Here is a 56,240-nt window from a genome sequence, read left to right on the forward strand (position 1 = left end):
GACCGCGCCTCCCGAAAAGGCAACAAAGTCCTCAAACGCACCCTCTACCTCTCAGCGTTCGCGGCCCTCAAAGACCCGCTCTCCCGCGCCTACTACGACCGCAAACGAGCCGAAGGCAAACACCACAACCAAGCCCTCATCGCCCTCGCCCGACGCCGCTGCGACACCCTCTACGCCATGCTCCGCGACGGCACCGTTTACCAGGCCCAAACACCAACAGCAGCTTGACGAAGAACATAGGGACACTCTCAGTCGTAGCCGGAGTACCGGCAAACGCCGTAACGAGCGTTACTAGGGGAGGATGAGGTCGCCGTCCACGCGGCGCGGGATGCCCAGCGGGTTGCTGTCCACCAGCGCCGGGTGCAGGACCGACTCCGGTGCGTCCTGGTAGGCGACCGGACGCTGGAACCGGCGGACCGCCGTCGCGCCCACCGAGGTGAAGAGCGAGGTGGTGGCCGGGTAGGGGCCGCCGTGCTGCTGTGCCCAGTTGACGGCCACGCCGGTGGGCCAGCCGTCGAAGAGCACGCGGCCTGCGAGTTCAGACAACTGCTCCACAAGCGCGGAAACGTCCTCCCCCGGCTGGGCGTGCACTGTGGCGGTGAGACTGCCCGGTACCTTGGCCAGCACCGCCGACAGCTCCGCCCGGTCCGTGTATTCGATCAGCATGGTGGTGGGGCCGAAGCACTCTTCCAGCAGCTGCCCGGGGTTTTCCTGAACCATCGCGGCGGTAGTGGAGAAGACCACCGGGGCTGCACCGTTGGCCACGGCGTCCTGGTCCACGGTGCCGCTGACAACCTCAACACCCTGCACCGATGCAAAGCTCCGCAAGCCGTCCGGGTAGGCCTCGGCAATACGGCTGGTGAGCATGCCCAGGGCCGGCTTGCCCTTGCTGGCCTCCGCCACCTGTTCGGCGAAATCCGTTCCGGCCGGGATGAAGACCAGCCCGGGCTTGGTGCAGAACTGCCCGGCGCCCAGGGTGAAAGAGCCAGCGAGCCCTTCGGCCAGCGTGGCGGAGCGTTCTGCCAGCGCTGCCTCGGTGACCACCACCGGATTCAGGCTGCCCAGTTCGCCGTAGAACGGGATAGGCTCCGGGCGGGATGTTGCGAGGTCAAAAAGGGCACGGCCGCCGGGGATGGAGCCGGTGAAGCCAACGGCTTTGATGGCCGGATCCTGGACCAGGGCTGTTCCCACCTCGCGGCCGGATACCAAGGCGAAGATTCCTTCCGGCGCTCCGGCATTACGCAGTGCCTCAGCCACAATTTCAGCGGTCCGTTCCGAGAGGCGCAGGTGGCCGGAGTGGGCCTTGACGATCACGGAACAGCCCACGGCCAGCGCCGAGGCGGTGTCGCCGCCGGCTACAGAGAACGCGAACGGGAAGTTCGACGCCGAAAATACCGCCACCGGCCCAATGGGCCGGAGGATACGGCGAAGGTCGGGCGTGGGTGGAGTGGCGTCCGGGTTGGCGTGGTCGATTACTGCTTCGAGGTAGGAGCCCTCGGTAATCACGCGGGCGAACAGGCGCAGCTGGCCGGTGGTCCTGGCCACTTCACCGGTGAGGCGGGTGGTGCCCAGGCTGGTCTCGGAATCGGCGATCTCCACCAGTTCGGCGGCGTTCGCGTCCAACGCATCAGCCACGGCGGTGAGCCAGCCGGCCCGCTGGGCATCGGAGGCAGCCGCCGAGATTTTGGCAGCGTCCGTGGCCGCGGCCGTCAGCTCGGACAGTGAGAGGGTTGCAGTTGTCACGTCAGGTACCTGTTCTGTTGTGCGTTCTTCAGTGCGGCATGTCGCAAATTTACGGTGCGTCCCGGAAACGGAAGCCGAGCCCCGGCTGGTCCCCGAGCGTCACCCGGCTGTTGCTGAACCGGACCGGCGACGGGCCGGCCAGGATCCCCAGCTGTTCAAAGGATGCCTCCTCCACGTCCTCCACCAGGGTGGGCTCCGCGAGCGTCAGCGCCAGCTGCCCGGACAGCTCCGGGAGCAGGTGCGGCATCACCTTGATGCTGTTGGTCCTGGCCAGCTCAACAATGCGCCGGAACGGGGTGATTCCTCCCACCCGGATGATGTTGGGCTGGATGATGTCCACCGCTTCCGCCTCAATAAAATCCCGGAAGCGGTAGATGGTGTGGAGGTTTTCACCCAGGGCGATCGGCACCGGCGAGTGCTTGCGGAGCCTCCGGTAGGCCCACAGGTCGTCCGCCCGGATGGGTTCCTCGAGCCACTCGAGACTGTATTCGGACAGGACATCGAGGGCCCGGAGCGTGGTGGGCAGGTCCCAGCGCTGGTTCGCATCGATCATCAGCTTCCTGCCCGGACCCAGGACGGAGCGGACGGCGGCCACTCGTTCGGCATCCTCGCGGATGTCCGGCTTGCCCACCTTGATCTTTACGGCATGATGGCCCGCGGCGACCCACCGTTCGGTCTGGGCCACCAACTCGTCGAGGCTGTAGTGCAGGTTTACCCCGGAGCCGTAGACCTCGGCGGACTCCTGCCGCTGACCAAGGAACCCGGTAACGGAGGTTCCGGCGCGGGTAGCCTGCAGGTCCCACAGGGCCAGGTCGACGCCGGCCATTGCAATAGTGGTCAGTCCCCCGCCGCCGGCCTCGTGCAGCCGTTTCCACAGTGCGTCCCAGACCACCTCGGGATTGGCGGGCAACCCGGCGACGAAAGGGGCGATGTCGTGGTCCAGCAGTGCCTTAACTGCCTGGGGTCCAATGGTGGGCGTCCAGGAAAAACCGTGCCCCGCGCCGCCGTCGTCCGTGTGGACCTGCGTGACGATGACGTGGTTCTCCGGCGCCTCCACGCCCCAGCTGCGGCGCAGCGGAACGGTGATGAGCCGGGTGGACAGGCCCGTGATGCGCGGTACCGTGCGGACCGCTTCGGCAGCCAGGGCAGCCATCAGCGGCCGGCCAGCTCGTAGCCCTTGGCGAGGATGGCCTTCAGTTGCACGAGCTGCTCTTCTGTGGGATCAACCAGCGGCGGGCGTACGGACCCGACAGGCAGGCCGGCCAGGCGCAGGCCTGCCTTAATGAGGGACACGCCGAAGCCCGGAGTCTGGTCGCGCAGGCGGACCAGCGGAGCGTAGAAGCCTTCCAGCAGTGCGTTGCGCCGCTCTTCGTCACCCGCAATGTAGGCGTCGTAGTAGGCCTTGGCGATTTCCGGTGCCATGGCGAATGCTGCAGACGAGTACAGCGGGATGCCAAGGCCGCGGTAGGCGCCCTGGGTCAGTTCGGCAGTCAGGAGGCCATTGAAGAAGGCGAAGTCTTCGCGCCCCGTCGCGCGGACCGCGGACACGATTTCCTGGGCGAGGCCCACGTCACCAAGGCCGTCCTTGAAGCCGATGACCTTGGGGTTGGCGGCCAGCCGCGCCATCGAGGCCGCGGTGAACTTGGCGTTGCCGCGGTGGTAGACGATCACCGGCAGACTGCTGGCGTCGGCCACCGCTTCGATGTACGCAACCAGCCCGTCGGTGGGCCCGGTGACCAGGTATGGCGGCAGCACCAGGAGGGCGTCAGCCCCGGCTTCTTCGGCAGCGCGGGCGGCAGCCAGGGCGTGGCCGAGAGGTCCGCCGGCTCCGGCAACCACCGGCACCTTTCCGGCAACAACCTCGACGGCGGCCGTCACCACGGTGCGGACCTCCTCGATGCTGAGGGCATGGAACTCACCGGTGCCGCAGGCGGGGAAAACGCCTCCCGGCCCGAAAGGAAGGCGCGAGCTGATGTGCTCCTTGAGCAGTTCCACGTCCACGGCGCCTTCGGCCGTGAAGGGGGTGACGGGAAAGAACAGTACGCCGTCGAATTTCATGGTGTCTCCTTGGCTCCGCTGCCGGCGGTGACCAGCGCGGAGTTCTCGTCGTTGAGGGTGGGGTGGGACTTAAGTTCTGTGCGCCAGCTGCGCGTGGGCTGCCAGCCCAGGAGTTCCTGGGCTTTGGCGATGGAGAAGGCCGGGCTGGTGCCAGTCAGGCCTGCGCTGAGGGCTTCGCTTCCGGGCAGGAACCTGGGCATCAGTTCAGCCAGGGGTGCCGTGGCCAGGGCGTCAGCGGCGCCCACGAAGAAGGTTTCCCCGTTGGGGATGGACGGCATCTTCGCCAGCAGCAGGTCAAGGAAGTCCGCCACGTCCCGGGCATCCACGTAGTTGAACAGCGCGGGTGCGGACAGCGCGGGATCGGCCAGCCGTTCGGCGACGGTGTGGCCCTGCTGGGTCGGCGCGCCTTCCCACTCCTCCGGAGAAATCACGTAGCAGGGGCGGAAGGCCGCATAGCGGATCTTCTCGCCCTGTGCCGCGGCGAACGCCTGCACCGTCTGCTCCGCGATGAGCTTGGACAGCGCGTACGCGTTCCACGGCTTCGGCGGCGTCCGCTCGTCCAGCGGGAACGACGGCGGCAGCCAGCCCGCCGGTGAGCCATAGCCCAGCACCGTGGGGCTGCTGGCCGTCACGATCTTCGGGACGCCCACTTCCGTCGCTGCGCTGACCACGGCGAAGGCGAGCCGGGTGTTCGTGGCGAAAATGACGTCCTCTGGCGCGCTGAACGGTACGGCGATGGCCGCGAGGTGGATCACGGCGTCGGGCGTGGTTTCGCGGAGGAGGCGCAGCGCCTCGCCCGGGGCCAGGAGGTCTGCGGTTTCCTGCACCACCCCGGCCGGCAGCTGGTCAGCCGGAACGGCATCCCGGTCCACCGAAATCACGTGGTGGCCCTTTTCGGCGAGCCCGGCCACAACGCTGCGGCCCAGGCGGCCCGAGCCGCCAGTGACAAAAATCCTGCTCATGTTATTCCTTCGGGTCCGGTGCTGCGGTTACTTGCCGCGGCGGAGGTCGACGCCGAGATCCAGGTCCTCGATGCGTACGGGCAGGGAGGTTTCCAGGGAGCGGTTGCCGGCAATACCCACGGAGACCGAGCGGAGCCCGTCCAGGTAGCCGGACGGACGGCCCAGCGGGTCCTCGCCCGGGCCGTTGAAGAGGTCGGAGAGCAGGAGCTCGTCGCCGCCGCCGTGGCCGCCTTCGCCGTTGACGATCGGCACCTCGTAGGCTGCCTCCCAGTGGCGCTGGACCACCAGGCGTTCGCCGTTGCGGCGGATGGCGTCTTCTTCCTCGATGGGCGTTGCGCTGGGGTCAACCACCGTCTTTTTGTCCGTGCTGCTGGTGACCGCGGCGCGTTCCACAACCTCAAGCTCGGCCCGGCCTTCGGTGCCGTTGACGGCAACACGGTAGCCCTCCCAAGGGCTGTGGGCGTTCAGGGAGTAGCTCAGGCGCGGCCCGCCCTGGTACTCCACTACCAGCGCGAGGTTGTCCTCGATGGTGATGCCGCCGGTGAAGACGTCCTGGTCGCGCCGGTAGCCGTCATAGTGCTCGTTGTCCAGGAAGAGGGCCTTGAGCCGCTCGTCCTCGCGCAGGTCCAGGGTGAAGGGATCCTTCTCCGCCGTCGCCGGGGCATCGGCGTCGGGAGTGCCGCGCTCCGGGCGGGGGCCCAGGCCGCGCTCGGCGGCGTTCTTGTCGCCGTAAAACTTGAGTCCGCCGGAGGCGAAGACCCGCTCGGGGACGTCGTCGATCCACCAGTTCACCAGGTCGAAGTGGTGCGAGGCCTTGTGGATGAGCAGACCCCCGGAGTTCTTCTTCTCACGGTGCCAGCGGCGGAAGTAGTCAGCGCCGTGAACCGTGTCCAGGACCCAGCTGAAGTCGATGGAGGTGACCTTGCCGATCACGCCGCTCTGGATGATTTCCTTCAGCGCACTGTTGCGCGGCGAGTAGCGGTAGTTGAAGGTAACCACCACGTTGCGGCCGGTCTCGTGCACGGCCTGGGTGATCCGACGGCAGCCCTCGGCGTCGATGGTGAGGGGCTTTTCGACGACGACGTCCGCTCCGGCGCGGAGGCCCTCCACGATGTAGTCAGCATGGGTGTAGTCAGGCGTGGTGACGATGACGCGGTCGATGTTGTTGGCCTGGATGAAGGCGGTGAGGTCTGCTGGATCAAAGGAGGCGACGGGTCCCGGCGCACCGAGTTCCTGGATGAGCTGCTGGTAGAACTCCACCCGGCCCGGGTTCACGTCCGAGAATGCGACGAGTTCAGCGGTGTCGGCGTGCTTGCCGAAGATGGCCCGGATGTACATCTCGGAGCGTCCGCCGGTGCCGATCAGCGCGATGCGGGCCTTCCCGCCATGTCCGGCGCCCAGGGCTGTGGTGGTGTCAGCGGCTGTTGCCGCTCCGGCAGCAGTACTGGACTCGGCTGTGTTGACCATAAGGGTGCCTTTCGGAAGGTATTACCTGGCCGCGCCGGCGGCCTCTGACATTCAATCTGTGGCGCTCTGCTGCACCCGTCCAAGAAAGCGTTTTCTCAGATCACTAATAGATTTGTACCAACCGGAAGCGGTATCCGTCAACCATTATCAGCACTGAGAGAAAGCGTTTTCTAATCCTGTGGCCATCCCCGCTGGACTGGAGAGCAGAAAACTTGTGGGAAAACTTGGGAAAAGGTTAGAAATCGCTTTCCCGTTGCGTTATATGCTGGCAGTAGTCCGTCGGGCAAAGGCGGCAGGACCCTGCCACGGCAGCAGAAATACCATGGCAGCAGCACGCGCAGGGCTTCAGGCCCGCAGCGCCTAGGAAGGGACCACAATGGTCAGGAGATCGGCAACCGGCAGGATTGGCATCGCGGATGTTGCCGTGAAGGCTGGGGTTTCCCATGCCACCGTGTCCCGGGTCATGAACGGGAATTTCACCGTGGACCCGGATATCGCCGCCCGCGTCCGCGCGGCCGCTGCAGAACTGAAGTACCAGCCCAACCCGGTGGGCCGCAGTCTGGCACTGGGCAAGACCGACACCATCGGGATTGTGGTCCCGGACCTCGCGAACCCTACGTTCCAGGCAATCCTGCGCGGCCTGAGCCGGGCCGCCGCGCAGGACGGCTACCGCGTACTCATCGCCGACTCCTTCGAAGTGTCCAGCGAAGAAGCCATCCTCGCCGGCGAGGCCCGCCGGCGCTGCGACGGCCTGGTGTTGTGTGCGCCCCGCATGACGGACGCCGAGCTGGAGGAGATTGCGCCCTCCCTGAACCCCTTGGTGCTGATCAACCGGACCACGGCGGCGCCGGATGTTCCCAGCCTGGTGGTGGACTACGGACAGGGCGTGCAGGACCTCGCCGAACACCTCGTGGACCTCGGACACACACGCCTGGCATTCCTTGCCGGGCCGCCGCGCAGCGCCTCCAACGGCATGCGGCTCAAGGGCCTGGAAGCGTTTATGGCTGCCCATCCGCAGGTGGATGTCCGGATGCTTGAAGGCGGTTCCGACTTCGACACCGGACACGGTGCCGTGGACGCCGTGCTGGAAAGCGGCGCTACCGGGATCCTTGCCTTCAACGACTTGGTAGCCATGGGCCTGATGAGCGGGCTGCATGAGCGCGGGCTCGATGTTCCGGGCGATATCTCCGTCACCGGCTTCGACGACATTCCGTTCGCCAAATACACCACCCCGGCCCTCACTACGGCAGCCGTTCCCATCACCGAGCTGGGTGAGCAGGCCTGGCACCAACTCCGCGCGCTGATCCGCAAAGAGCACAACGACGCTCCAGGCAGCCGGTACCAGCCGCGGCTCCAGGTCAGGGCCAGCAGCGGGCCGGCCAAGGCGCCGCGCTCAACGGTGCACGGCTAACAGCCTGCTCCAAACCCCTGAAGTTTTGAGGCAGATATGCCGACTTGAACGGCATCCGAGTCTGCATATCTGCCTAAAAACCCGATGGTCAGGGACGGGCCGGTACCGTACCTCCGGAGGCCACCCCCGCCTCCTTGTAGTAGCCCTCGATATGGGCGGCAACAAGCTTCCCCGCCCGTTCGCCGTCGTCACTCCGAACGGCGGCCAGGATGTTGTGGTGTTCCGCCCGAAGGCGGCCTGCCGTAGTGTCCCAGTCCGGCAGATTGGCCGTGAGCCGGGACGCGTAGCCGGTGATGGATTCGCGCAGGGAGCCCATCATCGCGCTGACCACGGCGTTGCCGGCAGCGTCCGCAAGGGCCAGGTGGAAACGGACATCCAGGGCCAGGAACTCATCCACGCCTACCGCGTCGCCATCCATCTCCTCCAGGAGCCTGGCGGCCCGCGCCAGCTCCGGCGAATCCGCTCTGGCATGGGACACAGCCCAGGACTCGAGCAGCACGCGCGTTTCCACGATGTCCGCCACGGGCAGGTGCTGCGTGGCCACATGCAGCCGCAGGGCCGAGCCGAGTGCCGCCGTCGGATCCGAGATGACAACTGTCCCGGCGTCGGGGCCTGACCCAACTCCGGCCCGCACCACACCCATCGCCTCAAGGATCCTGATGGCCTCGCGAACCGAGGTGCGGGACACCCGCAGCTGCTCGGCGAGCGAACGCTCTGCGGGCAGCCGTCCGCCCACTGCCAGGCGCCCCTCGGAAAGCTCGGTCTCAATCCAGGTGAGGACAAGTTGGTGGGTCTTCATGGAGCAATAGTAGTTGATGTGGTTGGACCACATGCCCTAGAGTGTGGTTAGACCACAGCCGGTCCGTGCACCAAGGACCCTGCCCACGGCCCAACGGAGGACGCCATGACCCACACCATCCAGCCCAACAACCCGGAAACCACGCCTGCACCGGACGCGACCGACATTCCGGCCGCGCCTGCCGGGGCCCCCGCCGGGAGGCCGGCCGCCGCAGCCTCCGCCGTGCCTGCTGCGTTGAAGCGCCGCATTCCCAAATACTCGGACCTTGCTCCCCTCATGCAGTTCAAGAAGCCCGAGTTCAGCAAGGAAGCACGCCTCAAGCGGGCAATCACCATCTGGGAACTGCGCGACATAGCCAAGCGCCGCACCCCGCAGGCCCCCTTCGACTACACCGACGGCGCAGCCGAAGAGGAAATCACCCTGGGCCGCGCCCGCCAGGCTTTCCTGGACATCGAATTCCGCCCCGGCATCCTGCGGAATGTTTCCGCCATCGACCTCAGCACCGAGATCCTCGGCAAGCCCTCCCGCCTTCCGGTGGGTATCGCCCCCACCGGCTTCACCCGGATGATGCAGTCCGAAGGCGAATACGCCGGATCCCAGGCAGCCGAGGCAGCCGGCATCCCCTACACCCTCTCCACCATGGGCACGGCCTCCATCGAGGACGTTGCCGCCGCCGCACCCAACGGGCGCAACTGGTTCCAGCTCTACCTGTGGACGGACCGCGACCGGTCGCTGGAACTGATCGAACGCGCCGCCAAGGCCGGCAACGACACCCTGATGGTCACCGTGGACACCGCAGTGGCCGGCGCCCGCCTCCGCGACGTCCGCAATGGCATGACCATCCCCCCGGCGCTGACCGTTAAGACGGTGCTTGATGCGTCCTACCGCCCCGCCTGGTGGTTCAACTTCCTCACCCACGAGCCGCTCACGTTCGCCTCGCTCTCCCGTTACACCGGCACCGTGGCGGACCTCATCAACTCCATGTTCGATCCCACCCTCACCTTCGAGGACCTGGACTGGCTGCGCGAAACCTGGAAGGGCAAGCTGGTGGTCAAGGGCATCCAGACCGTGGAGGACGCCCGCCGCGTGGTGGACCACGGTGCCGACGGTGTGGTCCTGTCCAACCACGGCGGCCGCCAGCTGGACCGTGCGCCCATCCCGTTCCACCTGCTCCCCGAGGTCAAGCAGGCGTTCACAGCGGACAACACCGATGCTGCGATCATGCTGGACACCGGCATCATGAGCGGCGCGGACATCGTGGCCGCCCTGGCCCTGGGCGCCGATTTCACGCTGATCGGCCGCGCCTACCTGTACGGCCTGATGGCCGGTGGCCGCGCGGGTGTGGACCGCACCCTCCAGATCCTCGAGAAGGACATGGCACGCACCATGGCGCTGCTTGGCGTCAGCAGGATCTCCGAGCTCACCCCGGACCACGTGCGCCTGCTCAACAAGTAGGTCACACCCCAACTGACGGGGCTACTTCTTCCGGCCGAACTTGGGGAGGTTGGGGAGGTTCGCCAGGAGGTCGGCGGCCTTGGTGGCCGCCCGGCCCACTGTGCGGCCGATCTGCTGCGGGACGCTGTCGTCGCTGAGGGCGGCAGCCGTTCCGCCCGGAATAACGACGGCGGGACTCAGGTCGGCGCCGTCGGGCGCCAGGACACCGGCGGAGACAGCGTCCGCTGCCACGGCGTCGGCCGTGGCGTGTTCCTTCTCCGGTGCTTCCCGCCGCGGGGCTGGTCCACCGGCTCCTGCCGGGACGACGGGAGCCTCTTCCTCCGGATCTGCAACGCGCGCAGGGGCGGCAGGTGACTTCGCTGCGGGAGCTGCCGAGCCGACGTCGAACGTTTCAAGCCAGCTGGCAATCCCCTCCAGCGGCTCGCGGTTCAGCGCGTAATAACGCTTCTGGCCCTGGGCCCGCATGCTGACCAGCTGTGCTTCACGCAGGACCTTCAGGTGCTTGGAAATGGTGGGCTGGCTAGCTGCCAGTTCCTCCACGAGCTCCCCCACGGCCTTGTCCCCGGAACGAAGGGACGCCAGGATGTCCCGCCGGGTCGATTCCGCTATGACGGCAAATACGTCGTCTGTCACCATGCCTCCCACCCTAGCGACATATACGCCGAAAGGCATCAACTATTTCGCCGGGCCAAGCCATTGGGAAGCGGGCCGGCGGGAGCGGAATTTCAGTCGAACCAGGGGTCCAGACCGTGCAGCGGAAAAACTGCTTTGCGGGTAGCCATGACGGTCCGGTCTACGGCGTCATTGGGGTCGAATCCCACTTCCCAGGACCGCCACCACAGTTCCACGTCATCGCCCATGAGTCCCGGCGCCGAGACGCCGAACTTTTCCGCAACGTACGTCCGCCAGTCCTCCGGCACCGCGGTCCGGAGCGGCACCGGCCTGCCCGCGACGATGGCAATCAGGTGGCTCCATGCCCTGGGAACCACGTGCAGCACGTTGTACCCGCCGCCGCCGGTGGCAATCCAGCGGTTGTCACAGTAACGGGCGGCGAGGTTCCCGACGGCGGTGGCCGCCTCCCGCTGCCCGTCCACACTGAGGTTGAGGTGCGTGAGCGGATCCGTCCGGTGCGAGTCACAGCCATGCTGGCTGACGATGACCTCCGGCTGGAACGCTGCCACGAGCTGCGGGACCACCGCGTGGAAGGCGCGCAGCCAGCCGGCGTCGCCGGTTCCGGAGGGCAGCGCGATATTGACGGCAGTTCCTTCCGCTTCCGGTCCGCCAATCTCGTTGGCGAATCCGGTGCCCGGGAACAAGGTGAGCCCGCTTTCGTGCAGGGACACCGTGAGCACCCGGGGGTCATTCCAGAAAATGCTCTCCGTTCCGTCCCCGTGATGGGCATCGACGTCGAGGTAGGCGACCTTCCTGACCCCGCCGTCGAGCAGCCTCTGCACGGCGAGGGCCGCATCGTTATAGATGCAGAATCCGCTGGCCCGGTCGCGGGAAGCGTGGTGCATGCCGCCGCCGAAATTGACCGCATGCAGTGCTGAACCGTCCAGGATCTTTGACGCGGCCAGCAGGGAGCCGCCTGCCAGCCTGGCCGCCGCCTCATGCATGCCGGCGAAAGAAGGATCGTCCTCGGTGCCCAGGCCCCGCGACTCATCAATTGCGGAGGGATCATCGCTGACCCTGCGGACGGCTGCTACAAACTCGGCCGAGTGCACGGACTCGAGCTCGGCGTCAGTGGCGACATAGGGGGCTTCCACGGCCACGTGGTCCAGGTCGAACAGCCCCAGGCTGCGGGCCAGGCGGGCGGTAAGGTCCATCCGCTCCGGCGCCATGGGGTGGCCTGGCCCGAAATTGTAGGCGGTCATGTCAGGGCCCCACGCCACCGTCGTTGGCGGCGCGGGCTGGCTGAGACCCGGCAGAAATGTCATCAATCACAGGCTACCCGAGCGTGCAGCCTATCCCGCCCGGCCATTACGCGGGCATAAGTGGTTTACTACTGAGGGAAGCAGAACCAACCGAGGAAACGCCACACATGACGCAAAGCCAGTCGAGGCCCCGGAACCCGGCCAGCTGGCACCCCGCCGCTCAGGAGCGGGAGGGCCTCTGGGTCTTCACCCGGGTGCGGGATTTCATTGACGACATTGCCAACACCTCGCCGGCCCGGCTTGCGCTGACTGCATTCGCTGCCGTGTGCCTGGTGTTCACGTTCCTTCTCTCCCTGCCCTTCTCGTCCGCCACCGGCACGGCCACCCCGCTGCACCAGTCCATGTTCACCGCAGTCTCCGCTGTGTGCGTCACCGGCCTGACGGTAGTGTCGACGGCGGTCCACTGGTCCTTTTTTGGCCAGCTGGTGATCCTGATCGGCGTTTTTATCGGCGGCCTCGGCACCCTGACGCTGGCGTCGTTGCTGGCGCTGATGGTGAGCAAGCGGCTCGGCGTGCGGGGCAAGATTATCGCCGCCGAATCCATGAACAACGCCGGCCGCCTCGGGGAAGTGGGAACGCTGCTGCGGATCGTGATCACCACATCAGTGGTCATCGAAGGCATCCTGGCCCTGGCGCTGATCCCCCGCTTCCTGACACTGGGCGAGCCTTTTTTGCAGTCCGTCTGGCACGGCATCTTCTATTCCATCTCGTCCTTTAACAACGCCGGTTTCACCCCGCACTCAGACGGCATCGTGCCCTACGAAACGGACCTGTGGATCCTGGTTCCCCTGATGCTGGGCGTGTTCCTGGGCAGCCTCGGGTTTCCCGTGGTGATGGTCCTGCAGCAGAACGGGCTTAACTGGAAAAAGTGGAACCTGCACACCAAGCTCACCATCCAGGTGTCCTTCATCCTGCTCGCGGCGGGCACCTTCCTATGGGGGCTGATGGAGTGGGACAACGCCAGGACCATCGGCTCCATGGACTTCGGTGACAAGATCACGCATTCCCTGTTCGCCTCGGTGATGACCCGGTCCGGCGGGTTCAACCTCGTGGAGCAGAACCATATGGAATCCACCACGATGCTGCTGACGGACGCGCTGATGTTCGCCGGCGGCGGGTCCGCGTCCACTGCCGGCGGCATCAAGGTCACCACCATCGCCGTGATGTTCCTGGCCATCATCGCTGAAGCGCGCGGCGACGCCGACGTCAAGGTCTACGGCCGGACCATCCCGCAGGGCAGCATGCGCGTCGCCATCTCGGTGATCGTGGCCGGCGCCACCCTGGTTTCTGTGTCCGCATTCCTGCTGCTCCATATCAGCGGCGCTTCCCTGGACCGTGTGCTCTTCGAAACCATTTCCGCCTTCGCCACCGTGGGGCTCAGCACGAACCTCAGTGCCGAGCTGCCGCCGTCGGGCGTTTACGTCCTTACTGCCCTGATGTTCGCCGGCCGCGTCGGCACCGTGACCCTCGCTGCCGGCCTGGCGCTGCGCCAGCGCAGCCAGTTGTACCACTATCCCGAAGAGAGGCCCATCATTGGCTAGTTCCCCAGACGCCCCCCGGCGGCCCGCCCACAATGCTCCGGTGCTGGTCATCGGACTGGGCCGGTTTGGTTCCTCCACTGCCGAGCAGCTGGTCAAACAGGGCCGGGAAGTGCTCGCCATCGAACGGGACCGCAGCCTGGTGCAGAAGTTCGCCCCGCTGCTGACGCACGTGGTGGAGGCCGACGCCACCAACATCGACGCCCTCCGCCAGCTCGGCGCGCAGGAGTTCAGCTCCGCCGTGGTGGGCGTGGGCACGTCCATCGAGTCCTCGGTGCTGATCACCGTCAACCTGGTGGACCTCGGCATCGAGCACCTGTGGGTGAAGGCCATTACGCCCTCGCACGGCAAAATCCTCACCCGCATTGGCGCCAACCACGTGATCTACCCGGAGGCCGACGCCGGTGTCCGGGCCGCGCACCTCGTGTCCGGGCGCATGCTGGACTTCATCGAGTTCGACGACGACTTCGCCATTGTGAAGATGTACCCGCCCCGCGAGACGGTGGGGTTCACGCTGGATGAGTCCAAGGTCAGGTCCAAGTACGGCGTGACGATCGTGGGCGTCAAGTCGCCGGGCGAGGACTTCACCTACGCGCGGCCGGAAACCAAGGTCTCCTCCCGGGACATGCTGATTGTGTCCGGGCACGTGGACCTGCTGGAACGCTTCGCCGCCCGCCCGTAGCCTCGCCGGTGGGAACCATCGGCGGTTGAGCCTGAACATCCGCCGGTGGTTGAGCCTGTCGAAACCCCGCCTTGTCGCGCTTAACCGAGCTGCTTGGTGATCTCCGCTGCCCGGTCCGCTGCCGCGCGTGCGCCGGCGGCGATGATGGACGGAATCCCGCGCTCGTCAAAGGTAGCTATGGCGCGCTCCGTGGTGCCGTTGGGGCTGGTCACGGCTTTGCGCAGGGCCGCCGGGTCCGCCCCCGGCTCGGCGAGCATAAACCCGGCACCGGCTACGGTTTCCCTCGCCAGGAGCAGGGACAGTTCGGCATCGAGGCCCAGCTCCTGGCCCGCCGCTGCCATCGCCTCGGCAAGATAGAACGCGTACGCCGGTCCTGAGCCACTGATGGCGGACAGGGCGTCCACCTGCTCCTCGGGCACCTCAACAACGGTTCCTGCGCCCTGGAGGATGTCCTTGACCTTCTGCAGCTGTTCGGGCGTGCAGTTGGTGCCGGGTGAGACCGATACAACGCCGCGCCCCAGTTTGGCAGGGGTGTTGGGCATGGTGCGGATGACCGGTTGGCCCGCCGGGAGGGCAGCCTCCAGTTGGGCGATCGAAACGGCCGCGGCGACGCTCACCACCACCGTATCCGGAGCGAGGGAGGAGCTGATTTCGCGCGCCAGTTCGGCGATGCCCACCGGCTTGACCCCCAGAATCACGACGGCGGACCCCTTGCTGGCCTGCTTGTTGTTGTCCGGTTCCTCCTCACCGGCGATCGCGGTGATGCCGTGGTGGCGCTCCGCCAGTTCCGCGGCACGCTCGGCACGGCGGACGGTGGCCACGATGTCAGCCGGATCCGTCCCGGCTTCCAGCAGACCGCCGAGGATGGCTTCGTTCATGGACCCACAGCCAAGGAATGCGATTCGGTTGCTCATGGCTCCATCATTGCAGTTTGGCCGGGCGGCTGCCGACCCGCAACAGCAACGCGGGGTCAGATTCGGCCCGAAAACCCGTCGGGATTGGGCCGGATCTGACCCCGCGTCGCGCTGGAAAGATTCACAGCTGGCTCACATGTTGGGTGCAGGTACTTCACAACTAGCAGCCCTACTGTAGTTAGTACCTCATTGAGGGTGCGAGTGATGCGGCAGGCATGGGGATGCCTGCCAGGGCACCGGCGTACGCGACAGGTTTTCCCCCATTTTCCTGTCGCGGCCGCCGGTGCTTCCGCTTTTAAGGCGTCGCCTAATACATTTAGCGGGTTACGCTGCAGCGTTTAGACGGCCGCCTCGACGGCCGGCGACGCAACGTGCGGGGCCAGCTCCCTGGGCCCGGAAAAAACCAGCTGGTCGAGGCGGCGGAGGATGAGGCCTTCGCGCAGCGCCCACGGGCAGATTTTGATTTTTTTGAACTTGAACAGCTCCAGTGCCGCCTCCGCCACCAGTGCCCCGGCGAGGAGCTGGTGGGCCCGGGCTTCGGAAACGCCGGGCAGGTGGAGCCGGTCTTCAGCTTTCATGGCAGAAATGCGCTGCGCCCATACTCCGAGGTCGGAGCCGTGCAGCACGCGCTTGACGTAAGGACCTGCGGCGCTCGGGGCAGCTCCGGCAATCCGGGCAAGGGAGCGGAAGGTCTTGGAGGTTCCTGCGACGACGTTGGCCCGGCCCAGCCCGTCGAATTCCCGGACTGCCGGCTTGAGGGTGGCCTGGATGTAGCGCCGCAGTTCTTTGACACTCTTGGCTGTGGGCGGATCATCCGCAAGCCAGTCCCGCGTCAGCCTGCTGGCACCCAGCGGCACCGACGTGGCAACTTCCGGCAACTCGTCCTGGCCAAAAGCCATTTCGAAGGAACCACCGCCGATATCCAGGTTGAGGATGGGTCCGGCACCCCAGCCGTGCCAGCGCCGGACGGCGAAGAAAGTCATCGACGCTTCCTCGCTTCCCGTCAGTTCCTGCAGCGTGACGGTGGTTTCGTGTTTAACCCGCGCGAGGACTTCGGGGCCATTGGTGGCCTCGCGGATGGCGGAAGTACAGAACGCCAGAAGGTCCTCTGCCTTGTGCCGGGCCGCGAATTCCCAGGCTTCCAGGACGAATTCGGTGAGTTCGTGCTGGCCGGCGTCGCTGATGCTGCCGTCCGGCTCCAGGTACTGGACCAGGGAAAGCGGACGCTTGTGCGAGGCGAACGGCACTGGCCGCGCGCCGGGGTGGGCATCCACCAGGAGGAGATGGACAGTGTTGGACCCGATATCGAGGACGCCTAGCCGCATGCTGACATTATTCCCCGTCGGCGCGCTTGAAGTCGCGTTTGATGTTCGCGACACCTTCGGGGTTGATCTCAAAGCCGTAGGCTGCGCCCGGGTTGATGACCATTCCCAGCTCGTCTCCGATGTTGGCAATGATGGCCGCGCCCTGTGTGCCGAGGACGTTGGGGGCCGCGTTCAGGTACTGCTGGTCCACCCGGCTGGGGTGCGAGAAGACGGCGAGGACAGGTTCGCCCTCGGCGTTCGCGAGGACCAACGGCTCCACTTGGGAATCGACGCCCTCGATGTTGTCAGAGCTGACGATGTAGACCTCGCTGTTCAGGAAAGAGAGGATGACGTCCACAGGACTGGCATCAGGCTGTCCGCCCAGGGCGAGCTTCTCCTCGAGGTCGTTGAGCGGAGTCTGGTCGGCAATGCCGGGTTGTTCAGTCATGTACCTACATGATCACGTGGCGATGCCCCTTGCAAACACGATGGTTGAGCCTGTCTAAACCACGTTCGGTTTCGACAGGCTCAACCATCGGAAACTACTTCTTCGCCGTTGCCTTCTTCTTGGCCGGAGGCTTGCGGGTGGCGGTGCGCTTGACCGGGCCCTTGGCGCGCTTCTCGGCCAGGAGTTCAACAGCCTGTTCGCGCGTGAGTTCCTCCAGGGAGGTGGCACGCGGAACCGTGATGTTGGTGATCCCATCGGTGATGTAGGGGCCGAACCGGCCTTCCTTCACCACGATGTTTTTCTCCGACACCGGGTCCGGGCCGAACTCCGCCAGCGGCGGCACGGCGGCACGGGCGCCCCGCTGCTTCGGCTGGGAGTAGATCTCCAGCGCCTGGTCCAGCGTGATGGTGAAGATCTCCTCTTCCGAACCGATGGAGCGGGAGTCGGTCCCCTTCTTCAGGTACGGCCCAAACCGGCCATTCTGCACGGTGATCAGATTGCCTTCGGCGTCCTCCCCCAGAACGCGGGGCAGGCTCATGAGCTGCAGTGCCTCGTCCAGGGTCACGGACTCGACGGTCATCGACTTGAACAGCGAGCCGGTGCGGGGCTTGGCCTTGACCGGCTTTTTCGGCGGCTTGGGCTTGCCGTTCTTGTAGTACTCCACCGGCTGGGCGGCAATCTGTTCCTCGGTCATCTCCGGGATGATCTCGGTGACGTAGGCGCCGTACCGGCCGTTCTTGGCGACGACGGTATGCCCGGTGTGCGGATCGGTACCCAGCACCCGCTCTTCGGGAGCGGCCGTCTCCATCAGCTCAACGGCCTTGGCGGCGGTCAGTTCGTCGGGGGCGAGGTCCTCGGGCACATTGGCCCGCGCCGACTCCACAATCTCCCCCGTCTTGGGGTCCACGGTGGCGGCGGAGCTTTCAAGGTACGGGCCGAACTTTCCTACCCGGAGCGTGATCTCGTCCGTGATGGGAATGGAGTTGATTTCCCGCGCGTCGATCTCGCCAAGGTTGTTGACGATGCTCAGCAGGCCCGGATCGGAGTCCTCGCCGAAGTAGAAGTGCCGGAGCCAGGAGGCGCCCACGGCCTGGCCGTTGGCGATCTTGTCCAGGTCGCCTTCCATGTCCGCGGTGAACTCATAGTCCACATAGTCGCTGAAGTGCTGTTCCAGCAGCCGGATCACGGAGAACGCAATCCAGCTCGGTACCAGGGCGGAACCCTGCTTCCGCACGTAGCCGCGGTCCTGGATGGTGGAGATCGTGGAGGCGTAAGTGGACGGACGTCCAATGCCCTTCTTCTCCAGCTCAGCCGTGAGCGAGGCTTCGGTGTAGCGCGGCGGCGGGGACGTTTCGTGGCCGATGGCCGTGATATCTGCGGCGGTGAGGGAATCGCCCTTGGCCACGTTCGGCAGGCGGCGCGCTTCCTCGGAGTCGTCGTCGCCGCGGGTCTCGTCCTTGCCTTCCTCGTAGGCTGCCAGGAAGCCGGGGAACGTGATCACGGTGCCCGAGGCGGAGAACTCGGCGTCACGCCCGTCAGCAGCCACGGCACCCAGGCGGATGGTCGCCGTCGAACCCTTGGCATCAGCCATCTGGGAGGCGACAGTGCGCTTCCAGATGAGTTCGTAGAGCCGGAATTCGTCGCCGGAGAGCTGCTTGGCCACCTGGGCGGGGGTGCGGAAGGAGTCGCCGGCGGGGCGGATGGCCTCGTGGGCTTCCTGGGCGTTGGCTGCCTTGCCGGTATACACACGGGGTGACTGCGGGATGTACTCGGGGCCGTACAGTTCGGAGGCCTGGCGGCGGGCAGCAGTGAGGGCTTCGTCGCTCAACGCGGACGAGTCCGTACGCATATAGGTGATGTAGCCGTTTTCGTACAGCCGCTGGGCCACCTGCATGGTGCTCTTCGAGGAGAAGCGAAGCTTGCGGCCCGCCTCCTGCTGCAGTGTGGAGGTGGTGAAGGGCGCTGCCGGGCGGCGGGTGTAGGGCTTGGTGTCGACGGAGCGGACGGTGAACGAGGCGTCCTGCAGCCCTGCCGCCAGGGATGTTGCCAGCTCCTCGTTGAGGTGCGCCACGTTCTTGGACGTGAGCACGCCGTCGTCGTTGAAGTCCCGGCCGCTGGCCACCTTGGCGCCGTCCACAGCGGCGAGCTTGGCCTTGAAGGAGCCGGCGTCGGCGCCGAACTGGCCGGTGAGGTCCCAGTAGGAGGCAGCCTTGAAGGCCATGCGCTCGCGTTCCCGGTCCACCACCATGCGGGTGACCACTGACTGCACGCGGCCGGCGGACAGGCCGCGCGCCACCTTGCGCCAGAGCACCGGGGAAATCTCGTAGCCGTACAGGCGGTCCAGGACACGGCGGGTTTCCTGCGCGTCCACCAGTGCCGTATCGACGTCGCGCAGGTTGCCCATGGCGCGCTGGATGGCTTCCTTGGTGATTTCGCCGAACGTCATCCGGTACACCGGGACCTTGGGCTTGAGCACTTCGAGGAGGTGCCACGCGATGGCTTCGCCTTCGCGGTCCCCATCGGTTGCGAGGTAAAGTTCGTCGGCGTCCTTGAGCGCGGCCTTGAGCTCGGTCACCTTTTTCTTTTTGTCCGGGGACACCACGTAATACGGCTTGAAGTCGTGGTCAATGTCGACGGCGAACTTGCCCACCGAGGTTTTCTTCAGCTCTGCGGGGAGTTCGGACGGCTGCGGCAGGTCGCGGATGTGACCAATGGAGGCCTCTACGATGAAGCCCTCGCCCAGGTACTTGGCGATGGTCTTGCTCTTGGCCGGAGACTCCACAATCACGAGTTTCTTGCCGGTTTTGGCCTTGCTTGGCACGGTGCTCCTACAGAAAAAGGTTGCTCGGGCAGATGCGCCCATACTGGCCTAGTTCACCATATTTTGCAGAAATGTGCGCATCCATGTGGAAAAGAGGGGGGCCGGCGGCACAACGCTCCGCGCCACCGTCTGCGCCTTATTGACCGGCCGGAATCAGGAAGCCGTCCCGGACCAGGTTGGCTGCTTCGGCGAGCAAACCGCTGCGGAATGTGCCGGCGTCGAACCCGTCCTCCCCGCCCAGCAGCGCCTCCAGGGCACCGGCGATCTGGCCCGCCGTGAGGTCGCCGTCGCAGGCCGAGACAAACCCGGCGAGCTCGGTGCTGAGCAGGTTGGTCCGGCGCAAGCCGGCGCCCTGGCGCAGCAGGATCACGCCCGGATGCTCGGCGCCGGGGCGCTGGTGGCGTTCCTCAGTGACGTCGTCCGCCACCAGCAGGTGCGCGTCCCCGATGCTGTTGGCTGCCAGCCAGTCCTGGCGTTCCAGCGCCGCGCCCAGGTGCGGGCCGATGGGCTGCTCGATGGGGTAGCTGATCTCCTCGAACCGGCTGAAGCCCTGGCCGGAGCCAGCCGGCCGGCGCAGCAGCACCATTCCGAAGCCGATCCCCGCCACGTTCCTGGACTCGAAGTCTTCTAGGTAAGCCGCATACGCGTCCCGGTAGTGGTCCCGGTCCCGGGACTCGGAGGCGTCCCGCAGCCAGGTTTCGGCGTACTGCTCCGGGCTGACCAACTCCCGCTGGATGAACCAGGCATCCACGCCGGGAACCACCCAGGACTGCGGACGCTCCTGCCAGTCCGTGCCGGCCGCCACCTCCCAGTTGCCCAACATCTGGGCCGTGCCGCCCTCAGCCAGGACAGCCGGGAGACCGGCCACCAGGGCAGCCACGATGTCGTCGCCCGGCAGGCCGCCGTCGCGGTAGGTGAACTGCTCCGCGGCATCTTCCCCCGGGCTCCGTGGCGTGATGACGAACGGCGGGTTGGAGACCACCAGCCCGAATTCCTCGCCGGCCACCGGCTCCAGCAGCGAGCCCAGGCGCAGGCTCACCCGGTCCTCCAGCCGGTCCGGGTCCACCCCCAGGGGCTGCGCGTTCAGGAGGATATTGAACCGAGTGAAGGCAAGCGCCCGTTCGGAAATGTCCGTGGCCGTCACGTGCTCGCAGTGGTGGAGCAGGTGGAAGGCCTGGATGCCGCAACCCGTCCCCAGGTCCAGTGCGCGGTTGGTGTGGCGGCGGAAGGTTGTCTGCACCAGGGTGGTGGAGGCCTGGCCGATGCCCAGGACGTGGTCGTGCCGGAGCACGCCTTCCTGCTGGTGCGCAGCTAGGTCACTGGCCACCCACAGTTCAGCGCCGCCGCTGCCGTCCTCATTAGCGTCCCAGCCGTAGGGCCGCAGGTCGGCTCTGGCGGCCAGGAGCGCCGTGCCGGGAACGGGCTCCACCAGCCCCAAAGCCACCAGGCCTTCCGCGCGGATGCCCGGCAGGGCGGCGTTAAGCGTTTCCTTGGGCTGGGGCTCGGCGAGCAGCCACAGACGGACGACGGCGGCAAGCGCCTTGGCGCCCTCGTCCCGCCGGACCGCGCGCTCGGCAGCGAGCAGTGCCGGGATGGTCTGGTCGCGGTTCAAGGCGGTGTAGGCGGATTCGCCCAGGAGGTTCGCGACGCCGTCGAGCGTGTAGTCCACGGCGCGAAGGTCCGCGGCGAGTGCGGCGAGCAGGTCGGGAAGGTCGCTGCGGGGCGCGTCGGGAGTATTGCCGGCGGTGAACTCGTATGGGGATTCAGGCACCGCTCAAGTTTAGTGCGGCAGGTCCGGACCGGCAGGCGCGGGAACGTTGCGGGCCGCCGGACGGGGTAGCGTTGGGGTATGCCAACAACGCTTTCCGTCCTTCCGCGCGCCCGGAAGCAGCCCACCGGCCCAAGGCGCTTCCCGCACACAGCATTGGCGCTGGCAGGCCTGGTGTCCGTTGCCCTGGCGGGATGCTCACCGGTGGTGTCGATCGAGAACGCGGACGTGCCCCAGTGGCGGGCCACGGCCTTGCCGGCATCGCCGGGCGCCGTACTGGAGGACGCCGGGAAAATCCTCAACAAGAACCGGATCATCCGGGAAGCTTCCAATGTCAGCGCCGGCCGCTACACCCTGACGGCGACCTGCGAGGGTGGAGGCAAAGCGTTCTTCGCGGTGTCGCTGGACGGGGAAGACGTGGTGGATGCCGGAGCCGCGTGCAACGGCAGCAACGAGGTCACCAGGATCACACTGCCCAATACAGGGAGGCTGGAAATCAGCACCTCCAGTGTGGACGCGCCCCTCATCTACGCCTACCAGCTGATGCCCGCGCAATAGCTATGGTCCGCGGAGGCTTGCGGGCTTAAAGTCGGACTATGCCCAGTGTGCGGAAATCCTCCGCGCCCGGTCCGCTACGGACAGCCCCGGCGCCGCTGGCGCGGAAGCCTGCGTCCGCCGTCGTCCTCGGCCTTGTGCTCGCGGCAGGGCTTACGGTGGGCGGCTGCGAATACACCTACGACGACGGCCGCTGGGCCGATCCCGCTGATGCGGAGCAGACAGTGGCCCCCGCGCCTGCATTCACCCGCGATCCGCTGGAACGCGAACCCGTCAGCGAGGCCGAGCTGGAGTCATGGGTGTCCAGCAGCCTGCCCGACACCGGCGATCCCGTCATTTACGCGGCAGCCGGGCTGCTGGCGGCGGGCGAAACCCGCAGCGAAACAACCCCCGTGGTGAGCACCGGCACCTATGCTTTGGCTCTGGCATGCCGAAGCCAACGCCGTGTGAACTTCACGGTCCGCAGCAACGCGCTCACGCTGATTGACCTGGGGCTGCGGTGCGGCATCAACCGCGAGAACGTCATTTATCTCTCGGCCGAGACTGCCCTGACCGTCACTGTGGACGCCCGGACAGGTGCTAACTACGCGTACCGGCTCCGGCGCCTGTGATAGGCGTTGCGCTCCACAGGCCGTGAGCCCGGTCCTACGCCGCGCAGCCTTCGGGGCAGCGCAGGGTTTCCGGGCTGGAAGCGCATTCGGCGCAGTACAGGGTGAGGGTGCGGCAGCTCGGGTTGGAGCAGTTCTCGAATTTACTGGTGGGGGCCGAGCATCGGACGCATTGGCCAATGGTTTTGGCATCCTCGCTGAATTCCAGGTGCATACGTTTGTCGAACACATACAGCGAGCCTTCCCAAAGGCCCTGGTCCTTGAAGGTTTCGCCGTAGCGGACGATGCCGCCGTCCAGCTGGTAGACCTCTTTGAAGCCGCGGTTCACCATCAGGCTGGAGAGCACTTCGCAGCGGATGCCGCCGGTGCAGTAGGTGACCACCGGCTTGTCCTTGAGCCCGTCGTACTTCCCGGACTCGAGTTCCTTGATGAAGTCGTGGGTGGTGGCGACGTCGGGGACGATCGCGTCCTTGAAGCGGCCAATTTGTGCTTCGAAGGCGTTCCGGCCGTCGAAGAAGACAACCTCTTCCCCGCCCTGCTTCTTTGTATCCACGAGTTCGTGCAGTTCTTCGGGTTTGAGGTGCTTGCCGCCGCCCACCACACCGTTGTCGTCCACTTTCAGTTCGCCCGGGGCGCCGAAGGAGACGATTTCGTCGCGTACCTTGACGCTCAGGCGCGGGAAGTCTTCCGCACCGCCGTCGGACCACTTAACGTCGATGCCGTGGAAGCCCTTGTACTCGCGCGTGGTCTTGACGTACTGCTTCACGGCGCCGATTTCGCCGCCCACGGTCGCGTTGATGCCGTCTTTGGAGATCAGGATGCGGCCGGTCAGGCCCAGTTTCTCGCAGAGGGCACGCTGCCAGAGCCGGACGGCGTCCGGATCAGCGATAGGGGTAAAGCCGTAAAAAAGCACGATTCGGTTCAAAGCCACGTATTTAAGGGTACCGGCTTGGATTCCAGTGGCCTGTCCCGGTTCTGCCACGGGCGGGCGCCCAGGGGTGCCGCATCACAATTGCATAAGCTCAGGACTTCTTGCCTGCCACCCCCTGTTGCTTGTGATCGGGGTGGAATAGTCTCATCGCATGAGCCCGGAAACCATGGTTAACGACATCACTGGCCTTCTTGAAGTGTGGGTGGCCGGATGGGCTGGCTGTCGCGGTTACCGGACATCGTCGGAAGGCCGCTTTCCCGCCGCGCTCCGGTCTGATACCTCAGGTGAATGGGAATTTTTCGCGTCCGATCCAACGGACACGGAGTTTGCCGTGCTCGCGGCGAAGGCGGCGGAAGTGCCGGCCCGGGGCCTGACGATCCTGACGAACGACCTCGCCCGGTATTCGGAACTTGCCCGGCAGCACGGATTGAACGTCACTTCCGACACCCAGGCCATGATGATCGTGGACATGGAAACCCAGGACGCCGAGGATCCCTGGCTTTCGGATGACGACCTTTCCCTGGCGGCGTCCGAACGGGACGGTGTGCACTACGCGGAGGTGCGCTCCGGTGACACCCTGGCCGCCAGTGGCCGGGTTTACGTGGTGGGCGACACCGCGGTGTTCGACAAAATCATCACCGAACCGGCCTTCCAGCGGCGCGGCCTTGGCAGTTTTATCATGCGGGCACTGGCAGCCCAGGCGTTTGGGCACGACGTCCAGACAGGGCTGCTGCTGGCGTCCCTTGATGGCCAGAAGCTCTACTCGCATCTTGGCTGGACCACTGTTTCCCGGGTGCTGATGCTGTCCGCATCCCGCGACGGGGCCGATCTGTCCCTGAGTTAGAGCCTGGCGCATCTCCTTGAATTTCCTGGATTTTCCGCGCCTCCCCTGTTTCCCCCGAGGGCGAACCGGGCACGCCGAGCCCTTGGCGGGTGAAACAATATATGGGTGAACCCCCATGACTCCCTGATTCCGTTGCTGGGCCGCGGCCCGGACCCGGAACAGCTGCGTCATGTCCGCACCATCCCTGCCCGCAAGGCGGTGCACGAGCCGTGGCCGTCCTGGGTCCACCCGGATCTGGTTGCAGCCTACGGTTCGCTCGGAGTACAGCAGCCCTACCGCCACCAGGTGGAAGCAGCCGACATCGCGCACGGCGGTGGGCACGTTGTGGTGGCCACCGGGACGGCTTCGGGGAAGTCGCTCGCCTACCAGCTCCCGGCCCTGGATGCCATCCACCGTTCCGAGCTGCGGGTTCTTGCCGATCCGGGAAAGATCCACGACGACGGCGCGGTCACCCTCTATCTGTCCCCCACCAAGGCCCTCGCCGCCGACCAGCTCAACGCCATCCGGGCGCTGCAGCTGCCCACCGTCCGCGCCGAAACCTACGACGGCGACACCGACCCCGCCTCCCGGCGTTGGATCCGGGACCACGCCAACTTCATCCTGGCCAATCCGGACATGCTGCACTTCGGTATCCTTCCCAACCATGCCTGGTGGGCGGCCTTCTTCCGGCGCCTCCGCTACGTAGTCATTGACGAGGCGCACAGCTACCGGGGCGTCTTCGGCTCACACGTGGCCAACCTGATGCGCCGGCTGCGCCGGATCTGCGCGTATTACGGAGCCGGCACCTCATTCCCCGAGCCCGTATTCATCGCCGCGTCAGCCACGGCATCTGATCCGGACGTCTCCTTCGCCCGGCTCATCGGCGCCCCGGTGAAAGCCGTCTCAGAGGACGGGTCACCGCACGGTGCCACCACGGTGGCCTTCTGGGAACCGGCGCTGACCGAACTTCGCGGCGAGAACGGCGCCAAGGAGCGGCGGACAGCCGTGGCCGAAACGTCCGACCTGCTGGCCAACCTGGTGTCGGCCCACGTCCGGACGATTGCTTTTATCAAGTCGCGCCGAGGTGCGGAGACCATTTCCTCCATCACCAAGCGGCTGCTCGACGAAGTGGATCCCAGCCTCCCGCAGCGCGTGGCTGCCTACCGTTCCGGGTATCTGCCGGAGGAACGCCGGGCCGTGGAGAAGGCACTGCGCTCCGGCAGGCTGCTGGGTGTTTCCAGTACCTCTGCGCTTGAGCTGGGTATCGACATCTCAGGCCTGGACGCTGTCCTGGTTGCGGGCTGGCCCGGCACGAGGGCCTCCTTGTTCCAGCAGATCGGGCGGGCCGGCAGGGCCGGGCAGGACGCGATCGCCGCCTTTGTTGCCAGCGACGATCCACTGGACACCTTCCTGGTGAACCACCCGGAAGCCATCTTCGACGTCTCCGTGGAAGCCACCGTTTTCGACCCCGCCAACCCCTATGTACTGGGCCCTCATCTGTGCGCTGCGGCAGCGGAACTGCCTCTGGGGCCGGCTGAGCTGGACCTGTTCGGGGGCACGGCCGAGGCACTCCTCGACCGCCTCGTGGCACAGGGGTATTTGCGGCGCCGCCCCGCAGGTTGGTTCTGGACCCACTCCCAGAGTGCGGCCGCCATGGTGAACCTGCGGGCGGACGGCGGCGGGCCGGTCAGTATCGTTGATGCCGATACCGGCTCCCTCCTCGGGACGATGGACTCGCCCCAGACCCACTACCAGGCGCACACCGGCGCCGTTTACATCCACCAGGGCGACAGCTACGTGGTGGAGGACCTCAACGAGGACGATCACTGTGTGGTGGTCCGCCGCGCCAATCCCGACTACTACACCACGGCACGGGACGTCACCCAGATTGAGGTGCTGGAAACCCAGCGGACCGCCAGCTGGGGCGACGTTTCCCTGCACTTCGGCGACGTCAAGGTCACCACCCAGGTGGTTTCCTTCCAGCGCAAGGCCCTGATCTCCAACGAAATCCTTGGCGAGGAGCCCCTGGACCTTGGCGCCCGGGAGTTGTTCACCAAGGCAGTGTGGTTCGAAGTGGACAACCGGTCCCTCACCGCCGCCGGCCTCATCGAGGCACAGTTCCCTGGTGCCCTTCACGCCGCCGAACACGCAGCAATCGGTTTGCTCCCACTGGTGGCTTCGAGCGACCGGTGGGACATCGGGGGCGTTTCGACTGCCCTGCATGCCGACACCGGGGTGCCCACCATTTTTGTGTATGACGGGCACCCTGGCGGTGCCGGCTTCGCCGAGCGCGGTTTCGACAAGGCGAAGGTATGGCTGGCCGCGACGCGGGACGCCATCAAGGCCTGCGAATGCGAATCAGGCTGCCCCTCCTGCGTCCAGTCGCCCAAGTGCGGGAACAAAAACAACCCCTTGGACAAGGGGGCCGCGGTCACCCTGCTCGACGTCCTGTTGAAGGATGCCACCGAGGCCAGCGCCGAGAGCGTGGAAGCCCAGCGCTGACGCCTGGTTCCTTCGCCTTGCTCAGCCTGGATTCTGCTCAGACTGAATCCCTGCATATGCCTCAATGCTGGTTCAGATTGTCGCCCCGCTCAGATTGAAATCCTGGCTCCTTCCTTGCCCTCCTCTGACCCAACCGGGCTCGAACCCGTGTTCAGCCGTTTGCCGTGTTCAGGGTGGGGGTCCGGCCCGGGCCCGGCCGCTCGCCGCGCCCAGCACGGTCCGCTCGATCAGCTCCGTCCGGACCTCCACGGTTTGCGCCCCTCCCTCGAGGCAGCTGACCACCGCGGCGGCATGCCGCGCCGCGACTTGGGCCGCCACGTTGCAGGGTTCCCCGTCGGTGACCCCGCGCAGGGCGTCCGCCGCGGCGAGGGCAGCCAGGTCGGCGGCTGCGGCGGCCCTGCTGGCCAGCACAGCCGACTGGGCCAGGAGCAGCAGAAGCGCCATGGCCGTCATCAGCATCAATGCCAAACCCGCTGCGAGGACTGTTCCCGAGCCGCGCTCCGGTCCGTCCCCAACCCCGGCCCTGGCCCTGGCCCTGGTCATCCGGTGCCCGCCGCGGCCGCGGCGGCCGGGGAAACGCGGCCCGCTGCCGCTGCTTCGCTGCGGGTTGAGGCGCGGGCCGTCAGCGTCCACGGAATTGTTGCCCCCAGCGGACCCCCTACCCGGTCTGCGACAGTGACGTTCAGCCACTCGCCCTCGGCTGCCACAGCCGCCGATGCCGACGGTCCCGAAAGCGTTCGCACGATCCTTTCCACGGCTGCCGCATCGTCCCCGCGGGCCAGCGCACGTGCGCCCGCCCGGGCGCCTTCCTCCAGCCGCAGCTGGGTGATCCCGGCGGCTGCACCGGAAAGCAGCATGGCCAGCAGGAGCACAACGGCAGGCAGGGTCACGGCAAATTCTGCGGTGACGGCACCCTGCTCTGCCGCTGGCCGAAGGCGCACCGCATTCGGCGCACTGGTCATGGCAACGCCAGTGCCGTGCGGATCAGGTTCAGCAGGAAGCCACGCACTTCCTCACTGCGAAGGATGAAGACCAGCAGCCCGGCGAATCCGACGGCGGCTAAAGTGGCGATCGCATACTCGGCCGTGGCCATGCCGGCTTCTGATCCCAGCAGCCTGCGGACGCCGGTGCTGCGTTGGGCGGTGGCACCGGGGTAGACGCTGGCACCCGGGTAGAGCTCCACCACATTGGCCGGCAGTGAAGCAGACGCGGTTGGAGGCGCATCAGCGGATCGGGTTGCGGTGCGCCGTTTCGTGTGGTGCCGGGCTGCTGCGAGCGCTGCGGTTCCGGCGGCGTAATGGCGGTCATGGTTGATGGACATGCGGTGATTCCTTTCGATGGCCGGCAGGGTTGCCGGTGGTTTGACTCTTCCGGGCCTCGCCGCGGGCGGTAAGGCCGGCTGTTGCGTAAGTGGAAAAGGTGGGGCGGTTCGTAGCTGTGGAGGGGAAGAGCTGGCCTGACGGTTGGCCGCGACCCGGCGGTGAGAAGCCCCTCGGAACTGCCCGAACTGCCCGAACTGCGCCAGGACCGCCGCTCTGTCAGCCCGATGGGACCAGGGCCAGCAAAACGGGCACAACGCCGAGGCAGATAAAGGCCGGCAGCGAGCACAGTCCCAGCGGGACCACCAGCTTGACGCCGAGGGACGCTGCGCGCTTTTCCGCTGCACGGAACCTCTCCCGGCGAAGCCTTGCAGCCTGGGCGTAGAGGATCGCCGAGGACGGGGCTCCGGTGAGAGCCGCGAATCCCAGGGCATCCCGCAGTTCGAGAATGGCGGGTAACCTGACGGCTGAGCTTCGCCACGCAGTCTCCCAGTCCGCTCCGATTGCCAGTGCGGAAACGACGGGTCGCAGCGCTTGGCGGTACTGGGAGGACGCCGAGGCCGAGACAAGATCAAGGGAACGGCCGATCCCAGACCCGGCGTCCAGCATGGCGGCGACGAGTTCGAGCATCATGGCGGTGTCCTGCAGGCCGTCGGGTCCATCCCGGCTGCGGAACCGGCCGCCAGCAGTCCTTGGATCATCAGCCGAACCAGGATTTTGGGCTGGGGACAGGGTGGCCAACCGCTTCCGTGGCCGGCCCCTGCCAAGGAATAGAAGGCAGGCGGCGGCGGCCAGGAAGGCCAGGAGTGCGAGCGCCGGCAGCAATGTTCCGGTCATGGCAGTCCCGCTCCTGCTGCACCCGCCACCAGCCGGGCGGACCATACCCTGCCCGCTATGGTGAGGGCAGCCCCAGCCACGAGGGCCGCCAGTCCCAGCGGCGTGCCCAGCAGAATTGCCAGCGGATCCACACCGAGGGCCATGCCGAGGCCCAGCCCCATCAGCGGAAGCCAGGTGAGCAGCCTGACCGTGGCTTTTGGCCCTGCCAGTGCCGTCTGCCGCGCTGCGTCGGCGTCGTCCTCTACTTCCAGCTGCGCCGCGAACCTGGTCAGCACGTCAGCCAAGGGGCAGCCGCTTGCTTCTGCGATGTCGAAGCAGGCCGCAAGCTGGGACCAGATCCGGGATTCCTTGCCCGGGCGCGGAAAAGCCGCGGGCAACGCGCGCCTGATGGCCTCAGATACCGGAGCACCTGTACGCGCGGCGGCGCGGGCCGCCGCCAGCAGCGCCAGTGAGCCCTGGCTTAGCCCGGTGCCGTGCCGCGATGCGGATGGACCATCCTGTTCGGTTTGGCTGCTCGCCCCGTAAATTCCCCACAGCTCATCCCACAGGCGGGCCGGGGTGCGCCCACCCTTCAGCAGCGCGGCAAGCTGTTGCACCACCAGAGTCATGGATGCTGCAGGGCCGGAGACCGCCGCCTTCCCGGTTCCAGGCCTGATCCCCCTGATCAGGCGGGCCAGCGGCCTTACCGATGTTCGGGCAGCAGCAACACCGCCCGTGGCGCGGCGGAACCTTGCTGCCGCATCCTGCGGCGGGCGAAGAACCAACAGCGCAGCCAGCACCAGGGCCGCTGCGAGGAAAATGGTCACAAGCCTTGCCCCGGTTCACGTCCCAGCCGGTTGGCCAGTGCGTCCCATCCCTGACCCCGAACGGTGTTGCCCTCCGGGGCTTCCAGGGCTGACACAACGCGAAGACCGTCACTGCCGTCCTCGATAAGGCCGATGCACGCCACTTCCCTTCCGCGGCCGGTCCTTTCGACGTGGATCACCACGTCAAGGGCGCTGGCCGCCTGGAGCCGGACGCCGTCCGGGCTCAATCCGGCGAGGGCACCCAGGGCTGTGAGCCGGGCAGGGACAGCCTGCGCAGTATTGGCGTGGATGGTCCCGCCTCCTCCGCTGTGTCCGGTGTTCATTGCGGTCAGCAGTTCCCGGACCTCGGCGCCGCGGCATTCCCCCACCACCAGCCGGTCGGGCCTCATGCGCAGGGCCTGCCGGACCAGCTCGCCCAGCCCCACCTCCCCGCCGCCTTCGAGGTTTCCGTGCCGGGATTCGAGGGCGACCACGTGTGGATGGACCGGGTTCAGCTCGGAAGCATCCTCGATGAGGACCAGCCGCTCCGCGGGGGCACACAGCCCCAGCAGGGTGGACAGCAGCGTGGTCTTGCCGGAACCGGTGGCGCCGCTGATCAGAAAACTCAGCCGAAGTTCCAGCACCCGTTCCAGGACGTCCCTTACCAGGGGGCCGAACATTCCGGCCGCCTGCAACTCGTCCATGCTGAAGACCCGTTCACGTCGGATCCTAACGCTGAGCAGGGTTCCCGCCGTGGACACCGGCGGCAGGACCGCATGGATACGGTAACCACCCGCCAGCCGCACATCCACGCAGGGCGAACCGTCATCCAGGCGGCGCCCTCCCGCGGCAACCAGCCTGCAGGCCAGCGCCCGCAGCTGGGCCTCATCGCCGAAGGCGACGGGGACGGGCTCGATGCCCCGGCCCCGGTCCACCCATACCGAGTCCGGAGCGTTGACGAAGATGTCCGTGACCGCCGGATCCCGGGTGAGCGGCTGCAGGGGTCCCAGTCCGCTGAGCTCGGCGCTGATGCGCTCCACCGCGGCCAGCGATCCGGCCGTGCCCAGCAGCTTGCCGGTAGCCTGTACCGCCGCAGCCACCCGTGAGGGCGTGACAACGCCGGCTTCGGCCATCATGGACTCGCGGACCGATTCCAGCAGCCCGGCGTCAACGATCTGCCGCTCCACCCGGCGCTGGCCTTCCATGCGCTGGCCTTCCATGCGCTGGCCCTCGATCAGCCGGGCACGCCGCCGCAGCCCGTCAGCTGTTCCCGATACTCGCGGGGATTGCTGCTTCATCCGAACTCTCCCGTGGGCAGCTCGTCGCCGAGTGAGTCGAGCACTGAGGCGGCAAAATGCCGGACGCTGCGCCTTTTGCCCAGTTCCAGCAGCCGGCCCGATTCCATGGCGGCACCGACTCCGCGGAGCTCAGGCACGCGTCCCTGCACGGGCAGGCCGATGGCCTCCGAGATCAGCGAGGCGTCCAGCGCAGCCCCCGGCCGGCCCCGGACCAGGAGGCCGGCCTCCACGGGCGGGAACTCGTTGAGCAGCCGCACAGCCGCGACGGCCGCCTTCAACTGGGCGGGAACCACCATCATGATCCGGTCGCAGTCCCAGGCATAGGACTGGAGGGGTCCCGCGCCCCGGCCGATGTCCAGCACTACCAGTTCAAACCCGCGGCGTGCGGCGTCGAGCACGCCGGTGGTGGTGGGCGCGGCCACGGGTACGGGCTGTTCACGGGTGGCCGGCCAGGACAGGAACGAAAATCCTCCGGAGACGGGCAGTGAGTCGGACAGCTGGCCCGAATCGATGCTGCCCCGCGCTTCGGAAAGGTCGGGCCAGCGCAGGCCCGGGCTTTCCTCCGCGGCGATGGCGAGTTCCAGGCCTCCGCCCCAGGGGTCGCCGTCAACGAGCAGTACGCGTGCTCCCATTCCGGCCGCCGCCTGTGCTATCCAGATCGCGGCCGTGGTGGCTCCGGCGCCGCCGCACCCGCCGGTCACACCCAGGATGATCCCGCCCGGGCCGGGCGCCCGCGAGCGGCTGAGGTGGTCCGCCAGCCAGGCTGCGGCGTCAGGGAGTACGGCCACCCGCTCAGCGCCGAGCGCCGCGGCCAGGTGCCACAGGCTGTCGCCTTCACCGTCCAGACCGACGAGGACAGCCGGTGCCCGCCGCCGGGGCGGCAACTCCCGGATGTCACTGCCCACCAGAACCGCGGCCGAGCCATCCCAGTACCTGGCCCCTTCCAGTGCATCGGCAACAACGCGAAGATGCGCTCCGGCCGCCGCCACGATCCGCTCCACCTCGGCCCGCACAACAGCGGACGAGGTGACCAGCAGCACCTCTTCCCCGCTGTCCGGCAGCCAGGCCTCGTCCGGCCCTGCCAAACCCGCCGCAAAGCCGGGAGAGGCCGGCAGCAGCAGGTCATCCGGGCTCCGGGACGAATGCGCGGCAGGGACTGGATCTGAAGGGATGGGTGTCAACTGATGCCTGCTCATGGAGCCACTGTCCACCGCTGGCCGGGCAACGATAAGGCAGCCCCGGCCCTATGTGCACAAAACCGGCGGCAACAAGCCTGTGCAGGAAGAGTCACGGCGGCAAAGCATGCGAAGAAGACAAGGCAGAATTGGAGCATGTACCTCCTGCTCGCCGCCCACCCCTCCGGCGCGGTCCTGCAGGAACTCACCCAGGCCGGCCACCCCCACCCGGACAATCCGGAACCCAGGCTTGCCTCCACGAGCGAGCTCGCCGACGTCGTCCGCGGGCTGGAACGCACGCCACGCGCGGGGCAAGCGCCACGCTGGATCTGGCACCGCACCCAGGACTGGTACCCGTCCCTGCTGGCATGCGGGGTGGAACTCGAACGCTGCTATGACCTGAGCCTCTGCGGGAACATCCTGGCCCTTTCCCAGTTCACCGCCCACACTGACTACGCCAGGAACGCCGAGAAGGTCACCCTGGATGACCCGGAGCAGCCGCCGCGTGCGCTCCAGCCGCCTCCGCCGCCTCCCGAACAGGACGCCCTGTTTGAGGATCCGAAAACTGGCTCCCGACCCCGTTTCACCCTTGAAGACCTTCGGAGCGAATACGCTGCCCAGCAGGAAGCGCTGGCCGCCGTCAGTCCGGAGGAGAACCGCCGCAGCCGGCTTCAGCTCCTGCTGGCCGCCGAATCCGCCGCTGCCATGATCGCGGCTGAAATGCAGCACGCCGGAGTTCCCTGGCGGGAGGACCTGCACGAGGAAATCCTGGCCGACTATTTGGGTCCCCGCCCGCCCCTGGGCCACCGCCCGGCCAAGCTTGAGGCGCTGAACATCGAACTGCGTAGGCTGTTGAACGCCCCCACACTGAATCCGGACTCCCCGCAGGAACTCATCCGTGCCCTGCACCGAAACGGCATCGAGGTGAAAAGCACCCGCCAGTGGGAGCTCAAGGAGTCGAACCACCCGGCCATCGAACCGCTGCTTGCCTACAAGAAGCTTTCACGCCTTCACACGGCGAACGGCTGGGCCTGGCTTGACGCGTGGGTGGCCGGCGGCCGGTTCCGGCCTGAGTACGTAGTGGGCGGCGTGGTCTCGGGCCGCTGGGCCTCGCGCGGCGGAGGTGCCCTGCAGATTCCGCGCCAGATCCGCGGCGCCGTCCATGCCGATCCAGGCTACAAGCTGATCGTGGCGGACGCTTCCCAGCTTGAACCGCGCGTCCTCGTGGCACTGGCGCAGGACGCCATCATGGCTGAGGCCGCCCGGGACCAGGACCTCTATGCCGGCATCGCCGCGAAGGGGTTCGGCGGCGACCGGGCGAAGGCGAAAGTGGCGCTGCTCGGTGCCATGTACGGCGCCACCTCCGGCGAGGCCGGGCGCCTGATGCCGCAGCTCACCAGGACCTATCCGCGGGCGGTAGGTTTTGTGGAGCAGGCAGCCCGGGCCGGCGAGTCCGGCGGAACCGTCACCACGCGGCTTGGCCGCAGCAGCCCGCCCCCGTCGGAGCGCTGGTTCCAAAGCCAGCGTCCGGCGTCGGCCGAGGAGCAGCGGCGCGCAGAATCGATAGCGCGTTCCAGGGGGCGTTTCACGCGCAACTTCGTGGTCCAGGGTTCCGCGGCGGACTGGGCAGCCTGCTGGCTGGCTGAATTACGACGGCGGCTGCGTGCCTTGCGCACGGAAGGCCAAGCGAGGGCGGAGCTCGTCTTCTTTCTCCACGACGAGGTGATGGTCCACGCACCCGTCCACCAAGTGGAAGCGTGTATCCAGGCGATTGAGGATGCCGCGAGCGCAGCAAAGGCGCTGTTGTTCGGGCCTGTTCCGGTGGAGTTTCCGGTGAGCGTGGCAGTGGTGGATTCGTACAACAACGCCAAATAGGAAGCGACTTGCAACGCACCTTGGTGCCCGCCGGCGCGACGTTTGTCGAGAAAAGTAACCTACCCGGCGGTAGCTCGCCGGGTCACCGTGACGCGGGTTACAGTCTTCTGGTGACTGAAGCAGATCGGTCCAGAGGTTGATGCAAAGACGCAACACCAGGGGAGGTCCGGCATATGGCGGGCAGGTTTGAAATACATCGGGTTGGGGACGAGTCGTACAGGCTGCGGCTGACGGATGCAGAAGGCAACATCGTTGCCGTCTCGCCAAACTTCAAGTCTCTGAACACACTTTTGGAAGGCGTTAAGGCGATGCGCGAGAATGCGGCCACCGGGATAGTGGTGGATCTCCGCCATCAGCAGGCCTGAGGCAAAGTGACCAGCGCCGGCGGCAAAGACTAGACACCCATTGGGTGCACCCGGCTCCGGTCCCACGGAACGGCCCAGCCGAGCTGTTCAAAGAGGCCGTTCAGGACGATGCCGGTAAAACCCCAGACCACCACTCCATTGACCGTGAAGGCCGGGCTGTCGAACGTGCGGCCCGCACGGTGGACTGTTGCCATGACCCTGTTGTCCGGATCCAGCAGGTCCCGGACGGGGACCCGGAACACCTGCGCGGACTCGGCATAATCCACCACTCCGACGGGCGACGGCGAGCGCCACCACCCCAGGACAGGGGTGACGAGGAAGTTGCTGTGGGCCAGGCCCAGTTCCTGCAGGGTGCCCAGGACCTCCACGCCGTCCGTCTCCAGCCCCGTTTCCTCTTCGGCCTCCCGCAGGGCCGCCTGAACCGGTGTTTCCCGTGCGTCAATGGCGCCGCCGGGAAACGCCACCTGCCCTGGGTGGGAACCCAGGGTGTGCGCGCGTTCCAGGAGCAGGACGTCCAGGTCTGCGGGGGCCAGCGGCTTGTCCGAGGCAGCCGGAACGTCATCGAGGGCCCCGAAAAGCATCAGGACAGCGGCCCTGCGCGCCCGCGTGGCGTCCACCGTCAGGGCGGCCCACAGGGGGTCCGGGGCGGATACCGACCCTGACGCGGACCTGCGCGCCAAGCCGATCAGGTCTTCGCGGGCGCTCAAGGGTTCCTCTTTTGGGATTCCATCCTGATTTCGGCCGCCCGGTGGGTTTCGGCCAGCAGCTGGGCCAGGAGGGCTTCGTTGCCGGGAGCGAGTTCGTATTTCAGCAGTTTTGCCGCTTTGGCCGGATCTGTTTCGCCCATGCCGTAGCTGGGGCACCAGGTGGCCACCGGGCACGCACCGCATGCCGGCTTGCGGGAGTGGCACACCCGCCGCCCATGGAACACCACCCTGTGGGAGAGCATGGTCCAGTCCCTCTTCTCGAAGAGCTCGGCCACGTCATATTCGATCTGGACAGGGTCCTCGGACTGTGTCCAGCCAAACCGGCGCGCAAGGCGGCCAAAATGGGTGTCCACCGTAATCCCGGGGACGCCGAACGCGTTGCCCAGCACCACATTGGCGGTCTTCCGGCCCACCCCCGGCAGCGTGACCAGGTCCTCCAGCCGGCCGGGAACCACACCGTTGTACTCGTCCACCAGCCGGGTGCACAGGGCGAGAAGGCTTCGCGTCTTGGCCCGGAAGAAACCGGTGGGTTTGATGATCTCTTCGATAGCGGCGGGATCCGCTTCTGCCATGGACCGCGGATCAGGATAACGCGCGAACAGCAGCGGCGTGATCTGGTTGACGGTGACATCGGTGGTCTGCGGGGACAGGACCGTGGCCACCAGCAGTTCGAACGGACTGCGGAAATCAAGTTCCGCATGGGCGTAGGGGTACTTCTCTGCCAGGGCCCTGTTGATCCGCCGCGCCCGCCTCTTCAGTCCGAGCATGGACTCGGCGGAGACCACGGGCATACCCGCGGCCTGGCCGGCGGGAGCCTGCCCGCCGCCGGCCTTGGCGGCCCGGGAACCGGTGGCAGCCCGTGTGGCTTTGGCCGCCCGGGGCGAGGCCATCGGCTAGCCGCGCTCGATATTGCTGAGGTCGCGCAGCACGCCCAGCCGCCCGTCGGTGTGCTGGACCAGGAATTCGTGTCCGCGGTCCTCCAGTGCCAGCACCCAGCCGCCTGGCTCGATCACGAATGCGGGGGCGCCGGTGCGGGGATCAAAAGCGGTGCGGTGCTGTGCCACGGCGAACCAGAACGCTTCATGGATGGGCTGTTCGTCCGCTTCCTCAGGCCGGCTTGCGGGATCGACGGTTGCCCCGATCGGATTGTCCGCCCGGACCTGCGGGTGGACGGCCGTAGCGGCTGGCGGCTCCCAGGAGCCCTGCGCAGCGGAAGGGGCAGCGGCAGCGGAAGCTGCCGGGCCGCCGTCGTGGTTGCCGGCAGTACGCTGCGCAGCGGCCGGCGAAGCTCCGGAACCAGCGGCAGCACCCGCAGCCGCACCACCGGCCGCGGGGAGGTCCGCCAGCTGCGTCTCCTCCGCGGAAGAAGCTGACGCAGGGCTGACGACGCCGGACGCCTGGGTTGCCGGCTGCGCCGAAGCGGGACGGACGACGTCGGACGCCTGGGTTGCGGGCCTCGAGTCACCTGCCATGCGGGCGTCGGATGCTTCGGGGGCAGTGGAAACAGGTGCCGGGCCCGTGGCAGGCGCCCCGGAAGCGGCCACGCCGGCAGTGGGAACCGCCGCCGTGGCGGGGGCGTGGTGCTGCGTGGCATGGGGCTGGACCGCCGAGGATCCGGCCCCGGCACCGCTGAACAGCCCTGCGCCGGAGGCAGGCTTGGAAGCAGTGGACTCCACCTTGGGCTTTTTGGGCGCGCGCGGTTTCTGGACGGGAACGGCTGCTTCCCGTGCCACCACATGCGCGGGGACTTCCACGCGGCCCTGGAAGTCGGGTGAGACATAGGGAATGAAGCGGCCCAGGACCGTCGCGGCAAACAGGACCAGGGCGCCGATCAGGGCCACCAGCAAGGTGGGCACATAGGCGACGGCAACGGTCAGGAAGAAGAAGGCGACCGCGAAGGACGCGACGACGGAAGCGAACTGGTCGATGGACAGCGATCCGATCCTGATTTTTGTGCCGGGGGCCAGCCTGCGCGCGGCGAAGAGTGCGCTCACCACCAGGGGCAGGACAATACCCAGGCCGAGGAAGAAGAGGTTGTTCAGGTTCCAGAGGTTGTAGCGGCCGCCGAAGATGGGCAGCAGGGACGCGACGAACAAAATGAGCGTGGCGGCAAACACGGCCAGGTCCCGGATGGTGAACGGACCGAGCACTGCCTGGTGGGCGTTGGCGCCCTTGCCTTCGGACGTGGCCGGCTTGCCTGCCCCGGCGGCCGGGGCAGCGGAACTGCCGGAACCCGCCTCGGCGTCAGGGCCTGTTTTCTGGCCGAAGATCTGCTGGTTCATTCTGTTCTCCTTAGCGTGGCGGCACCGGGCCAAGTGGCCCCGAAACCGTGCCGTCGTACAGCGGCTCCCTCCTGCCCCGGACGCTTGCGCGGCCGGATGGGAGGCACCGAAGTGAAGTCACAATTCAATCTCAGCCTAGTCAACAGCCTCAGTGATCACTAGCTGGGCGCGGCCGGTTCAGTGGCCCCTCGCGTCCACTCACCGCTTAATAAATGCCGTTCGCGGGTCCGTTTGTGACAGCGCACACATGCGCCACTGGCAAGCATTAGTCTTGATTCCGGAACAGCTCTTTGCGGAAAATCCGTGACCAGCCGGTGCCCGGCGTCGTGCAGGCGGCGGAGCCCGGCCGGCGGCGGATGCCCGCGCAGCAAAGATCGATGAATGATGAGGTTCACATGTCCCAGGACACTTCAAGCTCCACGGCCATCGCTGCCGCCGGCTCCGGACAGGGCGGGCAGGCCGGCCAGCAGGGCGATGCCTTTGAAAACCTGCTGCACGAGACCCGGACGTTTCCGCCCACTCCCGAGTTCGCCGCTGACGCCGTGGTCAAGGCTTCGGAATACGAGGAGGCCGCGGCTGACCGGCCGGCGTTCTGGGCGAAGCAGGCGCGTGAGCTGCTGACCTGGAGCAAGGATTTTGACGAGGCGCTGGACTGGTCCAACCCGCCGTTCGCCAAGTGGTTCGTGGGCGGAGAGGTCAACGCGGCCTACAACGCGCTTGACCGGCATGTGGAGGCCGGCCGGGGTGACCGGGTGGCCATCTACTTCGAAGGCGAACCCGGTGACACCCGGACCTACACCTATGCCCAGCTGACTGACGAGGTGAAGAAGGCAGCGAATGCGTTCGAGTCCCTCGGTGTGGTCAAGGGTGACCGGGTGGCCGTATACCTGCCGATGATCCCCGAGGCCGTGATCACGCTCCTGGCCTGCGCCCGGATCGGTGCGGTGCATTCGGTGGTGTTCGGCGGTTTCTCGGCTGACGCCCTGCGCTCCAGGATCGAGGATGCCGAGGCCAAGTTGGTGGTCACAGCTGACGGCACGTACCGCCGCGGCAAGCCCAGCGCCCTCAAGAGCGCCGTGGATGAGGCCCTCGCGAACGATGGCCACAGCGTGCAGAACGTGGTGGTGGTCAAGCGCAACGGCCAGGACGTGGACTGGACCGAGGGCCGGGACCACTGGTGGGCAGACACCGTGGAGGCGGCTTCCACCGAGCACACCGCCGTGGGCCACGACTCCGAGCACCCGCTGTTCATCCTCTACACCTCCGGCACCACCGGCAAGCCCAAGGGCATCCTGCACACCACCGGCGGGTACCTCACCCAGAACGCCTATACCCACAAGGCAGTGTTCGACCTGCACCCGGAGACGGACGTGTACTGGTGCACGGCCGACGTCGGCTGGGTCACCGGCCACTCCTACGTCACCTATGCCCCGCTCATCAACGGCGCCACCCAGGTGATGTACGAAGGCACCCCGGACTCCCCGCACCAGGGCCGCTGGTGGGAGATCGTGGAGAAGTACAAGGTCTCCATCCTCTACACCGCCCCCACCGCGATCCGGACGTTTATGAAGTGGGGCCGGGAGATCCCGGACAAGTACGATCTGTCCTCCCTGCGCGTGCTCGGTTCCGTCGGCGAACCCATCAACCCCGAAGCCTGGATGTGGTACCGGAAGGTCATCGGCGGGGACAAGACCCCCATCGTGGACACCTGGTGGCAGACCGAAACCGGAGCGCAGATGATCGCCCCGCTCCCGGGCGTCACCGCAGCCAAGCCCGGCTCCGCCCAGGTGCCGCTGCCGGGCATCGCGGTGGACGTGGTGGACGATATGGGCGAATCCGTCCCCAACGGCCACGGCGGCTTCCTGGTGATCCGCGAACCCTGGCCCGCCATGCTCCGCGGCATCTGGGGAGATCCCGAACGGTACAAGGACACCTACTGGTCCCGCTTCGAGAACATGTACTTCGCCGGCGACGGCGCGAAGAAGGACGAGGACGGCGACATCTGGCTCCTGGGCCGGGTGGACGACGTGATGAACGTCTCCGGCCACCGGCTCTCCACCACCGAAATCGAATCCGCCCTGGTATCCCACCCCGCGGTGGCTGAAGCCGCCGTGGTCGGAGCCACAGACGAAACCACCGGCCAGGCCGTCGTCGCGTTCGTTATCCTCCGTGGCGACGCGGTGGATTCCGGAGATGACATCGTCCAGGAACTCCGCAACCACGTGGGCAAGGAAATCGGCCCTATCGCCAAACCGAAGAACATCCTGGTGGTCCCCGAACTGCCCAAGACCCGCTCCGGCAAGATCATGCGCCGCCTCCTCAAGGACGTCGCAGAAGGCCGTGACCCGGGAGACGCCACCACTCTCTCGGATCCCACCATCATGCAGCAGATCGCGCAGTCGCTCAGAAAGTAACAGAGGCTTAGCATCCCCGAAGAAGCTGCAGAATGGCCCCGGTTTCCCTGTCAATCAGGGAAATCGGGGCCATTCGTGTTTTGTGACGATTCAAAATAATCGATATCCAAAATGTTATTTCCCGTTCTTCCATGTTCTGTTTTGCGAGGTTATAGTCGAGGCATGTGAGGTGTCTCACATGCGGCTATTTTTCAAGGGAGAGAACATGGCTTCACAGTTTGATGCGTCTGCAACTGCATTTCCGAGCAGGCGGAGCATCCTCAAGACCGTCGGCGTAGGCGCGGCAGGCCTGGCCGGCATCCCGTTCCTCGCGGCCTGTACCGGCGGGAGCGCCCCGTCCGCCTCGGGCTCCGACTCCCCCGGCCTGACCTTCGGGTCCGGTTCCTCCGACGACGTCCCCAAGCGGGCCTACCAGGCCGTCACTGACGCTTTCACGGCCAAGACCGGCAAGAAAGTCACCACCAACGTGGTGCCCCACAACGATTTCCAGAACAAGATCAATTCCTACCTGCAGGGCTCTCCGGACGATACGTTCACCTGGTTTGCCGGCTACCGGATGCAGTACTACGCCGGCAAGGGGCTCCTCGCACCGATCGATGATGTCTGGGAAACCATCGGCGGCAACTACTCCGATGCCCTGAAGAAAGCCTCCACGGGTCCGGACGGCAAGATGTACTTCGTCCCCAACTACAACTACCCGTGGGGCTTCTTCTACCGGAAGAGCCTCTGGGCCGAGAAGGGCTACGAGGTGCCGGAAACCTTCGACGCCCTCAAGACCCTTGCGGCAAAGATGCAGGCGGACGGTATCATCCCTATCGGCTTCGCCGACAAGGACGGCTGGCCGGCCATGGGCACCTTCGACTACATCAACATGCGGCTCAACGGCTACCAGTTCCATGTGGACCTCTGCTCGCACAAGGAATCCTGGGACCAGCAAAAGGTCAGCGCGGTCTTTGACACCTGGTCCGCCCTGCTTCCCTTCCAGGATCCCGCGGCCCTCGGCCAGACCTGGCAGGACGCCGCCAAGGCGCTGGAAGCGAAAAAGACCGGGATGTACCTGCTCGGCTCCTTTGTCACCCAGCAATTTACGGACCCTGCGGTGCTGGCAGACATCGATTTCTTCGCGTTTCCGGAGATCGCAATGGAAGGCCGCGACGCCGTCGAAGCCCCCATCGACGGCCTCCTGCTGTCCAAGAAGGGCGGGGAAAACAAAACGGCGCGCGACTTCATGGCCTTCCTCGGCACCGCCGAGGCGCAGAATGCCTATGCCGCCGTAGACGCGTCCAACATCGCCACCGCCAAGGGGACGGACACCTCCAAGTTCAGCCCGCTCAACAAGAAATGTGCGGATACCATCGCGGACGCGAAGTACATCAGCCAGTTCTTTGACCGCGATGCACTGCCCGCCATGGCCAACAACGTGATGATCCCGGCCCTGCAGAGCTTCATCAAGGACGGCAAGATGGACGTCAAAAACCTCGAGGCCCAGGCCAAGACGCTCTACGCCGCGCAGTAGTTCCCAGCGCAGTAGTCCCAGGGCTGATCTTCCAGCCCTGCCCGGGCCGCCCCACTGGCGACCAGCCGGGAAGGGAACGACGACGGCGGCGCAGGCCCGCGCCGTCGTCGTTCCCTTCCAGCGTCCGCACCAACAAAGGGAAGACTTCCATGAGCAGCATTGCACAAGAACTGATCCCGCCCGAAGCGCGGGAACCCAGGGGCGGCAGGATCCGCCGGACGAAAGGCGGGCGGGTCCGCCGCCTCTCCCGACGGGACAAAGTGGTCCTGTCCCTGATGGTGGGGATCCCCACCCTGATCGAACTGGCCATGGTGTGGCTGCCGATGCTGATGTCGGTTGGGCTCAGCTTCACCCGCTGGAACGGCCTGGACCTGGGCGATATCCGTCCCGCCGGCGGGGAGAACTATCAATTCATCTCCCAGGACTATCCACCGTTCTGGCCGGCTGTGCAGCACAACATGCTGTGGCTCCTGTTCCTGGCCCTGATTGCCACACCGCTGGGGCTGCTGCTGGCCGTACTCCTTGACCAGAACATCCGGGGCAGCAAGATCTACCAGAGCATCTTCTTCGCGCCCGTGATGTTGTCACTGGCCCTGATCGGCATCATCTGGCAGCTCTTCTACCAGCGCGACAACGGACTTTTGAACTTCCTGCTGGGCACTGCGGGGACACCGCAGGCTGTTGACTGGTTCGGGGACTCCTCAGTGAACATCTGGGCAGCCATGATCGCTGCCACCTGGCGGCATGCCGGCTACGTCATGCTCCTGTACCTGGCAGGGCTGAAGGGCGTAGACCCGAGCCTGAAGGAAGCCGCGGCCATCGACGGGGCCAGCGCGGTGCAGACCTTCTTCCGCGTGGTCTTTCCTGCCATGCGTCCTATCAACATCGTCATTGTGGTGATCACCATCATCGAATCACTGCGGGCCTTTGACGTGGTGTACGTCATTAACCGCGGCACCAACGGCCTGGAAATGCTCAGCGCCCTGGTGATCCAGAACCTGGTGGGCGAAGGCCAGGTGATCGGCGTCGGCTCCGCCCTGGCAGTGGTGCTGCTGGTCATTTCCCTCGTCCCCATCGTCTTCTACCTCAGCCGCACCTTCGGCAAGGAGAACAAAGCATGAGCACCACCACAGCACGCCCGGGCACCATCGATACCGCAGCGCTGCGGTCCGGCAGCAGGCCCAAGCGCCATTATGGAACCCACATTTTCCTCACGGTCATGGCGGTGATGTGGCTGGTTCCGCTGGGCTGGTCCCTCTTCACGGCCCTCCGGCCGGTGGCATCAACGAACGAACATGGCTACTTCAGCCTTGCCGGTGACTTCAACTTCGACAACTTCATCCAGGCCTGGACCCAGGGCGGATTCGCCACCTACTTCTGGAACTCCATCATCCTCACCGTCCCGGCAGTGCTCCTGACCCTGTTCCTGGCGTCCCTCATGGCGTTCGCCGTGAGCCGCGTCAACTGGAAGTTCAACGTCACCCTGCTCATCATGTTCACCGCCGGCAACCTGCTGCCGCCGCAGGTCCTGGCCGCACCGCTGTTCGAGATGGCCAAGCACTTCGAGGTGCCCTACACCTTCAGCGATTCCGGCAACATGCTGAACACCTACATCATTGTGATCGCGGTCAATACCGCGTTCCAGATGGGGTTCTGCACCTTTGTACTGTCCAACTACATGAAGGCGCTCTCGGCGGACCTCACCGAAGCCGCGCTGGTGGACGGCGCCGGCATCTGGCGGCAGTACCGGGAGATCATCATGCCACTCTGCCGGCCGGCATTCGCTGCGCTCGGCACACTCCAGGTCATCTTCATCTACAACGACTACTTCTGGCCCCTGATCTTCATCCAGAGCGGTAACCGGCTACCCATCACCACGGCCATCAACAACCTCCAGGGCGAGTTCCTGAGCAACTACAACCTCCTGGCCGCAGGGGCCGTCATCACGGTGATTCCCACGCTGGTGATCTACCTGCTGCTGCAGCGGCAGTTTGTTGCGGGCCTGACTCTTGGTTCAAGCAAGGGGTAGACCATGATGGACTTTGACGGGAACAGCGCTCCCCCTCCCGCAGCACGAAAGGAACCCCATGCTCCCCGCAGCACGCCACCAGGCCATCGTGGACGCCGTCCAGCGCGAACGGGTGGTCCGCGTCTCGGACCTCGCCCAGCAATTGGGTGTCTCACTGATGACGGTCCGCCGGGACATCGAGCTGCTGGAGGAAGGCGGCAAGCTGGAGCGGATCCACGGCGGAGCCAAGCTTCCTGGCGATGCCAGCACGCACGAACCCGGCTTTGAACTGAAGTCCACGCAGCTGACGGCGGAGAAGCGTGCCATCGCCGTCGAAGCCGCGGCCCTGGTCCAGGAGGGTATGGCCGTTGGCCTCAGCGCCGGGACCACCACCTGGGCACTGGCCAAGGAACTGGTCAATGGACCCCAGATCACGGTGGTCACCAACTCGGTGCGCATCGCCGACCTGTTCCACCATGCTGCGTCAACCGGCCCGGCCCGCTACAGCTCCACGGTGATCCTGATCGGGGGCCAGCGCACGCCGTCGGACGCGCTGGTGGGCCCTATCGCCACCAGCGCCCTGAAGCAGCTGCACCTGGACCTGCTGTTCCTGGGTGTCCATGGCATGGATGCGATGGCGGGCTTCACCACCCCCAACCTGCTCGAAGCCGAAACGAACCGCGCCTTTGTGGCCGCCGCAAGGAAGACCGTGGTGCTTGCGGACCACACCAAGTGGGGGGTGCTGGGCATCAGTTCCATTGCGGCACTGGAGGAAGTGGACGAGGTGATCAGCGATCCCGGACTTGGTTCCGAAGCACAACGTGTCCTGCAGGAGAGGGTAGGCAGGCTGCGGCTGGCCGCAGCCTAGGAGCGGCCAGGCTACGAGCAGCCGCAGGACTGCCGGACCTGCAGTTCGGCAGGGAAAATAAGGTGTTCGGATTCGTGGTGGCGGTGCGCGCCGATGAGGGCACTGACGGCGGCCTCCGCCATGGCTTTTGCCGGCTGTTTCACCGTGGTGAGCGGAGGCCAGCTGTACTCCGCCTCGGCCGAGCCGTCGAAGGAAGCCAGGGCAATGTCCCTGGGGATTGACAATCCCGCTTCATGAAGCGCCCGAAGGATACCCACCGCCTGCAGGTCCGAGGTGGCGAAGATAGCGGTGGGACGGCTTGCTGCGGCCAGGAGGCGTTTCCCGGCGGCATAGCCGCCCTCCCGCGTGAACGGGGTGCGGACAATGGGACCTTCGGACAGGCCGGCCGCGGCAAGGGCCTGGAGCCAGCCCTCTTCACGGCCGTCATAGTAGTTGCCCGTGTTGGTTCCCATGGCGAGGGCGATATTGGTATGCCCGTGGCCGATCAGATGTTCCACGGCCGTTTTCGCCCCGGCCACCAGGTCAACGCCCACGCTGTCGAATCCCGGAGCGTCGGCACTGTGGTTCAGCAGGACAACAGGAATCTCCGCAGATTCAAGTTCCGGCAGGGCAGGTTCCATCAGAACACTGGAAAGGATCACCCCGTCCACCTGGCGTGCCGCAAGGTTTCGGAGGTTCCGGAGTTCCTTGGCGAGGTTTCCGTCCGAGTTGGTCAGCAACAGGGCGTAGCCCAGTTCGGCGGCGGCATCTTCCACGGCATGGGCCAGCAGCGAAAAGAAAGAGTTGCTGTTGTCCGGGATGACCAGCCCTATCGTTTCGCTGGACCCCAGCTTCAGGGCGCGGGCGGCAGCATTCGGGCGGTATCCCAGCCGGCGGATGGCGTCCTGCACTTTGGCTTCCGTTGCGGGCGCCACTTTTTTGGGCCCCCCGTTGACTACATAACTCACGACGGCGGTGCTGACGCCCGCGAAGCGCGCAACGTCCTTGCGCGTCACCGGTCCGCGCGGGGCCGGCACTGCCGAAGTGGTCATGGAGTACATGCTAGCTATCAGTGGGCCGGGGCGTCGCCGAAGTCGCGGATGGGCAGCCGCGCGCCGTTTTGCTGGGCCGACTGGTGGGCCACGATCCCGGGCAGGGTGAAGCGGGCCGCCACCCAGGCGTTGACCGGCGGAAGCGTGCCCTGGTTCACGGCGGTCACAAAGTCATCAACCAGGAAGTGGTGGCTGCCTTCATGCCCGTTGGGTGCACCGCGGAACTCTTCAGGCAGCCGCTCCGCGTTGTGGACCGGGGCGAGGCCGGACACAAAAGCGTCCCGGAGTTCAGGGGCCACGTTGGCCAGCGAAGGATCATCCAGGGACATGCTGGGCCGTGTTTCCACCTGCTCCGAAATGTCATGGACGTTCATTTTGTCCTGCCAGACGGTGACCTTAGCCAGCTGCTCGAAGCTTGCCTCAGTGCCGAAGAACCGGAACCGGGACTCCCGGATGTGGGACGGATAGCCCACTCGGCGCATCTCATTGGTACGCATCACCCCGCCGTCGTTCAATTCAAAGAGCGCCGTGGCGTTGGAGAAGTCGTTGCCGAACATGCTGACGGCCTGGTCGAACACGCCGTCGTTCCGGTCATCCCTGACACCTACACAGCTGACGCTGACGGCGTGCGCCGGGACGGCGCCGAGCACACCCCCGATGGCGTGGGTGGGGTAGAGCATCGGCGGGTAGCTTGCAGTTTCCTTCCAGCGGTCGCCGCCGCTGTACTGGTAGGCGTCGTAAAAGCCCAGGTCCATGTCGTGGACATAGTCGCCCTCGGAGTAGAAGATCCGGCCGAACCGCCCTGCTGCATGCTGCTCCCGCGCATATACAGTCGCCGGGTTGTAATAGCTGGTCTCCCCCATCATGTACACCAGCCCGGTGTCGCGGACGGCGTCAATGATGCGCGCAATCTCTTCTTCCGAGATGGCCATGGGGACGGCCGAGTACACATGCTTGCCAGCGCGGAGTGCCTGCTCCACCAGCGGGCCGTGGGTCCAGCGCTGCGTGAAGATCGCAACCGCGTCAACGTCGGAAGCGAGCAGTTCCTCGAAACTCTCCTTGGACCCTGCGAGTTGGTAGCGCTCCCGGGCCTCGGCGGCGCGCTCGGGCCGCTCGTCCACCACATACACCTCGCTGACCCCGGGATGGAGGTTGAAAAGGTGTGCGAACTGCCCGCCGAACTGTCCCGCGCCGAGTACGCCGATCGAAAACGTCATTGTCTGCCTTTCCCTGGTTGCAGGGGCACCGAGGCAGGCGCCCTCCGTCAGGAAGCCAGTGTTGCACCTGCTTCTACTCGAGTCAATAACCCAGCAGGTGAACTAATCCCGCAAGAAACAGCATTTAAAGTAATCCTTGCCGCCCTGTATCTACTCGTGTAGATTGCTCTTCAAGTTGTTACCCCCGTCACAGTCAGGAAAGGGTCGAAGATGACCACCCTTGCCAAACACTCAGCACCTGTTTCGCCTGCCCCGGACAAACCCAAGCCCTACGGCGGCCTCCGCCGGTTCGGGGACCTCAAGATCGCACTGCTTTTCATCGCCCCGGCAATGATCGGGTTCATCGTCTTCTACGTTGTCCCCACCATCCGCGGCGTGTACCTCAGCTTCACGGAGTACAACATCCTCGGAGACCCGGAATGGGTAGGGGTGGACAATTACACGGCCATCGCCAAGGACCCCCTCTTCTGGAACTCCCTCGCCGTCACTGGCCAGTACGTTTTCCTGAACATCGTCCTGCAAACCGCACTGGCACTGGGCCTGGCGCTCCTTATGCACCAGGTGGCCAAATCCACCATCATCCGCGGCGCCCTGCTGATGCCGTACCTGATGTCCAACGTCATCGCCGCACTGCTGTGGTTCTGGATGCTCGACTACCAGATCGGCGTGGTGAACCAGTTCATCGAATGGGCCGGACTCCCCCGGGTGGCGTTCTTCGGCAGCGAGGAGTGGGCCATTCCCACCCAGGCCGTGATCAACACCTGGCGGCACATGGGTTACACAGCGCTGCTGATCTTCGCCGGCCTGCAGGCCATCCCGGGCCACGTGTACGAGGTGGCGAAACTGGACGGGGCGTCAGCCTTCCAGACCTTCCGCAAGATCACCATTCCCCTGCTGCGTCCGGTCCTGGTGCTGGTACTGGTGGTGACGGTGATCGGTTCCTTCCAGGTCTTCGACACCGTTGCCGTCACCACCGCAGGCGGCCCGGTCAACGCCACCCGCGTCATCCAGTACTACATCTACCAGCGCGCCTTCACCGAGTCGGACTTCGGCTACGGATCCGCCATCGCCGTCATTCTCTTCCTCATCCTCGCCCTGGTGGCCTTCATCCAGATGAAGTTCCTCAAGGGCAACGAGTCGGACCTGGACTAAGGAGTCCTCCATGACCACCACAGCAAGCCGCGCCCAGCTGGCGGCCGCAACCCGCCGCCGTCGTCCTTTCAACCCCCGCCGCGCCGCCGCCTGGGCCCTGCTGGTCCTTGCGATCGCCGTCTCCGTGCTTCCCTTCCTCTGGGTCCTGCGCACGGCACTGTCCACCAACAACGCCCTTGCCACCAACGCCGCCAGCCTGCTGCCGGCGGAGTTAAGCTTCGGCGCCTTCAAACGGGTCTTCGGGCTCCAGTCAGCGGCGGACGCCGTGGCGGAAGGCGGCTCCGGGGCGCAGATCGACTTCTGGCTCTACCTTCGGAACTCGATCGTCTTCTCCTCCATCACCACTGCGGGCGCAGTCTTCTTCAGCGCAATGGCCGCCTACGCCTTCGCCCGGCTGCGCTGGAAGGGCCGGAACGCCGTCTTCAGCCTCTTCCTCGGCACCATGCTGGTCCCGCCGATCTTCACCGCCCTGCCCAACTTCCTGCTGATCAAGAACCTGGACCTGCTCAACACGATGCTCGGCATGGTCCTGCCCTACATCTTCATGACCCCCTTCGCCATCTTCTTCCTGCGCCAGTTCTTCCTGAACATGTCCCGCGAAGTGGAGGAGGCGGCCATGCTCGACGGCGCCAAGCACCTTCGCATCTTCTTCCAGATCGTCCTGCCCAACGCCGCAGCCCCCATCGCCACGCTTGCCCTGCTCACCTTCATCGGCCAGTGGAACGAATACTTCTGGCCCCTGCTGGTCGGCTCCCAGGACGACGTCCGTGTGCTCCAGGTTGGCCTGGGCGTCTTCAAGTCCCAGTCGCCGCAGGGTGCACCGGACTGGTCCGGCCTCATGGCCGCGACCCTCATCTCGGCCCTGCCGGTGCTGATCCTCTTCGCCGCCTTCGGCAAGAAGATCGTCAACTCCATCGGCTTCTCCGGCATCAAGTAACCACCACGCCACCCATCCCACCCCTGAACGGAAAGTAGAACCATGAAGAAAACCCTCGGCGCCGTCGCCGTCGCCGCAGCTGTGGCACTGTCCCTGTCCGCCTGCAGCGGATCAGCCTCCTCGGCTGAGTCCTCCAAGGGCGAGATCAGCTACTGGCTCTGGGACGCGAACCAGCTCCCGGCCTACCAGCAGTGCGCTGACGACTTCACCAAGGCCAACCCGGACATCAAGGTCAAGATCACCCAGCGCGGCTGGGACGATTACTGGAGCACCCTCACCAACGGCTTCGTGGGCGGCACGGCACCGGACGTGTTCACCAACCACCTGGGCCGCTACGGCGAACTGGCCGAAAACAAGCAGCTGCTGGCCATCGACGACGCCGTCAAGAAGGACAACATCGACCTGACCGGCTACAACGAAGGCCTCGCCGATCTGTGGGTGGGCCAGGACGGCAAGCGCTACGGCCTCCCCAAGGACTGGGACACCATCGGCCTGTTCTACAACAAGGCCATGCTGGCCGGCGCCGGCGTCACCGAGGACCAGATGAAGAACCTCACCTGGAACCCGGAGGACGGCGGCACGTACGAAAAGGTTGTTGCCCACCTCACCGTGGACAAGAGCGGCAAACGCGGCGACGAGCCCGGCTTCGACAAGAACAACGTTGCCGTTTACGGGCTGGGCCTGAACGGCGGCGGCGACTCCTCCGGGCAGACCGAGTGGAGCTATCTCACCAACACCACCGGCTGGTCCCACACGGACAAGAACCCGTGGGGCACCCACTACAACTACGACGACCCCAAGTTCCAGGAAAGCATGGAATGGTTCGCCGGCCTGGCTGAGAAGGGTTACATGCCCAAGCTGGAAACCACTGTAGGCGCAGCCATGGCCGACACGTTCGCGGCAGGCAAGTCTGCGATTAACGCCCATGGTTCGTGGATGATCGGGCAGTACACCGGCTACAAGGGCATCGAAGTGGGCATCGCCCCCACCCCTGTGGGCCCGCAGGGCGAGCGTGCCTCGATGTTCAACGGCCTGGCGGACTCCATCTGGGCCGGTACCAAGAAAAAGGATGCCTCCATCAAGTGGGTGGAATACCTCGCCTCGGCCGACTGCCAGGACGTTGTAGCCTCCAAGGCGGTTGTCTTCCCGGCGCTCAAGGCATCCTCGGACAAGGCCGCTGAAGCGTTCGCCGCCAAGGGCGTGGACGTCTCAGCCTTCACCGAGCACGTCAAAAACAAGACCACGTTCCTGTACCCCATCACGGACAACACCGCCAAGGTCAAGGGCATCATGGAGCCCGCCATGGACGCAGTGGTCTCCGGCAAGGCGCCCGCAAGCTCCCTCACCCAGGCCAACGAACAGGTCAACGCCCTGTTCAAGTAGGCACCCAAACGTGGTTGCGTATGTGGTCGCAACCACTGCGCCGGATGCCGCCGTTCCCCTCCTCGCGGCGGCGGCGTCCGGCCACCCCTTCCCCTTGCTTTCCTGACGTGCGTAACTTAAGGCGCACCCCTTGAACACTGAAAGAGATCCTATGGACCCCCTCCACCTCCGTTCCGCCGGCACCAGCCTGGTGATCAGTTTCAACAGCGGGGAGGCCGAGATCATCCATTGGGGTGCTGACCTTGGCAGCCCCCTCCCGGACCTCGCCATCCTCGGCGAGCCCGTCCCCCCCTCCGCCATCGACGCCACGGTTCCCGCCGGCCTCCTGCCCCAGGCCTCCTCCAGCTGGCGCGGCCGCCCGGGCCTGCGCGGGCACCGCACGGCCGACGGCGTTTCCGGACTCGACTTCTCCCCGCGCCTTCGCACCGTGGCAGCACATGCCGAGGGCAGCACGGCGGTCATCACCCAGGCCGACGCCGAGGCAGGCCTCAGCGTGGAGTCCACCCTGGCACTGCACGACGGCGGCCTGCTCGAACTGCGGCACACGGTCACCAATGACGGCACCACCCCTTACCAACTGGACGAACTGGCCACCGTCCTCCCGGTGGCCCCGGACGCCGTCGAACTCCTCGACCTGACCGGCCGCTGGTGCCGGGAAAACCACCCGCAGCGCCGGGCCATCCAGCAGGGTACCTGGGTGCGGACCGGCCGGCACGGCCGCACGGGTCATGACTCCTCCCTGGTGCTCGCCGCCGGCACCCCGGGTTTCGGCAACCGCCACGGCAAGGTCTGGGCCACCCACCTGGCGTGGAGCGGCAACCACGAACAGTTCACCGACACCATCGGCGACGGCCGCACCATGATCGGCGGTTCAGAACTCCTCGGACCGGCCGAAGTCATCCTGCAGCCACAGGGCAGCTACACCACGCCCGCCCTGTTCGCCGCCTACTCGGACCGCGGACTGGACGGCATCAGCGAGGCGTTCTACAGCTGGTTCCGGTCCCGCCCGCACCACGTGCTGCCGGCGGCAGGCGGCGGCAAACCACGTCCGGTGGTGCTGAACACCTGGGAAGCTGTCTACTTCGACCACAACCTGTCCGCCCTGATCGAGCTGGCTGATTCCGCTGCGGACCTCGGCGTGGAACGATTTGTGCTCGACGACGGCTGGTTCAGCGGCCGCCGGGACGACCACGCCGGGCTCGGCGACTGGTACGTCGATGAGACCCTCTGGCCGGACGGACTGACCCCGCTGATCGACGCCGTCACCTCGCGCGGCATGGAATTCGGCCTCTGGGTGGAGCCGGAAATGGTCAACCTCAACTCGGACATTGCCCGCGCCCACCCGGAATGGATCGTGGGCCCGGCAGCCCTGTCCCACAAGGACGGCGGCCGGCTGCCCCTGGAATGGCGCAACCAGCACGTGATCGACCTCGTCAACCCTGACGCCTGGCAGTACATCTTCGACCGCATCGATGCCCTGCTGCGTGACAACAGGATCAGCTACCTGAAGTGGGACCAGAACCGGGACCTGCTGGAACACGGCCACGCCGGACGCGCCTCGGTCCACGAACAGACCCTGGCCGCCTACCGGCTGTTCGACGAGCTCAAGAAGGCGCACCCCGGCGTCGAGATTGAAAGCTGCTCCTCGGGCGGCGCACGCGTGGACCTGGGGATCCTGGAGCGGACGGATCGGATCTGGGCCTCGGACTGCAACGACGCCCTGGAGCGCCAGAGCATCCAGCGGTGGACCGGGCTAGTGGTACCGCCGGAGCTGGTGGGCGGGCACATCGGGCCCACCACGTCACACACCACGGCCCGCACCCATGACCTGTCCTTCCGCGCCATCACGGCCCTCTTTGGCCATTTCGGGATGGAATGGGACGTCCGGCAGGTCACGGGTGCCGAGCGGCAGGAACTCAAGCGGTTCATCGGCCTCTACAAGGAGCACCGCGGCCTCATCCACAGCGGCCGGATGGTCCGCGCGGACGTTCCGGACGGGTCGCTGATGCTGCACGGCACCGTCGCTGCCGCGTCGCCGGAGGCAGGCACGACGGCGGCCCTGTTCACCTTGGTCAGCACGCGCACGGCGTTCGCCGAGCAGCCCGGCAAGGTGGCTATCCCCGGCCTGGAGCAGGACCGCAACTACCGGGTGGAGGCCATCTTCCCGGCCCCGGGTGACGCTGACTACGGCCACACATTCACGCAGGTCCAGCCGCCGGCCTGGCTGGCCGACGGTGCCGTGGCCAGCGGCCGCTTCCTGGCCGAGGTGGGCCTGCCGATGCCGATCCTCAACCCGGAGCACGCGTTGCTGCTGCGCTTCACCGCACTCTAGACAGGCAGGGCATCACCAGGAACAAAGCTAAAGCAACGCGGGGTCAGTTATTGCCCATCCAGGACATCCGGACGGGCAATATCTGACCCCGCGTTGTTCCATTGGTGATCAAAGCGAACCGTAAGAAATGCGCCCCCGGCAGTCGCGGCACTAGATTTGCATCCATGACTGAAGCCACCACCGCAGAGCGCCGCGGCACCATCCTGGTAATTAACGGGCCCAACCTGAACCTGCTGGGAACCCGTGAACCGGAAAAGTACGGCACGTCCACCCTTGCTGATGTGGAGGACCTCGCAGCCCGCACGGCAAAGGCGCACGGCTTCGCGGCCGAATGCCTGCAGTCAAACCATGAGGGTGTGCTGCTGGACGCAATCCACGCCGCCCGGGAATCTGCCGTCGGAATTGTCCTTAACGCCGGCGCCTTCACGCATACCTCCGTGGCACTTCGCGATGCCCTCGCAGCGGTCCAGCTGCCCGCAGTCGAAGTGCACATCACCAACGTGCACCAGCGCGAGGAATTCCGGCACCATTCGTTCCTGTCGCCGGTGTGCTCCGCGGTGATCGTGGGCGCCGGGGTATTCGGCTACAAGCTGGCCATCGACTACCTCGCGGAAGTCCTCTAAGCCCGCTTCCTGATACTTCTCTCCGGCTGCCGCTACTGCTGCTGCTCCGCTACTTCTGGATGCACTGCCCTGAAGAAACGGGTGCGCTCAGTGACGCCGCCTGCGAGGCTACCGGGTTGAGGTCATCCATGGTGATGGCGAAGCCCATCTCGGCATCAGAGGTGGCCTTCGCGAAGATCACACCGGCCACCTGGCCGTCCGTGGTCAAGAGCGGGCCGCCGGAGTTGCCGGGCTGGACATTTCCGGCCAGCCGGTAGATGTCCTCCGGCGACGGGTTGCCTCCGTAGATGTCAGGCACCAGAACTGTGGTGATGTCCTGGATGGTGGCGGGCCGGGACTGGAAAGGCCCGCCGTGCGGGTAGCCAGCGAACGCGGCCAGGCTGCCGCTGGGCAGGTCGGCACTCAGCGGCAGCGGCTGGACGGGCAGGTCCTCCACGGCAAGCACGGCGAGGTCATGCCGGGTATCGAAGTAGACAACGCGTCCCGGCATGGCCCCGCCGTCGGACATCTCCACCACCGGCTCCGACACGCCCGCCACGACATGCGCGTTTGTGACCACTCGGTCCTCCGAAACCACGAAGCCGGTGCCGGTCTGGTTCTGCCCGCACTGGTACGCTGTTCCGGCAATTTTCAGGACGGATTCGGCAGCGCGGTTCAGGGCGGGGGTGTCGGTACTGGCGTCCGGCACAGGTACGGTCTGGCCCTGGTCCAGGCCTTCAATCAGGGTGGGGATGCCGTTGCCGATCACTTCCGAGCGCAGCTGTGCCATGGTGGCTTTCACCGGATCCGGGGTGATGTCGTCAATGAAACCGATCACTTTGGATTCGGCCAGCTGCTGCGAAACAAACGGCACACCCAGGGAGCCGATGCTGAAGGCCAGCATGGACATGACCAGGGCCGAAACCACCAGGTTCACGGCGCCGCCCACCAGACGGTCAACAGCCCGCAGGGGCCTGATCCGCATAGCCCCGCGGACCTGCCGGCCGATCATGGTTCCCAAACCGTGGCCCAGTACGACCAGTGCGACGGCGGCGGCCACGATGGCGGTCAGCCTCCACCCCGTATCAGCCACGAAGCCGCTCACCAAGGGGACGGCGAAGAAGGCAGCGATGGCTCCGGCAGCAAACCCGGCAATGCCGCCGACCGTGACGAGGAACCCGTTGCGCAAGCCATAGGCCAGATAGGACAGCAACGCCAGGATCAGGACGATGTCCAGGACAGTCAAGCCGACCACTAAGGCTCCTTATAAGCAGTTGTAGGCTCATTCTAGTGGCGCAGGCTGACAATCTTCTGGGGGCTGCCGGCGGCCCTCCTGCCCGCCGTTAGGGCGTTTTGGCTGCCAAGTTCGTCACAGAACCTTGAAAATTCTGAAACAATGGCACAAGCGCCACAGCCGAAACTTTTATTCAGGAGATTTTATGGACATCGAGGTACTGCGCCGAGCACCACTTTTCGCCACGCTCGACGACGACGCATTCCGTCTGCTGACGGACGAGCTCACCGAGGTGGACCTTTCCCGCGGTGCTTCGGTTTTCCGCGAGGGCGACCAGGGCGACCAGCTCTACTTCATCGTTTCCGGCAAGGTAAAGCTTGGGCGGACTTCCCCGGACGGCCGGGAGTCGCTCCTTGCCATCCTCGGTCCGGGTGAGCTCTTCGGCGAAATGGCCCTGTTCGATCCCAGCCCGCGTACGGCCACGGCCACCGCAGTGTCGGAGACCCGCCTGGCCGGGCTCAGGAACGAGAGCCTGAACAACCTGCTCCGCACCCGCCCCGAGGTTTCCGCGCAGCTCCTGCAGGCCCTCGCCCGCCGTCTGCGCCGCACCAACGATTCCCTCTCCGACCTGGTGTTCTCCGACGTACCCGGCCGCGTTGCCAAGGCACTCCTGGACCTGGCTGACCGCTTCGGCCGCCCGGCCACGGACGGCGTCCTGGTGGCCCACGAGCTCACCCAGGAGGAACTGGCCCAGCTGGTCGGCGCATCACGGGAGACCGTCAACAAGGCCCTCGCCGAGTTCGTCCAGCGCGGCTGGCTCCGCCTGGAAGCCCGCGCGGTGGTCATCCTGGACATGCAGCGCCTCCGCCAGCGCTCCCGCTAGTCGTCGTAGCACAAAGGCCGCCCCAAGGGGCGGCCTTTTGCATGCCCCGACGGTTCCGGCCCCAGGCCGGCATCCTCCGCGTGCTGCTCCTTCGTCGCTCTGACGCACCCTTCCGGATGCCGGACCCCGAGCCTTTCGCGTGTACCCCCTAAAATCGCCCCATCACCTCCTGCAGTCCAACAGACAACCCGCCATCAGCAGGAGGTGATAAAGCCTTGGTACATGACCTGCGAAACGTGGTGGCGCGTCGGATCAATATCTGCGAAAGGTGATGGCGCGTTTGAGCTGCGCGGCCGACTTTCGCGTAGGAGTGCATCGCGACGCATCGGGAGCCGGAGGTCGCCCAGCGACCGCAGGTTCCCTTATGCGGCGTGTCTAAGCGACGGCGAAAGGCAGCCGCGCAGCGAACTCAACCACGGCCCACCAACCACCTCAACCACCGGAGCGGCGTAAAATTGGGGTTAGAGGTGCATGGCGATGCCCGTGGCTATGGTTGTTGTGTTGATCCTGCTGGGCCTGGCTTCCCTTGCCGCGATGGTCGGCACGGTGGTCCTGGTGATCCGGGACGGCCGCGGGCAGATTCCGCTGGAACCATCGGACAAACCGTGGACCGCCGGGAACCTCCCCAGCCGGCCCTATTCGACGCTCCGGCGCATCTAGCCTTCAGGTTCAGCGTTCGCGCTGGGGATCCCCCGCCACTGTCTTGGCCGCCTCGACCTCAAGCAGCAGTTTCCCGTCTTCCTCCACGAGCTGCGGCTGGTAGACGTGCGCCTTGCGCTTATAGCTGAGGTAGGCGATGCAGCCGTTGGCCATGGCCATCTTCTCGAGCATGATCTCGGAGCCCGGCACCAGGAGCTCGCCGAGCGTGCGGCCCACAGTGTTCTCCTGGCCTACCTCGTCGCCTAGGGCAGTTGTATCCCGCCCCGCTATGACCTCGGCAGCATTAACCCAGCGCCCCCACACGCCCTTGCCTTCGAGCAGGGTGGGCTGCTGGTTCAGCGGAACGGTGGCGGCAAAGTAGCGGGTATCGAACCGGCGGTGGGCGAAGTCGGGGCTGCGCCAGTTAACCAGGGACTTCAGCAGGTCCGTCCGCAGCGACAGCCCCCGTTTACCAAGGACCTCTGGGAACGTTTTTTCCTGCTCGGCCACGGCGAGGCGGGCACGCATCCATTCAGCGGAGGATGTTGCTTCAAACGTGGTGGCCATGTCCGGGCCGGCAAGGAGCACGCCGGTCTCCTCGAAGAGTTCCCGGATGGCGCCCGCGACGTGGCGTCGCGCCAGCCCGACGTCGTCCGTT

Annotated in this window: 49 protein-coding genes and 2 pseudogenes (1 of these 51 running past the window's edge); 23 read left to right on the top strand and 28 right to left on the bottom strand. The window is 66.1% G+C overall.

Translation table 11 applies throughout. The annotated features are described in order from the left end of the window. Positions 1-228: pseudogene (locus BMX78_RS18325) on the top strand (IS110 family transposase); the annotation flags it as partial. 63 nt (positions 229-291) lie between these two features. On the opposite strand, the pseudogene BMX78_RS18330 reads toward BMX78_RS18325, so the two are convergent. The 5 genes and pseudogenes from BMX78_RS18330 to BMX78_RS18350 form a co-directional block, all read right to left on the bottom strand. Continuing rightward, positions 292-1,761, bottom strand: a pseudogene (locus BMX78_RS18330) (aldehyde dehydrogenase (NADP(+))); the annotation flags it as partial. 31 nt (positions 1,762-1,792) lie between these two features. Beyond that, positions 1,793-2,896, bottom strand: a complete 1,104-nt coding sequence (locus tag BMX78_RS18335; RefSeq protein ID WP_091422515.1) for a mandelate racemase/muconate lactonizing enzyme family protein — start codon at positions 2,894-2,896, stop codon at positions 1,793-1,795. Beyond that, positions 2,896-3,801 (bottom strand): 5-dehydro-4-deoxyglucarate dehydratase, encoded by a 906-nt coding sequence (locus BMX78_RS18340; protein ID WP_091422518.1) that lies wholly within the window; start codon positions 3,799-3,801, stop codon positions 2,896-2,898. The genes BMX78_RS18335 and BMX78_RS18340 overlap by 1 nt, the downstream gene beginning before the upstream one ends. Further along, positions 3,798-4,763, bottom strand: coding sequence for an NAD-dependent epimerase/dehydratase family protein (locus BMX78_RS18345; protein ID WP_091422520.1), 966 nt, complete (start codon positions 4,761-4,763; stop codon positions 3,798-3,800). The genes BMX78_RS18340 and BMX78_RS18345 overlap by 4 nt, the downstream gene beginning before the upstream one ends. A 27-nt stretch (positions 4,764-4,790) precedes the next feature. Further along, positions 4,791-6,230, bottom strand: coding sequence for a Gfo/Idh/MocA family oxidoreductase (locus BMX78_RS18350; RefSeq protein WP_091422523.1), 1,440 nt, complete (start codon positions 6,228-6,230; stop codon positions 4,791-4,793). A gap of 376 nt (positions 6,231-6,606) precedes the next feature. Here BMX78_RS18350 and BMX78_RS18355 point away from each other — a divergent pair, with 376 nt between their 5' ends. Continuing rightward, positions 6,607-7,641 carry a LacI family DNA-binding transcriptional regulator gene (locus tag BMX78_RS18355; protein WP_091422525.1) on the top strand — a complete coding sequence of 345 codons (1,035 nt, stop codon included), beginning with the start codon at positions 6,607-6,609 and terminating at the stop codon, positions 7,639-7,641. An 88-nt stretch (positions 7,642-7,729) separates the two neighbouring features. Here the strand turns inward: BMX78_RS18355 and BMX78_RS18360 are convergent, their stop codons facing one another. Next, the gene (locus tag BMX78_RS18360) at positions 7,730-8,440 is read right to left on the bottom strand and encodes a FadR/GntR family transcriptional regulator (protein WP_091422690.1); all 711 of its coding nucleotides are present in this window, start codon (positions 8,438-8,440) and stop codon (positions 7,730-7,732) included. 105 nt (positions 8,441-8,545) lie between these two features. Between BMX78_RS18360 and BMX78_RS18365 the strand changes: the two genes are divergently transcribed. Next, a complete protein-coding gene (locus BMX78_RS18365; RefSeq protein ID WP_091422528.1) occupies positions 8,546-9,895 on the top strand; it encodes an alpha-hydroxy acid oxidase in 1,350 nt (449 codons plus the stop codon). Between the two features lie 21 nt (positions 9,896-9,916). Here BMX78_RS18365 and BMX78_RS18370 read toward each other — a convergent pair whose 3' ends face one another. Together BMX78_RS18370 and BMX78_RS18375 are read right to left on the bottom strand one after the other, a co-directional pair. Continuing rightward, positions 9,917-10,531 carry an ArsR/SmtB family transcription factor gene (locus BMX78_RS18370; protein WP_091422531.1) on the bottom strand — a complete coding sequence of 205 codons (615 nt, stop codon included), beginning with the start codon at positions 10,529-10,531 and terminating at the stop codon, positions 9,917-9,919. Positions 10,532-10,620: 89 nt separating this feature from the next. Then, positions 10,621-11,832, bottom strand: a complete 1,212-nt coding sequence (locus tag BMX78_RS18375) for an acetoin utilization protein AcuC (RefSeq protein ID WP_091422535.1) — start codon at positions 11,830-11,832, stop codon at positions 10,621-10,623. Between the two features lie 104 nt (positions 11,833-11,936). Between BMX78_RS18375 and BMX78_RS18380 the strand changes: the two genes are divergently transcribed. Continuing rightward, on the top strand, positions 11,937-13,370 hold the full coding sequence (locus tag BMX78_RS18380; protein ID WP_091422538.1) for a TrkH family potassium uptake protein: 1,434 nt from the start codon (positions 11,937-11,939) through the stop codon (positions 13,368-13,370). 40 nt (positions 13,371-13,410) lie between these two features. Beyond that, on the top strand, positions 13,411-14,049 hold the full coding sequence (locus BMX78_RS18385) for a potassium channel family protein (protein ID WP_170850877.1): 639 nt from the start codon (positions 13,411-13,413) through the stop codon (positions 14,047-14,049). An 80-nt stretch (positions 14,050-14,129) separates the two neighbouring features. Here the strand turns inward: BMX78_RS18385 and proC are convergent, their stop codons facing one another. From proC to BMX78_RS18410, 5 genes are all read right to left on the bottom strand, one after another. Beyond that, positions 14,130-14,963, bottom strand: coding sequence for a pyrroline-5-carboxylate reductase (gene proC / locus BMX78_RS18390; RefSeq protein WP_091422544.1), 834 nt, complete (start codon positions 14,961-14,963; stop codon positions 14,130-14,132). Positions 14,964-15,301: 338 nt separating this feature from the next. Further along, positions 15,302-16,288: a Ppx/GppA phosphatase family protein gene (locus BMX78_RS18395; RefSeq protein WP_091422549.1), complete on the bottom strand. Its 987-nt coding sequence runs from the start codon at positions 16,286-16,288 to the stop codon at positions 15,302-15,304. A gap of 7 nt (positions 16,289-16,295) precedes the next feature. Further along, complete coding sequence (locus BMX78_RS18400; RefSeq protein ID WP_091422553.1) at positions 16,296-16,715, bottom strand: SseB family protein; 420 nt, start codon at positions 16,713-16,715, stop codon at positions 16,296-16,298. Positions 16,716-16,809: 94 nt separating this feature from the next. After that, positions 16,810-19,536 carry a type I DNA topoisomerase gene (gene topA, locus BMX78_RS18405; RefSeq protein ID WP_091422557.1) on the bottom strand — a complete coding sequence of 909 codons (2,727 nt, stop codon included), beginning with the start codon at positions 19,534-19,536 and terminating at the stop codon, positions 16,810-16,812. Between the two features lie 136 nt (positions 19,537-19,672). Continuing rightward, positions 19,673-21,307: a DUF7059 domain-containing protein gene (locus tag BMX78_RS18410; RefSeq protein WP_091422561.1), complete on the bottom strand. Its 1,635-nt coding sequence runs from the start codon at positions 21,305-21,307 to the stop codon at positions 19,673-19,675. A gap of 78 nt (positions 21,308-21,385) precedes the next feature. Between BMX78_RS18410 and BMX78_RS18415 the strand changes: the two genes are divergently transcribed. Further along, positions 21,386-21,862 (top strand): DUF6023 family protein, encoded by a 477-nt coding sequence (locus tag BMX78_RS18415; protein WP_091422564.1) that lies wholly within the window; start codon positions 21,386-21,388, stop codon positions 21,860-21,862. Between the two features lie 38 nt (positions 21,863-21,900). After that, on the top strand, positions 21,901-22,470 hold the full coding sequence (locus BMX78_RS18420; RefSeq protein ID WP_091422566.1) for a DUF6023 family protein: 570 nt from the start codon (positions 21,901-21,903) through the stop codon (positions 22,468-22,470). A gap of 34 nt (positions 22,471-22,504) precedes the next feature. Here the strand turns inward: BMX78_RS18420 and trhO are convergent, their stop codons facing one another. After that, positions 22,505-23,398 carry an oxygen-dependent tRNA uridine(34) hydroxylase TrhO gene (trhO, locus tag BMX78_RS18425; RefSeq protein WP_091422569.1) on the bottom strand — a complete coding sequence of 298 codons (894 nt, stop codon included), beginning with the start codon at positions 23,396-23,398 and terminating at the stop codon, positions 22,505-22,507. Positions 23,399-23,549: 151 nt separating this feature from the next. Between trhO and BMX78_RS18430 the strand changes: the two genes are divergently transcribed. Together BMX78_RS18430 and BMX78_RS18435 are read left to right on the top strand one after the other, a co-directional pair. Continuing rightward, on the top strand, positions 23,550-24,242 hold the full coding sequence (locus BMX78_RS18430; protein ID WP_091422571.1) for a GNAT family N-acetyltransferase: 693 nt from the start codon (positions 23,550-23,552) through the stop codon (positions 24,240-24,242). Between the two features lie 105 nt (positions 24,243-24,347). Then, positions 24,348-26,723, top strand: a complete 2,376-nt coding sequence (locus BMX78_RS18435) for a DEAD/DEAH box helicase (protein WP_091422573.1) — start codon at positions 24,348-24,350, stop codon at positions 26,721-26,723. A gap of 168 nt (positions 26,724-26,891) precedes the next feature. Here the strand turns inward: BMX78_RS18435 and BMX78_RS18440 are convergent, their stop codons facing one another. The 7 genes from BMX78_RS18440 to ssd all read right to left on the bottom strand — a co-directional run bounded on the left by BMX78_RS18440 (position 26,892) and on the right by ssd (position 32,158). Continuing rightward, a complete protein-coding gene (locus tag BMX78_RS18440) occupies positions 26,892-27,266 on the bottom strand; it encodes an Rv3654c family TadE-like protein (protein ID WP_091422576.1) in 375 nt (124 codons plus the stop codon). Next, on the bottom strand, positions 27,263-27,685 hold the full coding sequence (locus BMX78_RS18445) for a TadE family type IV pilus minor pilin (RefSeq protein ID WP_091422578.1): 423 nt from the start codon (positions 27,683-27,685) through the stop codon (positions 27,263-27,265). Before BMX78_RS18445 ends, BMX78_RS18440 begins: the two co-directional genes overlap by 4 nt. Then, positions 27,682-28,044, bottom strand: a complete 363-nt coding sequence (locus BMX78_RS18450; protein WP_091422581.1) for a DUF4244 domain-containing protein — start codon at positions 28,042-28,044, stop codon at positions 27,682-27,684. Before BMX78_RS18450 ends, BMX78_RS18445 begins: the two co-directional genes overlap by 4 nt. Positions 28,045-28,261: 217 nt before the next feature. Further along, the gene (locus BMX78_RS18455) at positions 28,262-28,879 is read right to left on the bottom strand and encodes a type II secretion system F family protein (RefSeq protein ID WP_091422583.1); all 618 of its coding nucleotides are present in this window, start codon (positions 28,877-28,879) and stop codon (positions 28,262-28,264) included. Then, on the bottom strand, positions 28,876-29,685 hold the full coding sequence (locus tag BMX78_RS18460) for a hypothetical protein (protein ID WP_091422585.1): 810 nt from the start codon (positions 29,683-29,685) through the stop codon (positions 28,876-28,878). Before BMX78_RS18460 ends, BMX78_RS18455 begins: the two co-directional genes overlap by 4 nt. Then, positions 29,682-30,884: a TadA family conjugal transfer-associated ATPase gene (locus BMX78_RS18465; RefSeq protein WP_286139137.1), complete on the bottom strand. Its 1,203-nt coding sequence runs from the start codon at positions 30,882-30,884 to the stop codon at positions 29,682-29,684. The genes BMX78_RS18460 and BMX78_RS18465 overlap by 4 nt, the downstream gene beginning before the upstream one ends. A gap of 74 nt (positions 30,885-30,958) precedes the next feature. After that, positions 30,959-32,158 (bottom strand): septum site-determining protein Ssd, encoded by a 1,200-nt coding sequence (gene ssd, locus BMX78_RS18470; RefSeq protein WP_091422596.1) that lies wholly within the window; start codon positions 32,156-32,158, stop codon positions 30,959-30,961. 135 nt (positions 32,159-32,293) lie between these two features. Here ssd and BMX78_RS18475 point away from each other — a divergent pair, with 135 nt between their 5' ends. Continuing rightward, positions 32,294-34,012, top strand: coding sequence for a bifunctional 3'-5' exonuclease/DNA polymerase (locus BMX78_RS18475; protein WP_091422599.1), 1,719 nt, complete (start codon positions 32,294-32,296; stop codon positions 34,010-34,012). 173 nt (positions 34,013-34,185) lie between these two features. Further along, positions 34,186-34,377 carry a YegP family protein gene (locus tag BMX78_RS18480; protein ID WP_091422602.1) on the top strand — a complete coding sequence of 64 codons (192 nt, stop codon included), beginning with the start codon at positions 34,186-34,188 and terminating at the stop codon, positions 34,375-34,377. Between the two features lie 29 nt (positions 34,378-34,406). Here the strand turns inward: BMX78_RS18480 and BMX78_RS18485 are convergent, their stop codons facing one another. The 3 genes from BMX78_RS18485 to BMX78_RS18495 form a co-directional block, all read right to left on the bottom strand. After that, a complete protein-coding gene (locus tag BMX78_RS18485) occupies positions 34,407-35,084 on the bottom strand; it encodes an NUDIX hydrolase (protein ID WP_091422604.1) in 678 nt (225 codons plus the stop codon). Then, positions 35,081-35,875 carry an endonuclease III gene (gene nth / locus BMX78_RS18490; protein WP_091422695.1) on the bottom strand — a complete coding sequence of 265 codons (795 nt, stop codon included), beginning with the start codon at positions 35,873-35,875 and terminating at the stop codon, positions 35,081-35,083. Before nth ends, BMX78_RS18485 begins: the two co-directional genes overlap by 4 nt. A gap of 102 nt (positions 35,876-35,977) precedes the next feature. Further along, positions 35,978-37,366, bottom strand: a complete 1,389-nt coding sequence (locus tag BMX78_RS18495; protein WP_091422606.1) for a hypothetical protein — start codon at positions 37,364-37,366, stop codon at positions 35,978-35,980. 395 nt (positions 37,367-37,761) lie between these two features. Between BMX78_RS18495 and acs the strand changes: the two genes are divergently transcribed. From acs to BMX78_RS18520, 5 genes are all read left to right on the top strand, one after another. Then, a complete protein-coding gene (acs, locus tag BMX78_RS18500) occupies positions 37,762-39,780 on the top strand; it encodes an acetate--CoA ligase (RefSeq protein WP_091422700.1) in 2,019 nt (672 codons plus the stop codon). A gap of 205 nt (positions 39,781-39,985) precedes the next feature. Next, positions 39,986-41,296 carry an ABC transporter substrate-binding protein gene (locus BMX78_RS18505; protein WP_286139133.1) on the top strand — a complete coding sequence of 437 codons (1,311 nt, stop codon included), beginning with the start codon at positions 39,986-39,988 and terminating at the stop codon, positions 41,294-41,296. Positions 41,297-41,445: 149 nt separating this feature from the next. Then, on the top strand, positions 41,446-42,417 hold the full coding sequence (locus tag BMX78_RS18510) for a carbohydrate ABC transporter permease (RefSeq protein ID WP_091422612.1): 972 nt from the start codon (positions 41,446-41,448) through the stop codon (positions 42,415-42,417). Next, the gene (locus tag BMX78_RS18515; protein WP_091422614.1) at positions 42,414-43,325 is read left to right on the top strand and encodes a carbohydrate ABC transporter permease; all 912 of its coding nucleotides are present in this window, start codon (positions 42,414-42,416) and stop codon (positions 43,323-43,325) included. Before BMX78_RS18510 ends, BMX78_RS18515 begins: the two co-directional genes overlap by 4 nt. Positions 43,326-43,383: 58 nt before the next feature. Continuing rightward, positions 43,384-44,172 carry a DeoR/GlpR family DNA-binding transcription regulator gene (locus BMX78_RS18520; RefSeq protein ID WP_091422617.1) on the top strand — a complete coding sequence of 263 codons (789 nt, stop codon included), beginning with the start codon at positions 43,384-43,386 and terminating at the stop codon, positions 44,170-44,172. A gap of 11 nt (positions 44,173-44,183) precedes the next feature. Here the strand turns inward: BMX78_RS18520 and BMX78_RS18525 are convergent, their stop codons facing one another. Together BMX78_RS18525 and BMX78_RS18530 are read right to left on the bottom strand one after the other, a co-directional pair. Continuing rightward, a complete protein-coding gene (locus BMX78_RS18525; protein ID WP_502686310.1) occupies positions 44,184-45,212 on the bottom strand; it encodes a LacI family DNA-binding transcriptional regulator in 1,029 nt (342 codons plus the stop codon). 8 nt (positions 45,213-45,220) lie between these two features. Beyond that, on the bottom strand, positions 45,221-46,420 hold the full coding sequence (locus tag BMX78_RS18530; RefSeq protein ID WP_091422620.1) for a Gfo/Idh/MocA family protein: 1,200 nt from the start codon (positions 46,418-46,420) through the stop codon (positions 45,221-45,223). A gap of 210 nt (positions 46,421-46,630) precedes the next feature. Between BMX78_RS18530 and BMX78_RS18535 the strand changes: the two genes are divergently transcribed. From BMX78_RS18535 to aroQ, 5 genes are all read left to right on the top strand, one after another. Continuing rightward, positions 46,631-47,572 (top strand): carbohydrate ABC transporter permease, encoded by a 942-nt coding sequence (locus tag BMX78_RS18535; protein WP_091422622.1) that lies wholly within the window; start codon positions 46,631-46,633, stop codon positions 47,570-47,572. 10 nt (positions 47,573-47,582) lie between these two features. After that, a complete protein-coding gene (locus BMX78_RS18540) occupies positions 47,583-48,509 on the top strand; it encodes a carbohydrate ABC transporter permease (protein WP_091422624.1) in 927 nt (308 codons plus the stop codon). A gap of 42 nt (positions 48,510-48,551) precedes the next feature. Beyond that, a complete protein-coding gene (locus BMX78_RS18545) occupies positions 48,552-49,892 on the top strand; it encodes an ABC transporter substrate-binding protein (RefSeq protein ID WP_091422627.1) in 1,341 nt (446 codons plus the stop codon). A gap of 151 nt (positions 49,893-50,043) precedes the next feature. Continuing rightward, positions 50,044-52,224: an alpha-galactosidase gene (locus tag BMX78_RS18550; RefSeq protein ID WP_091422630.1), complete on the top strand. Its 2,181-nt coding sequence runs from the start codon at positions 50,044-50,046 to the stop codon at positions 52,222-52,224. Between the two features lie 164 nt (positions 52,225-52,388). Beyond that, on the top strand, positions 52,389-52,847 hold the full coding sequence (gene aroQ / locus BMX78_RS18555; RefSeq protein WP_091422633.1) for a type II 3-dehydroquinate dehydratase: 459 nt from the start codon (positions 52,389-52,391) through the stop codon (positions 52,845-52,847). 49 nt (positions 52,848-52,896) lie between these two features. Here the strand turns inward: aroQ and BMX78_RS18560 are convergent, their stop codons facing one another. Then, positions 52,897-54,081, bottom strand: a complete 1,185-nt coding sequence (locus BMX78_RS18560) for a MarP family serine protease (protein ID WP_091422634.1) — start codon at positions 54,079-54,081, stop codon at positions 52,897-52,899. Positions 54,082-54,265: 184 nt separating this feature from the next. On the opposite strand from BMX78_RS18560, the gene BMX78_RS18565 reads away from it, so the two are divergent. After that, positions 54,266-54,943 (top strand): Crp/Fnr family transcriptional regulator, encoded by a 678-nt coding sequence (locus tag BMX78_RS18565; RefSeq protein ID WP_091422637.1) that lies wholly within the window; start codon positions 54,266-54,268, stop codon positions 54,941-54,943. Positions 54,944-55,426: 483 nt separating this feature from the next. Beyond that, positions 55,427-55,603 carry a hypothetical protein gene (locus BMX78_RS18570; RefSeq protein WP_286139141.1) on the top strand — a complete coding sequence of 59 codons (177 nt, stop codon included), beginning with the start codon at positions 55,427-55,429 and terminating at the stop codon, positions 55,601-55,603. 9 nt (positions 55,604-55,612) lie between these two features. On the opposite strand, the gene BMX78_RS18575 is transcribed toward BMX78_RS18570, so the two are convergent. Beyond that, positions 55,613-56,240: the 3' portion of an NUDIX hydrolase gene (locus BMX78_RS18575; protein WP_091422642.1), read on the bottom strand. The gene runs 284 nt beyond the window's last position; the window shows 628 of its 912 coding nt (coding positions 285-912); the start codon falls outside the window, past its right edge — the gene reads right to left on this strand; the stop codon is at positions 55,613-55,615.

Origin of the sequence: Arthrobacter sp. OV608 (genome assembly GCA_900110595.1) — a bacterium.
In the GTDB taxonomy this organism is placed as follows: domain Bacteria; phylum Actinomycetota; class Actinomycetes; order Actinomycetales; family Micrococcaceae; genus Arthrobacter.

Bases quoted from the DNA above. Each gene is read 5' to 3' on its own strand.
- BMX78_RS18335 (WP_091422515.1), bottom strand. From the start codon at position 2,896: ATGGCTGCCCTGGCTGCCGAAGCGGTCCGCACGGTACCGCGCATCACG.
- BMX78_RS18340 (WP_091422518.1), bottom strand. From the start codon at position 3,801: ATGAAATTCGACGGCGTACTGTTCTTTCCCGTCACCCCCTTCACGGCC.
- BMX78_RS18345 (WP_091422520.1), bottom strand. From the start codon at position 4,763: ATGAGCAGGATTTTTGTCACTGGCGGCTCGGGCCGCCTGGGCCGCAGC.
- BMX78_RS18350 (WP_091422523.1), bottom strand. From the start codon at position 6,230: ATGGTCAACACAGCCGAGTCCAGTACTGCTGCCGGAGCGGCAACAGCC.
- BMX78_RS18355 (WP_091422525.1), top strand. From the start codon at position 6,607: ATGGTCAGGAGATCGGCAACCGGCAGGATTGGCATCGCGGATGTTGCC.
- BMX78_RS18360 (WP_091422690.1), bottom strand. From the start codon at position 8,440: ATGAAGACCCACCAACTTGTCCTCACCTGGATTGAGACCGAGCTTTCC.
- BMX78_RS18365 (WP_091422528.1), top strand. From the start codon at position 8,546: ATGACCCACACCATCCAGCCCAACAACCCGGAAACCACGCCTGCACCG.
- BMX78_RS18370 (WP_091422531.1), bottom strand. From the start codon at position 10,531: ATGGTGACAGACGACGTATTTGCCGTCATAGCGGAATCGACCCGGCGG.
- BMX78_RS18375 (WP_091422535.1), bottom strand. From the start codon at position 11,832: ATGACATTTCTGCCGGGTCTCAGCCAGCCCGCGCCGCCAACGACGGTG.
- BMX78_RS18380 (WP_091422538.1), top strand. From the start codon at position 11,937: ATGACGCAAAGCCAGTCGAGGCCCCGGAACCCGGCCAGCTGGCACCCC.
- proC (WP_091422544.1), bottom strand. From the start codon at position 14,963: ATGAGCAACCGAATCGCATTCCTTGGCTGTGGGTCCATGAACGAAGCC.
- BMX78_RS18395 (WP_091422549.1), bottom strand. From the start codon at position 16,288: ATGCGGCTAGGCGTCCTCGATATCGGGTCCAACACTGTCCATCTCCTC.
- BMX78_RS18400 (WP_091422553.1), bottom strand. From the start codon at position 16,715: ATGACTGAACAACCCGGCATTGCCGACCAGACTCCGCTCAACGACCTC.
- BMX78_RS18415 (WP_091422564.1), top strand. From the start codon at position 21,386: ATGCCAACAACGCTTTCCGTCCTTCCGCGCGCCCGGAAGCAGCCCACC.
- BMX78_RS18420 (WP_091422566.1), top strand. From the start codon at position 21,901: ATGCCCAGTGTGCGGAAATCCTCCGCGCCCGGTCCGCTACGGACAGCC.
- BMX78_RS18430 (WP_091422571.1), top strand. From the start codon at position 23,550: ATGAGCCCGGAAACCATGGTTAACGACATCACTGGCCTTCTTGAAGTG.
- BMX78_RS18440 (WP_091422576.1), bottom strand. From the start codon at position 27,266: ATGACCAGGGCCAGGGCCAGGGCCGGGGTTGGGGACGGACCGGAGCGC.
- BMX78_RS18445 (WP_091422578.1), bottom strand. From the start codon at position 27,685: ATGACCAGTGCGCCGAATGCGGTGCGCCTTCGGCCAGCGGCAGAGCAG.
- BMX78_RS18450 (WP_091422581.1), bottom strand. From the start codon at position 28,044: ATGTCCATCAACCATGACCGCCATTACGCCGCCGGAACCGCAGCGCTC.
- BMX78_RS18455 (WP_091422583.1), bottom strand. From the start codon at position 28,879: ATGACCGGAACATTGCTGCCGGCGCTCGCACTCCTGGCCTTCCTGGCC.
- BMX78_RS18465 (WP_286139137.1), bottom strand. From the start codon at position 30,884: ATGGAAGGCCAGCGCATGGAAGGCCAGCGCCGGGTGGAGCGGCAGATC.
- ssd (WP_091422596.1), bottom strand. From the start codon at position 32,158: ATGAGCAGGCATCAGTTGACACCCATCCCTTCAGATCCAGTCCCTGCC.
- BMX78_RS18475 (WP_091422599.1), top strand. From the start codon at position 32,294: ATGTACCTCCTGCTCGCCGCCCACCCCTCCGGCGCGGTCCTGCAGGAA.
- BMX78_RS18480 (WP_091422602.1), top strand. From the start codon at position 34,186: ATGGCGGGCAGGTTTGAAATACATCGGGTTGGGGACGAGTCGTACAGG.
- nth (WP_091422695.1), bottom strand. From the start codon at position 35,875: ATGCCCGTGGTCTCCGCCGAGTCCATGCTCGGACTGAAGAGGCGGGCG.
- BMX78_RS18495 (WP_091422606.1), bottom strand. From the start codon at position 37,366: ATGAACCAGCAGATCTTCGGCCAGAAAACAGGCCCTGACGCCGAGGCG.
- acs (WP_091422700.1), top strand. From the start codon at position 37,762: ATGTCCCAGGACACTTCAAGCTCCACGGCCATCGCTGCCGCCGGCTCC.
- BMX78_RS18505 (WP_286139133.1), top strand. From the start codon at position 39,986: ATGGCTTCACAGTTTGATGCGTCTGCAACTGCATTTCCGAGCAGGCGG.
- BMX78_RS18510 (WP_091422612.1), top strand. From the start codon at position 41,446: ATGAGCAGCATTGCACAAGAACTGATCCCGCCCGAAGCGCGGGAACCC.
- BMX78_RS18515 (WP_091422614.1), top strand. From the start codon at position 42,414: ATGAGCACCACCACAGCACGCCCGGGCACCATCGATACCGCAGCGCTG.
- BMX78_RS18520 (WP_091422617.1), top strand. From the start codon at position 43,384: ATGCTCCCCGCAGCACGCCACCAGGCCATCGTGGACGCCGTCCAGCGC.
- BMX78_RS18525 (WP_502686310.1), bottom strand. From the start codon at position 45,212: ATGTACTCCATGACCACTTCGGCAGTGCCGGCCCCGCGCGGACCGGTG.
- BMX78_RS18530 (WP_091422620.1), bottom strand. From the start codon at position 46,420: ATGACGTTTTCGATCGGCGTACTCGGCGCGGGACAGTTCGGCGGGCAG.
- BMX78_RS18535 (WP_091422622.1), top strand. From the start codon at position 46,631: ATGACCACCCTTGCCAAACACTCAGCACCTGTTTCGCCTGCCCCGGAC.
- BMX78_RS18540 (WP_091422624.1), top strand. From the start codon at position 47,583: ATGACCACCACAGCAAGCCGCGCCCAGCTGGCGGCCGCAACCCGCCGC.
- BMX78_RS18545 (WP_091422627.1), top strand. From the start codon at position 48,552: ATGAAGAAAACCCTCGGCGCCGTCGCCGTCGCCGCAGCTGTGGCACTG.
- BMX78_RS18550 (WP_091422630.1), top strand. From the start codon at position 50,044: ATGGACCCCCTCCACCTCCGTTCCGCCGGCACCAGCCTGGTGATCAGT.
- aroQ (WP_091422633.1), top strand. From the start codon at position 52,389: ATGACTGAAGCCACCACCGCAGAGCGCCGCGGCACCATCCTGGTAATT.
- BMX78_RS18565 (WP_091422637.1), top strand. From the start codon at position 54,266: ATGGACATCGAGGTACTGCGCCGAGCACCACTTTTCGCCACGCTCGAC.